Annotated in this window: 56 protein-coding genes (2 of these 56 running past the window's edge); 21 read left to right on the top strand and 35 right to left on the bottom strand. The window is 69.9% G+C overall.

Annotated features, from left to right (window positions below; genetic code table 11):
• The 3 genes from HW566_RS08640 to HW566_RS08630 all read left to right on the top strand — a co-directional run.
• Nucleotides 1–134, top strand: partial view of a LacI family DNA-binding transcriptional regulator gene (locus HW566_RS08640; RefSeq protein ID WP_178012094.1) — the 3' end only. Its footprint begins 865 nt before the window's first position; the window shows 134 of its 999 coding nt (coding positions 866–999); the start codon falls outside the window, past its left edge; the stop codon is at nt 132–134.
• 141 nt (nt 135–275) lie between these two features.
• Entirely contained in the window at nt 276–1,256 is a 981-nt protein-coding gene (locus HW566_RS08635; protein WP_178012093.1) for a nuclear transport factor 2 family protein, read from the top strand.
• 22 nt (nt 1,257–1,278) lie between these two features.
• Nucleotides 1,279–2,445, top strand: coding sequence for a cupin domain-containing protein (locus HW566_RS08630; RefSeq protein WP_178012091.1), 1,167 nt, complete (start codon nt 1,279–1,281; stop codon nt 2,443–2,445).
• A gap of 13 nt (nt 2,446–2,458) precedes the next feature.
• Here HW566_RS08630 and HW566_RS08625 read toward each other — a convergent pair whose 3' ends face one another.
• Entirely contained in the window at nt 2,459–3,385 is a 927-nt protein-coding gene (locus HW566_RS08625) for a LysR family transcriptional regulator (RefSeq protein WP_178012089.1), read from the bottom strand.
• 78 nt (nt 3,386–3,463) lie between these two features.
• Between HW566_RS08625 and hisD the strand changes: the two genes are divergently transcribed.
• Entirely contained in the window at nt 3,464–4,786 is a 1,323-nt protein-coding gene (gene hisD, locus HW566_RS08620; protein ID WP_178012087.1) for a histidinol dehydrogenase, read from the top strand.
• A gap of 8 nt (nt 4,787–4,794) precedes the next feature.
• On the opposite strand, the gene HW566_RS08615 is transcribed toward hisD, so the two are convergent.
• Genes HW566_RS08615 through HW566_RS08605 form a run of 3 tightly spaced genes read right to left on the bottom strand, consistent with a single transcriptional unit; the run spans nt 4,795 to nt 6,787 of the window.
• A complete protein-coding gene (locus HW566_RS08615) occupies nt 4,795–5,496 on the bottom strand; it encodes a hypothetical protein (RefSeq protein WP_178012085.1) in 702 nt (233 codons plus the stop codon).
• Nucleotides 5,493–6,395 (bottom strand): ABC transporter ATP-binding protein, encoded by a 903-nt coding sequence (locus HW566_RS08610; protein WP_178012083.1) that lies wholly within the window; start codon nt 6,393–6,395, stop codon nt 5,493–5,495. The genes HW566_RS08615 and HW566_RS08610 overlap by 4 nt, the downstream gene beginning before the upstream one ends.
• On the bottom strand, nt 6,392–6,787 hold the full coding sequence (locus HW566_RS08605; protein WP_178012081.1) for a GntR family transcriptional regulator: 396 nt from the start codon (nt 6,785–6,787) through the stop codon (nt 6,392–6,394). Before HW566_RS08605 ends, HW566_RS08610 begins: the two co-directional genes overlap by 4 nt.
• Before the next feature lie 373 nt (nt 6,788–7,160).
• Between HW566_RS08605 and HW566_RS08600 the strand changes: the two genes are divergently transcribed.
• The 3 genes from HW566_RS08600 (at nt 7,161) to HW566_RS08590 (ending at nt 10,383) form a co-directional block, all read left to right on the top strand.
• A complete protein-coding gene (locus HW566_RS08600) occupies nt 7,161–8,486 on the top strand; it encodes a quaternary amine ABC transporter ATP-binding protein (RefSeq protein ID WP_256728640.1) in 1,326 nt (441 codons plus the stop codon).
• Nucleotides 8,486–9,397, top strand: coding sequence for an ABC transporter permease (locus tag HW566_RS08595; RefSeq protein ID WP_178012079.1), 912 nt, complete (start codon nt 8,486–8,488; stop codon nt 9,395–9,397). The genes HW566_RS08600 and HW566_RS08595 overlap by 1 nt, the downstream gene beginning before the upstream one ends.
• A 71-nt stretch (nt 9,398–9,468) precedes the next feature.
• Nucleotides 9,469–10,383, top strand: a complete 915-nt coding sequence (locus tag HW566_RS08590) for a glycine betaine ABC transporter substrate-binding protein (protein ID WP_178012077.1) — start codon at nt 9,469–9,471, stop codon at nt 10,381–10,383.
• A gap of 97 nt (nt 10,384–10,480) precedes the next feature.
• Here HW566_RS08590 and HW566_RS08585 read toward each other — a convergent pair whose 3' ends face one another.
• The 5 genes from HW566_RS08585 to HW566_RS08565 all read right to left on the bottom strand — a co-directional run bounded on the left by HW566_RS08585 (nt 10,481) and on the right by HW566_RS08565 (nt 16,534).
• Entirely contained in the window at nt 10,481–11,239 is a 759-nt protein-coding gene (locus HW566_RS08585; protein WP_178012075.1) for a hypothetical protein, read from the bottom strand.
• A gap of 27 nt (nt 11,240–11,266) precedes the next feature.
• Nucleotides 11,267–12,115 (bottom strand): hypothetical protein, encoded by an 849-nt coding sequence (locus HW566_RS08580; protein WP_178012074.1) that lies wholly within the window; start codon nt 12,113–12,115, stop codon nt 11,267–11,269.
• A 79-nt stretch (nt 12,116–12,194) separates the two neighbouring features.
• Nucleotides 12,195–12,353, bottom strand: a complete 159-nt coding sequence (locus HW566_RS08575; RefSeq protein WP_178012072.1) for a hypothetical protein — start codon at nt 12,351–12,353, stop codon at nt 12,195–12,197.
• A complete protein-coding gene (gene purL, locus HW566_RS08570) occupies nt 12,350–14,671 on the bottom strand; it encodes a phosphoribosylformylglycinamidine synthase subunit PurL (protein ID WP_256728639.1) in 2,322 nt (773 codons plus the stop codon). Before purL ends, HW566_RS08575 begins: the two co-directional genes overlap by 4 nt.
• A gap of 93 nt (nt 14,672–14,764) precedes the next feature.
• Nucleotides 14,765–16,534 carry an alkaline phosphatase family protein gene (locus tag HW566_RS08565; RefSeq protein ID WP_178012070.1) on the bottom strand — a complete coding sequence of 590 codons (1,770 nt, stop codon included), beginning with the start codon at nt 16,532–16,534 and terminating at the stop codon, nt 14,765–14,767.
• 71 nt (nt 16,535–16,605) lie between these two features.
• On the opposite strand from HW566_RS08565, the gene HW566_RS08560 reads away from it, so the two are divergent.
• Nucleotides 16,606–17,253, top strand: a complete 648-nt coding sequence (locus HW566_RS08560; RefSeq protein WP_178012069.1) for a hypothetical protein — start codon at nt 16,606–16,608, stop codon at nt 17,251–17,253.
• Here the strand turns inward: HW566_RS08560 and HW566_RS08555 are convergent.
• The 18 genes from HW566_RS08555 to HW566_RS08470 form a co-directional block, all read right to left on the bottom strand.
• Nucleotides 17,189–17,776, bottom strand: coding sequence for a DUF1349 domain-containing protein (locus HW566_RS08555; RefSeq protein ID WP_178012067.1), 588 nt, complete (start codon nt 17,774–17,776; stop codon nt 17,189–17,191). The genes HW566_RS08560 and HW566_RS08555 overlap by 65 nt on opposite strands.
• An 18-nt stretch (nt 17,777–17,794) precedes the next feature.
• Entirely contained in the window at nt 17,795–18,187 is a 393-nt protein-coding gene (locus HW566_RS08550) for an ester cyclase (RefSeq protein ID WP_178012065.1), read from the bottom strand.
• A 40-nt stretch (nt 18,188–18,227) separates the two neighbouring features.
• Nucleotides 18,228–19,589, bottom strand: coding sequence for an ABC transporter substrate-binding protein (locus tag HW566_RS08545; RefSeq protein WP_178012063.1), 1,362 nt, complete (start codon nt 19,587–19,589; stop codon nt 18,228–18,230).
• 37 nt (nt 19,590–19,626) lie between these two features.
• Nucleotides 19,627–20,490, bottom strand: a complete 864-nt coding sequence (locus HW566_RS08540) for a carbohydrate ABC transporter permease (RefSeq protein ID WP_178012061.1) — start codon at nt 20,488–20,490, stop codon at nt 19,627–19,629.
• Nucleotides 20,490–21,419 (bottom strand): carbohydrate ABC transporter permease, encoded by a 930-nt coding sequence (locus HW566_RS08535; protein ID WP_178014815.1) that lies wholly within the window; start codon nt 21,417–21,419, stop codon nt 20,490–20,492. Before HW566_RS08535 ends, HW566_RS08540 begins: the two co-directional genes overlap by 1 nt.
• A 259-nt stretch (nt 21,420–21,678) precedes the next feature.
• Nucleotides 21,679–22,476, bottom strand: coding sequence for a polyprenol monophosphomannose synthase (locus HW566_RS08530; RefSeq protein WP_178012059.1), 798 nt, complete (start codon nt 22,474–22,476; stop codon nt 21,679–21,681).
• Nucleotides 22,477–22,541: 65 nt separating this feature from the next.
• Nucleotides 22,542–24,149, bottom strand: coding sequence for a class F sortase (locus HW566_RS08525; protein WP_178012057.1), 1,608 nt, complete (start codon nt 24,147–24,149; stop codon nt 22,542–22,544).
• Complete coding sequence (locus HW566_RS08520; protein ID WP_178012055.1) at nt 24,149–25,051, bottom strand: DUF4397 domain-containing protein; 903 nt, start codon at nt 25,049–25,051, stop codon at nt 24,149–24,151. Before HW566_RS08520 ends, HW566_RS08525 begins: the two co-directional genes overlap by 1 nt.
• A 57-nt stretch (nt 25,052–25,108) precedes the next feature.
• Complete coding sequence (locus tag HW566_RS08515; RefSeq protein ID WP_178012053.1) at nt 25,109–27,124, bottom strand: glycosyltransferase family 39 protein; 2,016 nt, start codon at nt 27,122–27,124, stop codon at nt 25,109–25,111.
• Nucleotides 27,121–28,632 (bottom strand): glycosyltransferase family 2 protein, encoded by a 1,512-nt coding sequence (locus HW566_RS08510; protein WP_256336019.1) that lies wholly within the window; start codon nt 28,630–28,632, stop codon nt 27,121–27,123. Before HW566_RS08510 ends, HW566_RS08515 begins: the two co-directional genes overlap by 4 nt.
• On the bottom strand, nt 28,629–29,165 hold the full coding sequence (locus tag HW566_RS08505; protein WP_256728638.1) for a GtrA family protein: 537 nt from the start codon (nt 29,163–29,165) through the stop codon (nt 28,629–28,631). The genes HW566_RS08510 and HW566_RS08505 overlap by 4 nt, the downstream gene beginning before the upstream one ends.
• A 147-nt stretch (nt 29,166–29,312) precedes the next feature.
• Nucleotides 29,313–29,987, bottom strand: a complete 675-nt coding sequence (locus HW566_RS08500) for a response regulator (RefSeq protein WP_178012051.1) — start codon at nt 29,985–29,987, stop codon at nt 29,313–29,315.
• Complete coding sequence (locus HW566_RS08495) at nt 29,984–32,485, bottom strand: sensor histidine kinase (RefSeq protein WP_178012050.1); 2,502 nt, start codon at nt 32,483–32,485, stop codon at nt 29,984–29,986. Before HW566_RS08495 ends, HW566_RS08500 begins: the two co-directional genes overlap by 4 nt.
• 9 nt (nt 32,486–32,494) lie before the next feature.
• Nucleotides 32,495–33,100: a potassium-transporting ATPase subunit KdpC gene (gene kdpC / locus HW566_RS08490; RefSeq protein ID WP_178012048.1), complete on the bottom strand. Its 606-nt coding sequence runs from the start codon at nt 33,098–33,100 to the stop codon at nt 32,495–32,497.
• Nucleotides 33,101–33,120: 20 nt separating this feature from the next.
• Nucleotides 33,121–35,289, bottom strand: coding sequence for a potassium-transporting ATPase subunit KdpB (kdpB, locus tag HW566_RS08485; RefSeq protein ID WP_178012047.1), 2,169 nt, complete (start codon nt 35,287–35,289; stop codon nt 33,121–33,123).
• A complete protein-coding gene (kdpA, locus tag HW566_RS08480) occupies nt 35,289–36,971 on the bottom strand; it encodes a potassium-transporting ATPase subunit KdpA (RefSeq protein ID WP_178012045.1) in 1,683 nt (560 codons plus the stop codon). Before kdpA ends, kdpB begins: the two co-directional genes overlap by 1 nt.
• Nucleotide 36,972: 1 nt before the next feature.
• The gene (locus HW566_RS08475) at nt 36,973–37,059 is read right to left on the bottom strand and encodes a potassium-transporting ATPase subunit F (RefSeq protein ID WP_256728948.1); all 87 of its coding nucleotides are present in this window, start codon (nt 37,057–37,059) and stop codon (nt 36,973–36,975) included.
• 202 nt (nt 37,060–37,261) lie between these two features.
• Nucleotides 37,262–37,471 carry a hypothetical protein gene (locus tag HW566_RS08470; RefSeq protein ID WP_178012041.1) on the bottom strand — a complete coding sequence of 70 codons (210 nt, stop codon included), beginning with the start codon at nt 37,469–37,471 and terminating at the stop codon, nt 37,262–37,264.
• A 73-nt stretch (nt 37,472–37,544) separates the two neighbouring features.
• Between HW566_RS08470 and HW566_RS08465 the strand changes: the two genes are divergently transcribed.
• From HW566_RS08465 to HW566_RS08455, 3 genes are all read left to right on the top strand, one after another.
• Complete coding sequence (locus HW566_RS08465; RefSeq protein ID WP_178012039.1) at nt 37,545–37,880, top strand: TraR/DksA family transcriptional regulator; 336 nt, start codon at nt 37,545–37,547, stop codon at nt 37,878–37,880.
• Nucleotides 37,881–37,952: 72 nt separating this feature from the next.
• Nucleotides 37,953–38,816 carry a phosphatase PAP2 family protein gene (locus tag HW566_RS08460; RefSeq protein ID WP_178012037.1) on the top strand — a complete coding sequence of 288 codons (864 nt, stop codon included), beginning with the start codon at nt 37,953–37,955 and terminating at the stop codon, nt 38,814–38,816.
• Nucleotides 38,817–39,635: 819 nt separating this feature from the next.
• Nucleotides 39,636–40,778 (top strand): IS30 family transposase, encoded by a 1,143-nt coding sequence (locus HW566_RS08455; RefSeq protein ID WP_178012035.1) that lies wholly within the window; start codon nt 39,636–39,638, stop codon nt 40,776–40,778.
• A gap of 20 nt (nt 40,779–40,798) precedes the next feature.
• Here HW566_RS08455 and HW566_RS08450 read toward each other — a convergent pair whose 3' ends face one another.
• The gene (locus HW566_RS08450) at nt 40,799–41,353 is read right to left on the bottom strand and encodes an acyl-CoA thioester hydrolase/BAAT C-terminal domain-containing protein (RefSeq protein ID WP_256728635.1); all 555 of its coding nucleotides are present in this window, start codon (nt 41,351–41,353) and stop codon (nt 40,799–40,801) included.
• Between the two features lie 320 nt (nt 41,354–41,673).
• Between HW566_RS08450 and HW566_RS08445 the strand changes: the two genes are divergently transcribed.
• The 9 genes from HW566_RS08445 (at nt 41,674) to HW566_RS08405 (ending at nt 48,970) form a co-directional block, all read left to right on the top strand.
• Complete coding sequence (locus HW566_RS08445) at nt 41,674–41,853, top strand: helix-turn-helix domain-containing protein (RefSeq protein WP_178012031.1); 180 nt, start codon at nt 41,674–41,676, stop codon at nt 41,851–41,853.
• A gap of 352 nt (nt 41,854–42,205) precedes the next feature.
• Entirely contained in the window at nt 42,206–42,700 is a 495-nt protein-coding gene (locus tag HW566_RS08440; protein ID WP_178012029.1) for a hypothetical protein, read from the top strand.
• A 117-nt stretch (nt 42,701–42,817) separates the two neighbouring features.
• Complete coding sequence (locus HW566_RS08435) at nt 42,818–43,435, top strand: copper resistance CopC family protein (protein ID WP_178012027.1); 618 nt, start codon at nt 42,818–42,820, stop codon at nt 43,433–43,435.
• Nucleotides 43,436–43,446: 11 nt separating this feature from the next.
• Complete coding sequence (locus HW566_RS08430) at nt 43,447–43,992, top strand: copper chaperone PCu(A)C (RefSeq protein WP_178012025.1); 546 nt, start codon at nt 43,447–43,449, stop codon at nt 43,990–43,992.
• Nucleotides 43,992–45,218, top strand: a complete 1,227-nt coding sequence (locus tag HW566_RS08425) for a Dyp-type peroxidase (RefSeq protein WP_178012023.1) — start codon at nt 43,992–43,994, stop codon at nt 45,216–45,218. The genes HW566_RS08430 and HW566_RS08425 overlap by 1 nt, the downstream gene beginning before the upstream one ends.
• An 8-nt stretch (nt 45,219–45,226) precedes the next feature.
• Complete coding sequence (locus HW566_RS08420) at nt 45,227–46,672, top strand: PepSY-associated TM helix domain-containing protein (protein WP_178012022.1); 1,446 nt, start codon at nt 45,227–45,229, stop codon at nt 46,670–46,672.
• A gap of 298 nt (nt 46,673–46,970) precedes the next feature.
• Entirely contained in the window at nt 46,971–47,249 is a 279-nt protein-coding gene (locus HW566_RS16075; protein ID WP_256728634.1) for a recombinase family protein, read from the top strand.
• A 330-nt stretch (nt 47,250–47,579) separates the two neighbouring features.
• Nucleotides 47,580–47,942, top strand: a complete 363-nt coding sequence (locus tag HW566_RS08410; RefSeq protein ID WP_178012020.1) for an ArsR/SmtB family transcription factor — start codon at nt 47,580–47,582, stop codon at nt 47,940–47,942.
• Nucleotides 47,943–47,992: 50 nt separating this feature from the next.
• Nucleotides 47,993–48,970: an SRPBCC family protein gene (locus HW566_RS08405; RefSeq protein WP_178012018.1), complete on the top strand. Its 978-nt coding sequence runs from the start codon at nt 47,993–47,995 to the stop codon at nt 48,968–48,970.
• A 21-nt stretch (nt 48,971–48,991) separates the two neighbouring features.
• On the opposite strand, the gene sufU is transcribed toward HW566_RS08405, so the two are convergent.
• Both sufU and HW566_RS08395 read right to left on the bottom strand, forming a co-directional pair.
• Nucleotides 48,992–49,450, bottom strand: coding sequence for a Fe-S cluster assembly sulfur transfer protein SufU (gene sufU, locus HW566_RS08400; protein ID WP_178012016.1), 459 nt, complete (start codon nt 49,448–49,450; stop codon nt 48,992–48,994).
• Complete coding sequence (locus HW566_RS08395; RefSeq protein ID WP_256728633.1) at nt 49,447–50,778, bottom strand: SufS family cysteine desulfurase; 1,332 nt, start codon at nt 50,776–50,778, stop codon at nt 49,447–49,449. Before HW566_RS08395 ends, sufU begins: the two co-directional genes overlap by 4 nt.
• A gap of 167 nt (nt 50,779–50,945) precedes the next feature.
• On the opposite strand from HW566_RS08395, the gene HW566_RS08390 reads away from it, so the two are divergent.
• Nucleotides 50,946–51,878, top strand: coding sequence for a hypothetical protein (locus tag HW566_RS08390; protein WP_178012014.1), 933 nt, complete (start codon nt 50,946–50,948; stop codon nt 51,876–51,878).
• A gap of 63 nt (nt 51,879–51,941) precedes the next feature.
• Here HW566_RS08390 and HW566_RS08385 read toward each other — a convergent pair whose 3' ends face one another.
• From HW566_RS08385 to HW566_RS08365, 5 genes are all read right to left on the bottom strand, one after another.
• A complete protein-coding gene (locus tag HW566_RS08385; RefSeq protein ID WP_256728632.1) occupies nt 51,942–53,993 on the bottom strand; it encodes an APC family permease in 2,052 nt (683 codons plus the stop codon).
• Between the two features lie 96 nt (nt 53,994–54,089).
• Complete coding sequence (locus HW566_RS08380; protein WP_178012010.1) at nt 54,090–54,854, bottom strand: hypothetical protein; 765 nt, start codon at nt 54,852–54,854, stop codon at nt 54,090–54,092.
• A gap of 101 nt (nt 54,855–54,955) precedes the next feature.
• Nucleotides 54,956–55,840, bottom strand: coding sequence for a hypothetical protein (locus HW566_RS08375; RefSeq protein ID WP_178012008.1), 885 nt, complete (start codon nt 55,838–55,840; stop codon nt 54,956–54,958).
• Nucleotides 55,837–57,051 carry an amidohydrolase gene (locus HW566_RS08370; protein ID WP_178012006.1) on the bottom strand — a complete coding sequence of 405 codons (1,215 nt, stop codon included), beginning with the start codon at nt 57,049–57,051 and terminating at the stop codon, nt 55,837–55,839. The genes HW566_RS08375 and HW566_RS08370 overlap by 4 nt, the downstream gene beginning before the upstream one ends.
• An 87-nt stretch (nt 57,052–57,138) precedes the next feature.
• Nucleotides 57,139–57,245: the end of a LacI family DNA-binding transcriptional regulator gene (locus HW566_RS08365; RefSeq protein WP_178012004.1), read on the bottom strand. The gene runs 898 nt beyond the window's last position; only the last 107 of its 1,005 coding nucleotides appear in the window; its start codon lies beyond the right edge, outside the window — the gene reads right to left on this strand; the stop codon is at nt 57,139–57,141.

The raw sequence follows: 57,245 nt of genomic DNA, 5'->3' as shown, positions 1-57,245 counted from the left end.
ACGTCCGCATGGCGCGGGAGGCCGGCCGCCTGATGGTGGAGCGCATCGAGGAGCGGCCGGTCGACTACGCGCACGTGGAGTTCGAGACGACCTTCGTCGAGCGTCGCACCCTCGCCTCGCCGCGCGTCCGCTGACGCCCACGTCGCGACGGCGGGCGACGCCCGCGCGGTCGTCGCCTTCCGCCTCGCCTCTTGCATCGTGGTTGTGCATACGCATACACTGCGAGCATCAGACGCCGCGCCGGCTTCGGCGCCGACATCCCTAAGGAGCCCCGAGTGCCTCTCGACCCGGTCGCCTACCAGCCGTATGCGGATCCCGACGACTTCATCCGGGAGGTGACCGACCTCATCTGGGTGGATCGGTCGATCAGCTTCATCCGCGAGAACTACGAGCCCGACTCGATCGTGCACGGCGCCTACGGCACCTCGATCACGCGCGACGAGGTGATCGAGGGAACCCTCATGCGCATTTCGGCGACCCCTGACCGCACCGGCCAGGCCGAGGACGTGATCTGGGAGGCGCGTGGGGACGAAGCCTTCCTCAGCTCGCACCTCGTGCTCTCGGGCCACCTGCAGACCTCGGAGCATAGCCGCACGATCGCGAACTGCCTCTACCGTCGGGGACGCATGGTCGAGGAATGGGTGGTGCGCGACTCGCTCGCCGGCGCGCTCGCGCTGGGCGTCGACCTCGACGAGCTCGCCCGCGTCTCGGCCTTCCGCGGCTACACCGGCTCGTGGACCGAGCCGGCGCCCGTCGACCCGATCGCCGTCGGCGACTCCGGTCCGCGTCCCGACGACCACCGCCCCGAGGTCGAGCGGGTCATCGAGATGATCCAGACGGTGTGGAACGACCGCGACCTGCAGAAGGTCGAAAGGTTCTTCCACCGCGACCTGGTGCTGCTGACCGTCGGCAACCGCATCGTCATCCGGCCCGAGGGCTACCGACGGGCGCTGCTGCGCTTCCTCGAGTCGTTCCCGGCCGGGCAGTTCGAGATCCGCGACATCCAGACCAACTACGACGTCCGCTACGCGGGCTTGCGGGTCGCGGTCACCTGGAAGTTCGTCGGCGCCTACAACGGCGTCCCGAACTACGGGCCGCTCACCGGCAAGCCGGTCGACGTGCTCGGCATCTCGCAGTTCACGTTCCACCAGGGAGCCCTGGTCAAGGAAGTGCGCCTGTGGGACGACATCGCCCTGCGCGCCCAGATCGCGGGCATGCGCGGAGACGAGCCCATCGGACCCGGAAACATCTACTGAAACACGGAGGAAGAACACCATCATGAGTACCGATCGACTGAGCCACGACACCGTCGTCGACGGGGCCGAGATCGACCGCCGGACCATCCGCAAGAGCGACTGGGCGCCGCACAACGCCGCGTTCATCGACTGCCGGACGCCCGGTTCGGACCGCAAGGAGAACTACGCGTTCATCGGCGGCGGCGTGTCGCAGAACGCCGGCCAGGTCATCAACCTGACCGAGGAGCACGGCTTCAACACCGGCGCCGCGGGTATGCCCAACGGCATCTCCAACAACCTGCACCTGCACTTCACCGCCGAGGTCTTCGTCAACCTCGGCGGTGAGTTCCGTCTCCGATGGGGCATCGACGGCAAACAGGGCGAGTACGTCAGCACCGACGGCGACATCATCTCGATCCCCACGTGGATCTTCCGCGGGTTCACCAACGAGGGGCCCGATGACGGCATCCTCTGGACCGTGCTCGGCCGCGACGTGACGGGCGGCATCATCTGGGGCCCCTCCGTGCTGAAGGAGGCGGAGTCGTACGGTCTGCACCTCACGGCCGACAACCAGCTGATCGACACCGTCGCGGGCGATGTGCTGCCCGACGACGTCGCGCTGATCAAGCCGATCCAGCAGAAGTACGTCGACGAGCTCACCACCTACTCGGTCGAGGACATGCGCGGCCGCGTCATCCAGCCGGGCGACCGCGTCTACAGTGCGAACGCCCTGCTGTGCGCGAGCCTGCCCGGCGGCGCCGCCGAGCTCAGCCTGGCGATCGGCTACGGCATGACCGAGGACCGCCGGCAGGTGCCGCGCATCCACGAGCCGCACTCGTTCAACATGGCGTGGGTGCGCGCCGCCGAGGACGAGGGCATCCTGCGCCACCGCCACGACAAGAACCAGGCGCTCCTCGTCAAGAGCGGGCGGTGGGCGGTGACCCTCAACGGCGACCCCGCCACGACGGTCGAACTCGATCCCTCCGACTCGTTCTCGGTTCCGGCGGGGGCCTGGCGCGCGTTCCGCTGCATCGACGCGGGGGAGTCCGGGGCCGGCGAGCTCCTCGTGATCAACTCCGGCGACGACCGGGTCTACTTGGAGTGGGCACCCGAGGTCGTCGACGCCGCGCGCGACGCCGACTGGATGATCGACCCCAACGGCTACCTCGCCCCCGTGGGCGTCATGGTCACCGCGACGGAGGACGACTGAGGATTCGCGGACATCACTCGATCGCCGTGCGCCCCGGGTGCACGGCGATCCGTGCGCGCAGCATCCGCTCGGCCAGCTCGGCCAGGCGCCGAGCCGCCGGAGACAGGTACGCGCCCTCCCGCTGCGCGAGAGCGATGGTGTCGTAGAGCGGTTCGGCGAAGGGCACGACCCGGATGCCGGCGGGGAACGACGCCGATTCGGCGATGGTGCGCGAGACCACGGTGTCGGCGGCGCCCGATGCGACCAGGCCGAGGGCCGTCTCGACGTTCTCCACCTCGATCGCCGGGTCGATCACCCGCCCCTCCAGGCGCGCCCGCTCGAGCAGCTGTCGCCGCGTCGGGTCCTGTGAGCCGGCGTAGGCGTCGTAGAGGACGAGCTTGGCGTCGCACACCTGCCCGATCGAGACCGGCTCCGCCGGTCCGTCTGGGCGCGCGGTGGCGTACAGCACCTCGTCGCGGAAGAGCGGGGTGATCCGCAGGCCGTCCTCGTCGACCGGGAGCACGAGCAGCCCGGCCTCGATCTCACCGGCGGCGATCGATCGGGCCACGAGGGCCGAGTTGATGCCCACCAGGCGCACCTTCACCCGCGGATGCCGCTCGTGGAAGCGCTGCACGAGGTCGGAGAGGTCGTAGTACGCAGCGTTGCGCAGCACGCCGAAGGTGCAGGTGCCGCCCTCGAGGGCGTGCAGTGCCCGCATGGTCTCGACGCCGTTGTCGATCGCCGACACGGCCTGCTCGGCGTGCCCGCGCAGCGCCACGGCCGCCTCGGTGGGGGCGAGTCGGCGACCGCCGCGGGTGAACAGGCGCACCCCCAACTCGCGCTCGAGCCGGGCGACGAGCTCCGACACCGAGGCCTGCGTCGTCGCGAGCTCGACCGCCGCGGCGGTGAACGAGCCGCACTCGAGGGCGGCGAGGAAGGCCTTCAACTGGGTGAGCGTCACGAGCCAATGGTAAAGCCTATGGAAAGCATCGTGACCATCGGTCTTGTGGGGGAGATGGCGCGGCCCTAGCGTTCCGGTATGCGATTCACTCCTGCGCTGCTCGAGCGCCTCGACGGTTCCTTCCACCACCTGAAGACCCCGCTGATCGACGCCCCGGCGGCGCAGCGGGATCCGGCGGTGATCGCGACCGTCTCGGCCATGCTCTCCGACATCCAGAGCCGTGGCATCGACGCCGTGCTCGACTACGCCCGCTCGCTCGACCGCTACGCCGGCGGCGACATCGAGCTGTCCGCGGAGCAGATCGCCACCAGCGGCGACCGGCTGCCCGCCGACCTCCGCGCCGCGATCGAGCTCGGATCGGAGCGTACTCGCGCCTTCGCGGCGGAGCAGCGCTCGCACCTGAAGGACTTCGAGACCGAGCTCGTGCCCGGACTCGTCACCGGTGCGCGGTACATCCCGGTCTCGCGGGTCGGCGCGTACCTGCCGGCCGGACGCTTCCCGCTCACCGCGAGTGCGTTCATGACCGTGGGCGTCGCCAAGGCCGCGGGCGTCCCGACCGTGATCGCCTGCACCCCGCCCCAGCCCGACGGCGGCGCGAACGACGCGGTCGTCTACGCCGCGCACCTGTCGGGCGTCGACCGTGTGTTCGTGCTCGGCGGAGTCCAGGCCCTCGCCGCGATGGCGTTCGGCCTGCTGGGAGACCTTCCCGTCGACATGCTCGTCGGGGCCGGCAACGCCTACGTCGCCGAGGCCAAGCGCCAGCTCTTCGGAACGGTCGCCATCGACCTGCTCGCCGGGCCGTCGGAGGTCGCGGTGATCTCCGACGAGAGCGCCGATCCCGAGATCGTCGCCGCCGACCTGCTGGGTCAGGCCGAGCACGGGCCGAACTCGCCCGCCGCCCTCGTGACCACCTCCGAGGAACACGGCCGCGCCGTGATCGCCGCGGTCGACCGGCAGCTCGCGGGCCTCGCCACCGAGCCCATCGCCGGTCCCGCGTGGCGGGACTACGGATCGGTCACGGTCGCGGCCGATCGCGAGACCGCCGCGGCCCTGATGGACGACCTCGCGCCCGAGCACCTCGAGGTCATCTCGACCGACGACGCCTGGTATCACGACCGGCTGCGCAACTACGGCTCGATCTTCCTCGGACCGTGGAGCACGGTGGCCTACTCCGATAAGGGGATGGCCGGGACGAACCACGTGCTCCCGACCGCCGGCGGTGCCAAGCACAGCGCCGGGCTCTCGGTGTCGCGCTTCGTCAAGCCGCTGACATACCAGCGCATCAGCCGCGCGGCGACCCCCGAGCTCGCCGACGCCGTGCAGGTCATCTCGGACTCCGAGGGCATGGCGGCCCACAGCGCGACGGCGACGATGCGGCAGGCCATCTACGCCCAGGAGTGAGGGGGCGCTCAGGGGGTGGCGCGGCGCAGAACCGGGAAGGACGCGCCGGCCAGCACCACGACGAGCGCGACGGTCGCGACCGTGAGGCCGATCGGGCCCGCATCCGCGATCCACCCGAATACCGTCTGCCACCCGTCGGCGGCGCCGATGAGCCAGAGGGCGCCCACGAGGAGCGCGAGGACGCCGAGGACCACGACCGTCAGGGCGAGCGCTCCGAATCTCTTGTACACCGTGGCCCCGGCGAAGCCGATGACGAAGAAGAGCATCGACAGCGCCAGGTAGGACAGGCCGGCGAACACCGGCCCCGCCGCCCACAGCCACTCGAGCTTGAAGAAGTAGCCGTCCATGCCCCAGCCGCCGGTGGCCTCCTCGAGGAGGCCGCCGGCGACGAATGCGAGCGCCAGCGCCGCCGAGGTGGCGAGGGCGATCAGCAGCGTGCCGGCGAAGAACTCCCGACGCGAGACGCTCATGGCCTGCGAGAAGGGGAACGTCAAGGTGAGCGCCTGGGCCCCCACGACCGCGAAGTACCAGAGCGGTGCCTGCGCCCCGCCTCCGTAGAACGGGGTGTCGTCGGCGATACCCGAGCTGCGCAGGACGGCGTAGGCCGCGAGCGTCACGGCGAGGGCGCCGAGCAGCACCAGGGCCGGCACCCAGACGAAGGTCTGCTTGTTCACCAGCTGCATGCGGGCGACGTTGAGGGTGCGGTTCATCGCGGGACTCCTTCGGAGGATGCCGGGGCGTCGGCGGACTGCTGGGTGAGGCGGACGACGAGCTGCTGCAGCGACACGGGTGAGGTCTCGAGCCCGGCGTCCCGCAGGCCCGCGCGGTCGGCCTCGGTCAGGGTGCCGAACACCGTGACGCTGGCGACGCGACCCAGTTGCTCGCGGTGCAGGACATCGCGCCCGGCGGTGAACGCGTCGACCGCGGGGGCGTCGCCGATGATGGCGGTCGCGCGGTCGCGCACGGCGTCGGTCTCCTCATCGAGCAGGACCGATCCCCGGTGGATGAGCACGACGCGCTCGATGAGGTTCGAGACCTCGTCGATGAGGTGGCTGGAGAGCACCACGGTGCGCGGGTGCTCGGCGTAGTCCTCGAGCAGCCGGTCGTAGAAGATCTGGCGCGACGTGGCGTCGAGGCCGAGGTACGGCTCGTCGAAGAACGTGAGCTCGGCGCGCGAGGCGAGGCCGATGATGACCCCGACCATCGACAGCTGCCCCCGGGAGAGCTTCTTGATGGCCTTGGTCATCGGCAGACGGAACTGCGCCACCAGGTCGTCGGCGAGGGCCTGATCCCATCGGGGGAAGAACAGCCGCGCCATCCGCAGCGCATGGCGCGGGGTCGCGTCGTCGGGGTACTTCTGGCTCTCGCGAACGAAGCACATGCGACGCAGCACCGCAGGGTTCTCGAAGGGCGCCTGGCCGTATACCCGGACGTCGCCGGTCGTGGCGAAGTTCTGCCCCGTGATGATCGACATCAGGGTGGTCTTGCCGGCGCCGTTGCGGCCGAGCAGTCCGTAGATGGTGTTCTCGGCGAAGGTCAGATCGACCCGGTCGAGGGCGAGTGTGTCGCGGTAGCGCTTGGTGAGGTCGTTCACCTCGATGACGGTCATCGGTCGGTCCCTTCGGGGCGGTGGTCGGTCTGTTCGTCTGCCGCGCGCTCGCGTACGAGCCGGGCGAGGTCGTCGGGGGTGAGCCCGAGCGTGCGGGCTTCGGCGAGCAGCGGTTGGATGTATCGGTCGGCGAAGACCGTGCGGCGCTCGTCACGCAGGCGGGCGCGAGCTCCGTCGGCGACGAACATTCCGATGCCCCGGCGTTTGACGAGGATGCCTCTGTCGACGAGCACGTTGATCCCTTTCGCCGCGGTCGCGGGATTGATGCGGTAGAAGGCGGCGAGTTCGTTCGTCGACGGCGCGCGATCGCCGTCGACGAGACTGCCGCCGACCACGGAGTCCTCCACCTCCTCCGCGATCTGAAGGAACAGCGGCCTGCCTTCGTCGATCACGTCGCCATCCCGGTTATGTGGTTAGTCACTTGAGTAGCTAACCACATGACCGCACCAACGTCAAGAGCCTCCGACTTTCTCGTCGCGACGCGCGCGTGATACCGGAATGGCCGGTCGGAGGTCAAATCATCGGGTCGATTTGCGACCTCCCCCGAGACGTGACACGTTTGTTTCGGCCCATGGTGGGCCGTACCCGACCAGTCCGCGGTCGCTGGTGGCAAACCCTGGGGGTGCCAGACCGGCGAGCGTATGGTCGGCGGCCCGTGCGCGCGAACCCTATGTTCGCGGCCGAGACGCCGTCGAGAGACGTGCGCCGGGGGGTCGTCACCCGGGCGTGACCGCTGCAGCCCTGCACCGGCTGCCGAGGTGACCTGTGACCACTCCGTCTTCTCCGGGGGAAACGATCTCCCCCGCCCTGGAAGCAAAGAACCTGTACAAGGTGTTCGGCCGAAACCCGAGAGCCGTCGTCGAGAAGCTGCGAGACGGAGCCCAGCGCAGCGAGATCTCCGACGCCGGGACGGCCGCCGTGATCGACGCGTCGTTCGCGGTCCAGCCCGGCGAGATCTTCGTCATCATGGGTCTGTCCGGCTCGGGCAAGTCCACCCTCATCCGGATGCTCAACGGACTGCACGACGCCTCGTCCGGCACGATCACGGTGAAGGGCGACTCCATCACCGACGTCGCGCCCGCGCGCCTCCGCGCCATCCGGCGCGAGCGGATCGCGATGGTGTTCCAGCACTTCGCACTGCTGCCCCACCGCACCGTGGCGGCCAACGTCGCGTACCCCCTCGAGCTCCGCGGCGTCGGCAAGGCCGAGCGTCACGCCAAGGCCGAGGAGATCCTCGCGCTCGTCGGGCTCGACGGCTGGGGCGACAAGCTCCCGTCGGCGCTCTCCGGAGGAATGCAGCAGCGCGTCGGCATCGCCCGCGCGCTCGCCGCCGACAGCGACATCCTCCTCATGGACGAGGCTTTCAGTGCGCTCGACCCGCTCATCCGCCGTGAGATGCAGGAGCAGCTCCTCGAACTGCAGCAGAAGCTCCAGAAGACGATCATCTTCATCACGCACGACCTCAACGAGGCGATGTTCCTCGGTGACCGCATCGCCGTCATGCGCGATGGCCGCATCGTCCAGATCGGCACGCCCGAGGACATCCTGACCGACCCGGCGAACGATTACGTCGAGCAGTTCGTCCAGGACGTCGACCGCGCCCGTGTCCTCACCGCTGCGAACGTCATGGAGCGGCCGCGGCCCGTCGTCGCCGAGTCGGCGGGGCCTCGCGTCGCCCTCAAGCAGATGCGGGATGCCTTCATGTCGGCCGCCTACGTCGTGGGGCGCGACCGCAAGCTGCTCGGCGTGGTCACCGACCGTGACGCCGTCAAGCTCGTCCGCCGCGGCGAGTCATCGCTGGGCTCGGTCATCAAGCCCGCGCCGCAGGCCGTCAGCCAGGACGAGGTCTTGATGAACCTCTTCGTCCCAGCCGTCGAATCGCCGCTGCCGCTCGCCGTCACCGACGACGAGGGCCGACTCGTCGGCGTCATCCCCCGCATCACGCTGCTCGCGGCCCTCGGCCCCGGGCCCGGAGCCACCGAGGAGATCACCATTCCGCTGCAGCCGATGCCGCAGGCCGCGATCGACGAGGTGCTCGCCGAGGCGTCCGCCGTCGACGGCACGGCCGCCCAGAACGAGGAGGTGCGCTGATGGATGGCTTCCGCATCCCGCTCGGCCAGTGGGCCGAGGTCGCCGTCGACTGGATCCGCGACAACCTCTCCTGGCTCCTCGGAGCCATCTCGACCGCGGTCGGGTGGCTCGTCGGCTCGCTCGCCGATCTGCTGCTGAACGCCCCGATCGTCGTCGTGATCGTCGTCGCCGCGCTGCTGGGCTGGGTGCTGCGCTCGTGGAAGTTCGCGATCGGCACGGCGCTGTCGTTCGCGATCATCCTCGGGGTGGGCCAATGGGTCACCGCGATGCAGACCCTCGCGCTGGTGCTCATCGCGACCGTCATCGCCGTCGTGATCGCGGTGCCCCTGGGCATCCTCGCGGCACGCAGCGACCGCTTCAGCGCCATCCTCAAGCCGGTGCTCGACCTCATGCAGGCCATGCCGGGCTTCGTCTACCTGATCCCCGCGATCGTCTTCTTCAGCATCGGCTTCGTGCCCGGACTCGTCGCGACCGTCATCTTCGCGCTGCCTCCGGGTGTGCGCCTGACCGAGCTCGGCATCCGCAGCGTCGACTCCGAGACCGTCGAGGCGGGGCATGCCTTCGGCGCGACACCCGGGCAGATCCTGCGGGGCGTGCAGCTGCCGCTGGCCATGCCGACGATCATGACCGGCGTGAACCAGGTCATCATGCTCGCCCTGTCGATGGCCGTCATCGCCGGTATCGCCGGCGCGCCCGGCCTCGGCAAGGAGATCGTCCAGGCCATGTCGACCGTCAACATCGGCACCGGCGTCGAGGCGGGCCTGAGCGTCGTGATCCTCGCGATCTACCTCGACCGCCTCACCTCGGCGCTCGGCGACATGCGCGGACAGCGCTCGTCGCTGCTCGGCGAGATCGGCCGCCGCCGGGCGGGCGCGGCAGCCGCCCAGCGCGGTCTCGCCCAGGCCGTCTGAGCGACCCCCAGAACGTATCCCTCCGCACCACCACCCATACGGAACGAACGAATCCATACGGAAGGCACACGATGAACAAGCGACACCTCACCGGAATGCTGGCGCTCGGCGCCGCGGCGTCCCTCACCCTCGCGGGCTGCGCGAGCGGCAACCAGACCGAGGGCGGCTCCGGAGCCGGGGGCGAAGACAGCCTCGGCACCATCACCCTCGGCTACCTCCCCTCCTGGACCGACGGCCTCAGCACCGCGTACCTGCTGGAGGACCAGCTCGAGAAGATCGGCTACACGGTCGAGATGCAGGAGCTGACCGAGGCGGGTCCCCTGTACGCCGGTCTCGCTCAGGGCGACGTCGACATCTACCCCTCGGCGTGGCCCGAGCTCACCCACGCGTCGTACATGGAGACCTACGGCGACCAGATCGAGGACCTCGGCGCGTACTACGACAACGCCAAGCTCACGATCGCCGTCCCCGAGTACGTCGACATCACCTCGATCGAGGACCTCGCCGCGAACGCCGACCGCTTCGGCGGGCAGATCTACGGCATCGAGCCCGGCGCGGGCCTGACGGCTCAGACCCAGGACTCGATGATCCCCGAGTACGGCCTCGAGGGCACCTACGAGCTCGTCACCTCGTCCACGGCGGCGATGCTGACCGAGCTCGACACCGCGATCGCCGCGGAGCGCGACATCGTCGTGACCTCGTGGCGTCCGTTCTGGGCGAACGAGGAGTACGGTCTCAAGGACCTCGAGGACCCGCGCGGCGCGATGGGCGACACCGAGGCGCTGCACTTCCTCGCCACCGGCGGCTTCGCCGAGGAGTACCCCGAGGCGGCCGAGCTGATCGGCAAGATCGTCCTGGACGACGAGCAGTACGGCGCCCTCGAGGACATGGTCGTCAACGAGTACGGCGAGGGCCGCGAGGCGGAGGCCATCACCGCGTGGCTCGAGCAGTACGGCTCGCAGGTCGACGGTCTCGTCACCGACTGACCTCAGTGCTCGTGCGGCCGGTGAGAATCGGCATCCGGCGCGAGAATCGGTGCCACGCATCGACTCTCGCCGCCGGGTGCGATTCTCGCCGGCCGTTTCACGTCGGCGAGACGGGCGGCCGAGCGGGCGGAAGCTGCAGGGCGGCTTTCTCGGCGAGGCGCTCCATCGCGGCGTCCGACACCGCGATCAACCCGTCGAGCTCGGCGCGAACGCGCTCGTAAGCCGTCCGCCGCTCGGCCGGTGTGGCCGCCTCGTCGACCGCCACGTTCAGAAGTCGCTTGGCGGTGTCGAGACGTCGCCGCTCGGTCTCGCTGAACGAGTGGTCGCGCTGGCGGCGGGCATCGCGCTCCGCCAGGTCGAAGGCCACCTCGGCATCGGTCAGCGCGTCGCGGTACGCGACCAGATCCGCCGCGCCGACGCGCGCGTCGGACGAGGGCGGGCGCAGGCCGTCGGCGACCTTCTTCGCGCGGAGGAAGGCCGCTGTCAACGGCTGGCGACCGTCGCTCATCGCCGGGAACGCGATGAGCTTCGCCACGTCGAGCTCGTACTCGAGCCAACGATGCGTGAGCTCGTCGTGCGCCGTGAGCAGGCGGGTCAGTCGCGTGCGGGTGTCGGAGCCCTCGTCGTCGGCCGCCGAGGCCGCACCGGGCTGTGCGGCCTCGGCCGCCTCACGCGCCGAGACGGCGATGGCCTTGGCCTCGGCCTTCGCGCGGATGATCTCGAGCCGGCGCTGGTGTCGGCGCTTCGAGGACCGCTCGATCGCCTTCGCCGCGCCGCCGGCGGCGGGCCCGATGAAGAAGATCAGCCACCAGTAGCTCCCGGCGAATCTCGCGAGGTCCCCCCAGAATTCGCCCACGGCCCCATCGTAGCGAGCGCGTGCTCGCTACCTCCCGTCCGGGTGCGTGCGGGGATCCTCGTCGTCACGACGGCCGCGGTCACGGCGCACCCGGTTCCACATCTCCGTCGAACGGGCGATGGCGCGCTGCGCGTTGTCGAACAGGTCGTGCGCGACCTCGGTCCAGTCGGCCGAGCGCTCGTCGGATCGGGGCAGCTGCTCCCGTTCCGAGCCGCGGCGGGCCGCGCGTTCGGCTGCGTCGAACGCGTGCGTCGCGCGCCGCACGGCCTCACGGTAGGCGCTGTAGTCGGCGGGGGAGATCCGCGCGTCGCGGGTCGCGGGTCGCAGCCATGAGGCCTGCTGATGCTCGCGCAGGAACAGCTCGAGCGGTGGCCAGCGGGCATCGGACATCATCGGGAAGCCGATCGCCTTGGCGGCATCGGTCTCGTACTCCATCCACCGTGCGGTCACCTCGTCGTGCTCGGCCATGAGCCGGGCCAGCGGCATCCGATCGATCTCGGACCGCGACGCCGGCATCATCGCTCGTGCCGCCTGCACCCCCGCCCGCCTCGCCTTCAGGTCGGCCACCGCCGCCCGGGCCTGACGCTCGGCGAGCTGGAGCCGGCGTCGCGCCTCGGGGATCGCACCGGCCGTCGCCCGAGGCGTGGACCTCTCGGCTTGGGCGCGCATCAGTTCAGCTCGCGCCACCTTCAGCTGCGCGCGCGCCTGCGTGACACCCTGCTGCGCCTGCCGGACGTCGAGCTGCGCGGCGTCCAGTTCGAGCCGCCGCTGCGACGGGCGGCCGCGGCGCAGGCCGATCACACCGAGGGCGCCCGCCCCGGCTCCCGCCGGTGCGATCCACCACCACTCGGCTACGAGCGCGAGGATCGGATCCACCCTCTCAGCCTACGCACCTCGATGCCCGGCGTCTCCCGCACACGGGGCTCCCGCACAGCCCCGCACGTGCGGCGTCGGGTCAGCCGAAGAGGAGCGCGAAGACCGTCGAGCCGCCGCCGACGAGGATCAGCGCGACGATCGCGACCCACGCCGTCAGGCGCATGCGACGTGAGCGACCGCGCGCGAAGCCGGCGTACTCGTCGTCTTCGCCTCGGGGCGTGAGGTCGCTGCCCGTCATGAGCTGGGCACCTCGTCGATGATCTCGCCGAAGGCCGCCGGCAGCGTCGCGCGCGAGGTCGCACGGATGTCGGCGACCGGAACCGTGAACAGACCCTGCAGGTCGAGCACGGAGGTCACACCCTCGGCGGCGTCGGTCACGCCGATGCGGATGACGGGGTAGTCCCGGCCCTCGCAGAGCCCGCGGAACTTCACGTCCTCCTCGCGCGGAACCGACACGATGACGCGACCGGCCGACTCGCTGAACAGCGCCGTGGCGGCATCCACGCCGTCGCGTTCGATGATCTCGCTCAGCCACACGCGGGCACCGACGCCGAAGCGGGTCGTCGCCTCGGCGAGGGCCTGACCGAGGCCGCCGGTCGACAGGTCGTGGGCGCTCGAGATGAGGCCCTCGCGCGACGCCGCCTGGATCAGCCCCGCGAGACGCTTCTCGCCGGCCAGGTCGACCTTCGGCGGACGACCGCCGAGGTGGCCGTGGACGGTGTCCGCCCACGCCGACCCGTCGAGCTCCTCGGCCGTGGTGCCGAGCAGGTAGATGTTCTCGCCGGCATCCTGCCAGCCCGACGGGATGCGGCGGGCGACGTCGTCGACGATGCCGAGCACGCCCACGACGGGGGTCGGGAAGATCGGCTGGTCGCCGGTCTGGTTGTAGAACGAGACGTTGCCGCCGGTGACCGGGACGCCGAGCTCGAGGCACGCGTCGGACAGCCCGTCGACCGCCTGCCCGAACTGCCACATGACCTCGGGGTTCTCGGGGCTGCCGAAGTTGAGGCAGTCGGTGACGGCCGTGGGCAACGCGCCGCTGACCGCGACGTTGCGGTAGGCCTCCGCGAGGGCCAGCTGCGCCCCGGCGTAGGGGTCGAGCTGGCAGTATCGGCCGTTGCAGTCGGTCGCGATGGCGAAGCCGAGCCCCGACTCCTCGTCGACGCGGATCATGCCGGCGTCGTCGGGGAAGCTCAACGCCGTGTTGCCGAGCACGTAGTAGTCGTACTGGTTGGTGATCCACGACGTGTCGGCGAGGTTCGGGCTCGCCACGAGCTGCAGGAACTGGTCGCGCAGCGTGTCGGCGTCGTTCGAGCGCGGGAGGGATGCCGCCGAGTCGGCCTGCAGCGCGTCGATCCAGGTCGGGTAGGCGACGGGGCGGTCGTACACGGGGCCGTCGACCGCCACGGTCGAGGGGTCGACGTCGACGATCTGCTCGCCGTGCCAGAAGATCTGCAGGCGACCGTCGCCGGTCACCTCGCCCAGCACGCTCGTCTCGACATCCCACTTGCCCACGACGGCGAGGAAGGCGTCGAGCTTCTCGGGAGCGACGATAGCCATCATCCGCTCCTGGCTCTCGCTCATGAGGATCTCCTCGGGCGTGAGCGAGGGGTCGCGCAGCAGCACGTTCTCGAGGTCGACGCGCATGCCCGATCCGCCGTTGGCGGCGAGCTCGCTCGTGGCGCACGAGATGCCGGCGGCACCGAGGTCCTGAATGGCCTCGACGAGCTCGCCGGCGTACAGCTCGAGGCAGCACTCGATGAGCACCTTCTCGGCGAACGGGTCGCCGACCTGCACCGCGGGGCGCTTGGTGGGACCGCCGTCGGCGAAGGTGTCGGAGGCCAGGATGGATGCGCCGCCGATGCCGTCGCCGCCCGTGCGTGCGCCGAACAGCACGACCTTGTTGCCGGCGCCGGTCGCGTTGGCGAGCTTGATGTCCTCGTGGCGCATGACTCCCACGGCGAGGGCGTTGACGAGCGGGTTGCCCTGGTAGACCGCGTCGAACACCGTCTCGCCGCCGATGTTGGGCAGGCCGAGGCAGTTGCCGTAGAACGAGATGCCGCTGACCACGCCGTGCACGACGCGCGCGGTGTCGGGGTGGTCGATGGCGCCGAAACGCAGCTGGTCCATGACGGCGACGGGCCGCGCGCCCATCGAGATGATGTCGCGGACGATGCCGCCGACGCCGGTGGCGGCGCCCTGGAACGGCTCGATGTAGCTCGGGTGGTTGTGCGACTCGACCTTGAAGGTCACCGCCCAGCCCTCGCCGACGTCGACGACGCCCGCGTTCTGACCCATGCCGACCATGAGGCGGGTCTTCATCTCGTCGGAGACCTTCTGGCCGAACCGGCGCAGGTAGTTCTTGCTCGACTTGTACGAGCAGTGCTCGCTCCACATGACCGAGTACATCGCCAGCTCGCCCGAGGTGGGGCGGCGGCCGAGGATCTCGCGGATCTTCGCGTACTCGTCGGGCTTGAGGCCCAGGGCGCCGTAGGGCTGATCACGCTCCGGAGTGGCGGTGGCGTTCTCGACGGTATCTGCGACAGGGGTGCTCACGCGGCTGGACTCCAGGACTCGGGATGCCGGACGCGATCAGTCTAGTTGGCGCGGCCGGCTCGCCCGCTCGTGCTCGACGCTGGGAGCCGGGGATCAGGGGGTGTCGTAGGCGCCGAACAGGCCGGTGCCGTGCTCGACGAGGGCGTCGTAGGCCTCGCCGTACGTCGCGGGCAGCGTGCTGCCCGGGTCGAAACGAGCAGCCAGGAGTCCGAGCAGTCCGCGCGCCGGCGGGGTGAGCGGTCGCTTGTGGTGGCGCTCGTCGGTCGCCTTGTGCGCGCCCTTCTCGGGATTCGCCGGAGCGTAGAGCGACTGCGGCTGCGGCCAGGTGTAGGGCTGCCGCGGCGTCGTGAGGTTCACCGCGTTGAAGATCGGGTTCGCCGTCTCGTCGCGCACCGTGAGCGGCCGCAGCCCGTGCAGGCGGCACAGCGTGTTGGTGATGGAGCCGTGGTGCATCTCATCGTGCACGACGGTGCCCGCCGCCGTGTAGGCGCTCACCACGATCGCCGGCACGCGCAGCCCGAGGCGGTCGAAGGCGAAGCCCATCTCGCCGGGCCCGCTCGCGTCGGGCGGGGCCGCGGCCGGCGGGGCGACGTGGTCGAAGGTGCCGCCGTGCTCATCGAAGGTGATGACGAGCGCGGTGTTCATGGCGTTCGAACCGGGGCCCGACGCACTCGTGCGGATCGCGTCGTAGACGTCCTGCGCGAGCTTGTCGCCGGCGCGGACGTCGCTGTCGGCGCTGTTGGCGATGCGGATGCGGCTGCCGTCTGGCAGCTCGAGCTCGCCGTCGCGCGTCGCTCCCCACGGCGGATGCATGTCGTTGTGGTTGAAGACCATGCGCGGCTCGATGAACGCGTAGTCGGGCAGGGTGCCGTTCGCGGCATCCTCGAAGAACTGCTCCATGACGCGGAAGTTCGTCTTCCAGTACTTCTCGAGAACGGGAGCGTGCAGCATGCCGGTGAGCGAGACGAGCTGGGTTGCGTCGTAGTACACGCGCCACGTCAGGCCGGCGTCCTCGAGGCGGTTGAAGATCGTCGGGGCCGGCGGTGCATCGATCCACTTGTCGTAGTCGTCGCCGGTGTGGTTGACGACGAACCCGTGCGAGGTCGAGGCGTGGAAGAAGCTGCGGTTGCAGAACGTCTGCGACGGCACGCCCGCGAACCACCGGTCGTAGACGGCGAACTCGCGCGCCAGGGTGGAGACGACGGGGAGCATCTCGGGCGAGAAGCCGCCCATCGCCGTCGCGTACTCGTCGGCGGTGGGCTCGCGCTTCTTCGCGGCGCGGTAGTTCACGACGTAGTCGCGCACGAAGCCGTCGTTCCCGGGCGTGGCGCCCGGGGCCGCGGCGTTGTAGGGCGGCTGCAGGCCGTTGCGGTCGATGTCGGCGTTGCCGGGGGGATCGATGGTCCCGAACAGCTGCGTGTTCACGTGCGGATACGTCTCGCCGGGATCGGGCTGCGGCTGCTGCATGACGTGGTCGGTGGCGCCCTCGTAGACGTGCGCGGGGATGGCCGTGCCGTCGGGGGCGGTGTTGGCGTAGTCACCCTGCAGGATGCCGTCGAAGTCGGCGGCGGTCTTCTCGTCGGCCGTGTACAGGTGACCGAGCAGATTGTCGAAGCTGCGGTTCTCGAACATCAGCACCACGACGTGATCGAAGCCCGGCAGATGGCGTGCGGCGAGCGGGGCGAACTCCGGGGGATGGGCCGTGACCGCCGCGGTGAGGGCGGCGCCGGCAGATCCGCCGACCGCGATGCCCGCGGCGCCGAGGCCGGCGCGACGCAGGAAGTCACGTCGTGAGGGCTTGCGGCTCGCCCACGCGGCATCCGTCTCATCGCCCGCGGCGTCGTTGCGACCCGACCCGGCCATGCTGCGCCGCCTTTCGCTCGATCAGCGTTGCTCGCGATTGTAGGCCCGTCCTCACCCACTAATCTCGCAGCATGGACCACGGCCCGGCATCCGATCGCGGAGCGCGCTACGGGGCGGCCGTCGTCGCCGCGCTGTTCGGTACCTACCTGGCCGTCGCGACCGATGTGTCGGCGATCGTGCAGTCGGAGAGCTACGCCGGCAGCATCACCAACGACGCGCCCTTCGTCGACGCGGCGCAGTTCCTGCTGGTCGTGGCGACGCTGGTCGCGGCCTGCGCGTTGCTGCCGACCTCCGGCATGCGGCGGGTCGCGGGGGTCACGCTCGTGTGCGTGACGCTTTTCCTCTGGGCGACGTTCGGGCTGCTGCGGGGCGGCGGACAGCTGGCGCAGTTCGACGCGCTGTGGTCCGTCGTGCTCGACCAGGGGTTCGTGGCCCTCCTCGCCGGGGTCGGGGGCTGGGTGATCGCCCGGGGTCGGCATCCGCTGTCGTGGCTCGTCGTGGTCGTCGCCCTAGTGCCCCCGGTCGTCGGCCCTCGTCTGATCGATGCCAACGTCACCTCCGGCGGGTACGCACTGGCGATGCAGGGGATCGTCGTCGCCGGGGGGCTCGCGGCGGTGTGGGCCGCGGCGGGGATCGACCGGTGGATGCGGCGGGTCAGTGCTCGGGATGCAGCGACGCGTCGGCGGGAACACTCCGCCACGACACGAAGCGAACCGTGAGTCCCGCGCGGGTGGGCGCGCAGCAGAAGGGTCCCGCGGTGACCGTCGCCGCGGGGTCGAGCGGGGCGACGCGCACCAGGCGCCAGTCGCCGTCGTCGACACGCGCGCGGATCGTCACGGCGTCGCCCGACCGGCTCGCGCGCACCGTGACCGTGCGCCCGGTCCAATCCGAGACGGGCGAGAGCGACCAGTCCGACATCCCGCGGGTGACGACCGCGCCCAGGCTGTCGGCGCCGTCGCTGTGCTCGATCCCGGCCTTCATCCAGGTCTCGGCGTCGACGCGGAGGAACACCCCGGCCTGGTCGAACTGAGCCGAGAAGTCGAGCACGAACGCGACCTCGACAGCGGTGCCCGGCGCCATCGGCGCCAGCAGCGCGTGCTCGTCGTCGTGGACGAAGCCGTACGAGGTCACCCGCCAGGCGTCGCTGCCCTCCCGCGCCGTCACGAGCAGGACGTCGCCGTCCCGTTCGACCCGCTCGGGCTCGTTCGTCCATGAGCCGGACGACCAGTCGGTGTCTGTCATCCCTGTTCTCCTCTCGGGTCAGTCGCTCAGCTGCGCGAGCAGCGCGGCGTGATCGGTCGTGCCGGCGAACTCGGCGATGCGCCCGCCCGCCAGCCGCAGGAATGAGAACTCTGCGACGTTGACGTGCCGACGGGTGGGCCGGATGCCGCGGAAGGCGCCGGTGTGCGTGCCGCTCGCGCGCACGTGGGCCGCGATGCGGTCGTCCTCCGCGACGAGCTGGATGCGGCGCACCTGCCAGTCGGGAAACGCATCGAGCACCTCCACGACGCCCGTCATCCAGGCGTCGATCCCACCCGGCAGGTGCGCTCGCCGCACGTCCGGATCGACGAACGAGCGGATGGCGTCGAGGTCGTGGCGGTTGCAGGCCTCGAGGTATTCGGCGTACCAGGCATGCATCTCCCACGGGTCCATCCGCCCATTATCGACGGGCGCGAGCGGGCGTCCGTGTGTGTCAGCGGGCGGCGGTGGCGTTCTCGTAGGCACGCATCGCTGCGTCCTGCGCGTCTGCCAGTGCCTCCTCGGCGGTCTTGTCGCCGAGCAGCGTCGCCGTGACGGCATTGTTCAGCTCGTTCTGGATGTCCTGTCCGGCGGGGGAGGATCCGAACGACGAGCCGTAGTCGACGACGTCGTAGTAGGTCGCGACGACCTGGTCGAAGCCCTCGTCGCCCGACGACGTCACCCACTTCTCGCGGATCTCCTGGTCGGGCTGCGGCGACCCGGTGAACAGGCCCGTGTTGGCACCGCCGTCGGCCGCGCGGGTCTCGGCCCGCGCCGCTCCGGCGGCGTTCCAGGCTTCGCCGCTCGTGAGCGCCGAGACCCACGCGCACGCGGCGGCCGGGTTCTTCGCCCCGACCGGGATGACGAAGGCCTGACCGCCCGAGACCGAGAAGGGCTCGCCCGCGCTGTCGCGGAACGGCACCGCCTCGATGTCGATCTGGTCGAGGTACGGCGAGAGCACGTTCGGGTACCACTGCGCGTTGACCTGCGCGCCGACCTGATCGGTGACGTATTGGTTGCCGTCGCCGAAGGTGTCGAACGCGTCGGTGAAGCTCTTGACCTGCGCGAAGCCGCCCTGCTTCTCGTTGATCCGCTGCAACAGTTCCATGCCGGCGATGTTGGCCGGGTCATCGAGCGTGGGGACGCCGTCGTCGTCGGTGAGTCGACCGCCCGAGCCCAGGATCCACAGCGCCGACTGGCCCGTCGAGACGGGGTCGAAGCCGAGCCGGGTCGGCACCCCGCCCGACTCCTGGTACATCTTCTCGATTGCGGCGAGCAGCACGTCGGGCTGCGACGTGTCGATCTCGTCGGCGGTCACGCCGGCGGCATCCATCACCCGCTTGTTCAGGATGATGGCCGGTGGCTGGTAGAACTGCGGCGCACCCCAGACCCGATCCTCGTACCGCACGTCGTCGACGACCGACTCGTACCAGCGGTCGTCGGCGTCGACGTCGTGGGCGTCGAAGCAGGTGTCGAGCGGCATGACGAGGCCCTGCGCGGCGTATTGCGTGACGTACCGGCGGTCCATCTGCACGACGTCGGGCACGTCGCCGCTCGCGACGCGGGTCGTGAACTTCTGCGAGTCGAAGGCCGTCGCGTCGAGCTGCACGTCGACGTCGCCGAGCTGCTCCGCGGCGTAGTCGAGTCGCGCGGTGCCGACGTCGTCGGCGTTCTCGAACCCCCATGCCGCGAGGGTGCCGGTGGGCGTCGCGGCGAAGTCGACCTCCTCCTCGGTGCCGCCGTCGCCCGTGCATCCGGTCAGCAGGACGACGGATGCCGCGGCCACCGCCGCCGTTCCGATCAGTCGATTGCGCATGTGTTCCTCCTGTCGTGGCCCCACGCGAGCACGCGGGTCATCCCTTGCGTCCCTGGGTCGCGACACCCTCGACGAAGTAGCGCTGCCCGAACGCGAAGAGGATGAGCATGGGGAGCGTGACGATGAGCGAGGCCACCATCACGTACTGGTAATCGCCCTGGCCGCCGGCCGTCGGGCTGTACTTGGTCATCGCGTAGGCGATCCCGAGCGGCGTGGTGAACTCGTCGACCGTCCCGGCGTTGAGGTAGATGAGCGCCGCCTGCAGGTTGTTCCAGCTGGCTTGGAACTCGAACAGGAAGACGATGACGAACGACGGCACCGACAACGGCATCGCGATGCGCCAGAACAGCCCCCAGGAGCTCGCGCCGTCGATGCGCGCAGCCTCGAACAGCTCACGCGGGAGGCCGAGGAAGAACTGGCGCTGCAAGAAGATGTAGAACGCCGAGCCGAAGAGGTTCGCGCCCCACAGCGGCACCCACGTGCCGAGCAGGCCCGTCTCCTTCCAGATCAGGTAGACGGGGATCATCGTCACGGCGCCCGGCAGCATCATCGTCGCCAGCACGAGCCCGAAGAGGAGTTTGCGCCCGGGGAACGAGAAGTACGCGAACCCGAAGGCGACGATCGAGCTCGAGATCGACACGGCCGTCGCGGCGAGGAGCGCGATCGCGACGCTGTTGAACATCCAGCTGAGCAGGGGCAGCTGGTTCCAGACCTCGGCGTAGTTCTCGGGAACGAAGGTCTGCGGGATGAGGCGGTTGTCGAAGACCTCGCCGCGCGGTTTGAAGCTCGCCGCGAGCAGCCACGCGAACGGGTAGAGGAACAGCAGCGCGAAGCCCGTCGAGACCGCAGCGAGCACGACGCGGCCCGCGACGGTCCCGGGCGTCCGGATGCGCGTGCCCATCACCGGTCGCCCTCGTAGTAGACGAAGCGGTTACCGAACCTCACCTGGACGACGGTGACGATCATGATGATGACGAACAGGAGCCATGCCATGGCGGCGGCGAAGCCGAAGTTGAACTGGCGGAACGCCTGCTGGAACAGGTAGATGGCGTAGAACAGCGATGCTTCGGGTGAGGAGTTGCTCTGGTCGCGCCAGAACAGCAGGTATGCCTGGTCGAAGACCTGGAAGGCGGCGATGGTGAGCACGAGGACGTTGAAGAACATCGCACCCGAGATCATCGGCAGGGTGATCGAGAAGAACTTCCGCACCGGTCCGGCGCCGTCGAGCGACGCCACCTCGTAGAGCTCGACGGGCACGTTCTTCAGGGCGGCGAGGAAGATGACCATCGTGCCGCTGACGGTCCACAGCGCCATGATCACGATGCTGGGCTTGACCCAGTCGGGGTCGACGAGCCATTGCGGCCCCGGGATGCCGATGGCGGCGAGGCCCTGGTTGATGGCGCCCGAGTTGCCGTTGAGGAGCAGGAAGAACACCGCCGCGGTCGCGACCGCGGGCGTCATCTTCGGCAGGTAGTAGAGCGTGCGGAACACGCCGGCCCCGCGACCCATGCGATTGAGCAGGAGAGCCAGCACCAGGGCGAACGCGATCTCCAGCGGTACGGCCATGACCGCGTAGAACAGCGTGTTGGCGAGCGAGACGGCGACGCGCGGGTCCTCGAAGAGGCGCGCGTAGTTGTCGAGGCCGACCGGTCGCGACGAGTTGGTGGCGAGGTTGTAGCTGCTGAACGAGATGACGAGGCTGTAGACCATCGCGCCGACGGTGAAGACCAGGAAGCCGATGATCCACGGCGTCAGGAAGAGATATCCCGCAAGCGCTTCGCGCTTGTTGTACTTCTGCCGGATGCGCCGGGCAGGAGCGGTGCTGCTGATGTCGGCCTCCGATGCATCGTCGCGGCAGGACCTGACGGACGCCGTCCTGTGAGGCCGAAGCTAGGAGCACCAAGAGACGCTTCCCCAGTGCCTTGACAGGGAAGCGTCTCTCGGGCAGTGATCGCGACGCTACTGATCGTGCCGCACCGCGCAGCCTCGATGCGCTCAGCCGGCGGCCGCCACGTTGACGTGGAAGGTCGAGACGAATCTCGGTCTCGACGGGCCACGCGCTCGGAGCCGAGACGGCCGATCACGTCTCTCAGGCCGGAGCGAGCCGGCGCGTGTTGGCCCGGACGGAGGGAAGCCGTCGGTGGTGGATGATGAGTTCGCGCAGGGCGCTCACTCGCCGGCGGATGCCCCAGACGCTCACCTTCCACAGTGACTCGCGGACGATGTTCCCACTCATCTTGCTCTCGCCCCGTTCGCGTTCGATGAAGGTGATCGGCACCTCGACCACGTGCAGCCCGCGCTCGAGGCCGCGCCAGAGCAGATCGAGCTGGAAGCAGTACCCGTGCGACTCGACGGAGTCCAAGCCGATCGCCCCGAGGGCCTCCGTGCGATACGCGCGGTAGCCGCCGGTGGCGTCGCGGATGTCGATGCCGAGGGCGAGGCGAGCGTAGACGTTGCCCCCGATGCTCAGCACCTTGCGGTGGAACGGCCAGTTGACGACGCTGCCGCCCGGCACCCAGCGGGAGCCGAGCACGATGTCGGCGGACCGCAGTTCGCTGAGCATGACGGGCAGGGATTCCGGCTGGTGCGATCCGTCCGCATCCATTTCGACCAGGACGTCGTACCCGCGCTCGCGGCCCCAGGCGAAGCCCGCGAGATACGCGCGCCCCAGGCCGTCCTTCGCGGTGCGGTGGAGGACGTGCACGCTCGCGTGCCGGGATGCGAGACGGTCCGCGAGGTCTCCGGTGCCGTCGGGCGAGGAGTCGTCGACGATGAGCACGTCGGAGACCCCGACGGCGAGGACGCGGTCGACGATCCCCTCGATGTTCTCGACCTCGTTGTAGGTGGGGACGATGGTCAGCGCTGCGTTCATCTGGACGATCTCCATTCGGGTGGCAACGATTCGGGCGGTTCGGGGCGGTTCGGGGCGGGTCGGGGCGGGTCGGGCAGGTTTCAGGCGGCGATCGCGGTGACGACGATGTTGTCCTCGTACAGGCCGGTCTCGGAGCTGATCGGTCCGCCGCAGGTGACGAGGCGGAGCTCCGGCGTGGGTACCGGCGCGTAGATCGATTCGGTGGGGAATCCGTGCTTCTTCACGCTCTGCATGCTCGTGACGACGAATTCGGCCACGGACCCGTCGCTGCGGGACACCGAGACGGTGTCGCCGGGGCGCAGCTGGGGGAGGTTGTGGAAGATCGCCGGGGCGGTCGGTGAATCGACGTGGGCGGCGATGACGGCGGGTCCGACCTCGCCCGGAACGACCCCGTCCTCGTACCACCCGACGTCGTTGTAGTCGGCGGGCGCCTCGATCCAGCCGTCCGCGCCGCGTCCCAGCCCGATGAGGTCGGATTCGAGGCCGATGGCCGGGATCGACACGTGCACGGGGACCGCGTCCGAGGCGGCCTCCGCCGGCACCGGATCCTGGAACGCGCCCGCGCTCGAGCTCGACGACGCTCCCGTCGCCGAGCTCGACGACGGCCCGAGCGGCGGACAGCCCGCGAGGGCGTCATCGGTCAGCATCGCCTCGGCGAGGGCATTCCAGGCGTCGCCGTAGTACGTCGGCGTTCGCGCGGCGGTGTCTCTCATCCGCCCGAGATCGGCGCCGGCATCGTCGGTGCGCCCCGCCGCGGCATAGGCGGCCGCACGCGCCGCGTACGCGACAGGGTGCTGATCCGTCGTCACGGCACCCGAACCCGAGTCGAGCTCGGCAGGCAGCACGTCGTCGCCCGGGAACGCCGTCGCCATCGTCGCCGCGAGCTCGGCGTCGGCGGCGTCGCAGGACTCGGCGTACCGGATCGGTGCGCGGGCGGCGTCGTATCCGAAGCCCGGCTCGCCCGTGCCGTCCGCTGCGCCGGCGATGGCCACCGACCCGTCGGTCGCGACCGTCGCCCAGTTGGTCGGGAGCGCGTTCGCGTCCAGCAGTGCCTCGGTGGCGGCGCGACTGCCCTCGGCGAGCTCGTCCCAGCGCTCGTCGCCCGACGCGTCCGCCAGCACCGCGTAGGCCGCGGGCGATGCGTAGGACGGGTTGTACGCGTGCGGCGATGTCGTCGCCCACGTGCCCGGGAGGAGGATCCGTCCGAGATCTGTCGTCGCCGTCATCTCCTCGAGCAGCGCGTCGCCGAGGGCGAGTCCGTCGGCCGACAGGTCGTCGCGGCCGAAAGCGTCGCCGGCTAGAACGAGGGCGCGCGCGGCGTCGAGGTCGGCATCGGATGCCGGCTCGTCGTCGACGACCGCCCCGTTTTCCCAGCGCCAGGCGAGCAGCAGGTCGTCGCGCTGGAGGTTGTCGGTGGTCCAGTCCCAGATCTCGTCGAATCGCGCTTCGTCGTCGGCGACGACGGCGAGCAGCAGGCCGTACGCCTGGCCTTCGCTGACCGTGTCGCCGCCCTGGTCGGTGCGGACGACACGCCCCCCGTCCACGTAGGTGTCGAGGAACGCGTCGGCCGCCGCCGTCGCGCCGGTATCGGATGCGTCGCCGTCGGTGACCGGCCCGGAGCACGCCGTCACCGCCAGTGCGATCGCGGCGCCCGATGCGGCAGCCGTGAGGAAGCGCCGCGCCCGCATCAGGCGGTGTCCCGCGCTCCGCGGCGCCGGACAGCCGCGGTCGTGACGACGGCAGCCGCGAGCAGTGCAGCGGCTCCCATGAAGATGCCGGCCGGTGCGGTCTCGCTGTGCGCGGCACCGCCGCCGCCGGTCTCGATGCCTCCGATGGGCATGTCGGCGAGGGTGGCGGAATCGGTGACCGCCGTGGCCGTCAGAGCTCCCGACGAGGTGTCGAGCACGAAGAGGGTCGAGACCGAGCCCGCGGGCAGGTCCACTGTCGCAGTCGACACATCGTCGGCGCCGGCGAGCTCGAGGTTCCACGACCCCGCTCCGACGGCGGCGTAATCCGTGGCCGAACCGGTCGGGACGTCGCGCGCGATGGGGCGGCCCTGTGCGGTGTCGACGCTCACCGTCGGCTCGACGGTCGACGCCTGGATGACGCGCACGCGCGCCTCTCCCGCGGCCGGGGCCGAGAGGTCGTCCTCGAAGACGACGGTCTGGAGGTCGGCGTTGACGCCGTACGCGGCGACCGTGACGGGGCCGCCCGCTGCGACGTCGACGGACTGCTGGACGATCGGCTCAGCATCGTCCGCCGCGTCAGACGGGACCATCGAGACGACGTACGTCCCCTCGGCGAGCGGGATGTAAGAGCTCACCGCACCGTACGCGACATCGTCGAGCTCGTACACGACGGCGCCGCCGGCGAGCGCGGTCATCTGCACGTCGACGGACTTCGTGTCGGGCGAGAGGTGCGCGACGCGGGCCCAGCCCCCGGGTTCAGCGGGAACGGCTGCGGATGCGGCGGGGGCGACGGCGATGCTGATGGCGAAGGGGATGGCTGCGGCGGCGACGACAGCCAGTCCGCGGATTCCCCGCCCGGCGGTGCGGGCGTTCGGGTCGAGGTGCGAAGTGTGACGAATCATGATGATCCTTTCTTCGGGGTTGGGCCGGGCGGTTCCGCCCGGCGCGGGGGGAGGCTCTCAGGCTGCGGGGCGCGGCAGGAGTTCGGTGGGCTCGACGGGCGAGAAGGTCACGACGAGACCCGCGTCGCTGCGCTCCACCGACAGCGGGGCGAGCGAGCCGGTGAGCGAGGTGAAGAATCGCAGCGCCGCGTCCGAGCCCGCGGCACGTCCCCGGGCGTCCTCGCCGGCGAACGAGCTGATGACCAGCTGCCGGTAGACGCCGGAGGGATCGCCCTCGAGCTGGGCGATGTCGGCGATGTCGATACGGCCCGTCGTGGCGATCTGCGCGAGGGACAGCAGGATGCGACCGTCGACGACGCCGGCTGTCATGAGGTCCTGCTCCTCGACGGGCACACCGACATCGGGGTTCGTGAGAAGCTGCTGCCCGGCGAGAGAACGCGCCGCGTACAGGCCGTCGTCGGCTGCCTGCGCGAGACCGGACTGCTCGCGGTCGACGTACCGGACCTCGACCTGCTGCGCGCCCTCGCCGAACGACGCCACCACGACGCTGTTGTCGATCGCCTGGCGGACCGTCGGGAACTCGGTCGGGAAGGTGCGCATGGAGTCGGTGGTGACGACGTAGTCGTAGTCGCGCCATCCGTTGGGAGCGAGCGCCTGGACGTCGGAGTCGGTGTCGGCCTTGTAGTACCAGACGACGTTCTCGCGGCGGAACCCTTCGTCGACCAGGTCCACCCACATCGCGTCGTCGACGAGGATGCGGGCATCGCCCGAGGCGTTCTCGACCATCCAGGTCTCGGCATCGCGCAGCGGGCGATCGAGGTCTGCGAGCAGGAAGCCGCGCAGCTGCGTCGTCCACAGCGGGACGGCGGCGACCATCGCGACGACGAGCGCTGCGGCGATCCCCGACCCGCCGATGCGTGAGAGCACCGGATGCCGTCCGCTGCGGGACCGGAGCCGTTCGACGGCGACCTGGCCGATGCCCGCGATGACGATGGCGGCGAACGGCAGCATCATGATGACGTAGGGCACGGGCAGATAGCCGCCCCGGAACATGAACGCCGTGAGCGCGAGCAGTGCGACGGCCCAGGGTCGCAGCCGCCGGACGAACAGCGCGGCGACCGCGGCGGCGAGGCCGGCGACGATCAGGACCGAGTCGAGCTGCCACCACATCCCGATGGTGCGGGACATGAGGCTCTCGGGATCGAACAGCGACCCGCTGCCCTCGCGGGATGCCAGCTGGAAGGCGAGCCCTTCGAAGAGGCTCACTCGGCCGGGCCCCGGCATGACCTCGCCCTTGACGAGGGCGAACGCGACGTACGTGAGACCCAGCAGTGCGAGCACGGACGATGCCACCGACAGCGTGTACCGGCGCGTGGTGCGGTCGGCGCCGCGCCACATGAACCAGGCCAGCAGCGGCAGCGCCAGCAGATACGTCTCCTTCGTGAGCACGGCGATGCCGAATGCGGCCGCGGCGCCGATGTATCCGAGCAGCTGCTTGTTTCGGCTCATGCCCAGCAGCAGCGCGGCGAGGAGCCAGGCCGTCGCGATGTTGTCGAGGTAGACCTGTCGGTGGAACTGGACGGCGAGCGGCGACAGCAGGAACAGGACGACCGCGACCGAGGCCGTGGCGCGCGCGAATCCGATGCGCCGGACGACGAACCACAGGAGGATCGCCGCGACCACGGTGGCCGCCATCACGGCCTCGCGTGCCGCGATGACGGCGACGTCGTAGCGGTCCCACGCGCCGGTGAGCGCCGCATAGCCGGCGATCTGGATCCATCCGAGGGGCGGGTGGTCGTACCAGTACGTGTAGTGGGTCAGCTCGCCGAGGTTGCCGATGGCCCAGGCCTGCGCGGTGTATGTGCCCTCGTCGTCGATGCGCTGCGGCGAACCCGCGAGGTTGACGAGGTTGACGATCAGGCCGACGACCACGGCGGGGAGCAGCCAGGCGAGGTCGGTGCGACGTGCGCGCCACGGCGACACGGGGCGGATGCCGGCGGTGTCGCCGTTGCCTCCGTCATCGGTGGGCGTTGAGACCGGTGCCGCCGGTGAGCGGTCGAGTGTCGAGGTCATTTGTTCTCCTCCGAGGCAGAGGCGGCGATCAGCGCCGGGGATGCGGGCGCAGCCGTGTCCGCGGCGGCGGGGGATGCGGGTGCGTCGCGGTGCGCTCCCGTGTGCTCGGTCTTCTCCCAGCTGCCGTCACCGCGCAGCTGGCGGACGACCGAGCGGACGGCGGCTGCCGCGAGGAAGATCTGGTACGGCACGAGACCGAGGACGAGCTTGACGTAGTCGCGGACGCGGACCTTCTTCCCGTAGACCCGGCCGAACTCGGTGAGCCCGGCCGCCTCGACCACCAGCGTGATGACGGTGGGCAGCAGCGGGAGGAACGTCACGAGGGCGACGGCGGTCGGCACCTTGACCAGGAGGATGAACGCGATCGAGATCGGGATCAGCACACCCGTCGCCGCCTGGATGAACGGCATGTTGAGCAGGTACCGCGCGTACATGCGCTGGCGGAGGGTGGGGAGCTTCTTCCATTCGCCCTTGCCGAGCACCTGCAGGAATCCCTGGTTCCAGCGCGTTCGCTGCTTGTACAGCGACATGAGCGTCGGCGGGGTCTCTTCGCGGGTCACGTACTCCGGGTTGTAGGCGACGACGACGTTCGCGCCGTCGCTCGAGAGGCGGACCCCGAGCTCGCAGTCCTCGGCGAGGCATTGGTCGTCCCAGCCCTGCGACCATTCGAGACGATCGCGGGTGACGAAGACCGTGTTGCCGCCGAGGGGGATGAACTTGGAGCGTGCGTGGAAGTGCAGTCGGGAGCGGAACCAGAAGTAGTACTCCAGGACATTCCGCAGCGACCACCAGCTCGTCTCGAAGTTCATGAGCTGCACGCCGCCCTGCACGACGTCGGCCCCGGTCTCCTGGAACTTCGAGTCGACGACGGTGAGGAGGCCGGGGTGGACCTCGTCTTCGGCGTCGAACACACCCACGACGTCGCCGGTCGCGATGGCCAGCGCACGGTTCAGCGCCTTGGGCTTGTTCTTGGGCACGCTGTCGTCGACGACGACCTTGATGAGGTGCGGGTGACGCGCGGCGGCCTCCCGCACGACGAGTTCGGTGCCGGGATCGTCATGACCGACGATCGCGATGATCTCGAAGTCGGGGTGGTCCTGCTGGGCGAGGCGGTCGAGGGTCTGGCCCATGACCTCCTCCTCGTGCCGCCCGGGCACCAGCAGGGTGAAACGATGACGCGCGGGGCGCGGGGACGAGCTGAACTGCGTGGCCCGGAGATCCGCCGCCGAGCGCCAGGCGTGCAGCATCCACCAGAGGGTGGTCGCCGCCACGGCGGTGAGGAGGAGGGCCAGCAGGATCACTCCGCTGTAGCCGAACCACTCGCCCACGGACCAGGCCATCAGGCCGTCGGCGTCCGCCGGGACGCTGGAATCGATCGGGGCGGGAACGTCGACCTCGCCCACCGACGGCTGTCCGGGGGCGGGCGCGACGGGGGTGAGCAGCGGGTCGGGGGTGGGGCCGGGGTCGGGCTGGGCTCCGGCGATGACGATGCGGTCAAGAGGGATCACGAGGGACCTCCGGTGTCCGGACGGACGGTTCGACGAGCGGGATGCGGCAGGCGCAGAGTGCGCGAACGCGGGGAGAAGACGAGCCACCGGTATGCGGCGAACCGGAAGGCCGTTCCGAGCACGAGACCCACCCCGTTGCCCGAGATGTTGTCGGCGAGCTGCGAAGTGAAGCCGAGCACGTAGTGCGAGACGAAGAGGCAGCCGGCGGCGATCAGCAGGCCCACGACGTTGACGACGGCGAAGAGGATGCCTTCGCGGACGGCGTGCGGGGAGCGGTCGCGCCGGAAGGTCAGGTAGCGGTTGCCCAACCAGGCGAAGGCCGTGGCCACGGCCACGCTGACGACCTTGGACCAGATGGGGGAGTCCTGCAGGACGGTCGCCCGCACGGTGTTGTAGACGACCAGATCGACGATGAACGCGAGCCCGCCGACGAGGCCGAAGCTGGCGAGCTGGCCGATCAGCCGTGAGCCGGCGGGCCTCGGCTGCGCAGCGGAGTCGGTGCTCGCGGGGGGAGCGGTCCGCGGGGGCGCCACGGTGCGGGGCCGGGTGGCCCTCGTCGTCTCAGTCTCGATATCTCTCCGCACGACGGGTGATCCGGTGCGGGGAAGCCAGCGGTTTGGAACGGTCAGGGGGTTCCCAGGGCGACGTAACCTGCCGTTCTTCTCGGGCAGCGCCCGCCGTCAGTCGACGACGAGTCGGTACCCCATGCCCGCCTCGGTCAAGAGATGCCGGGGTCGGGCGGGGTCGGGCTCGAGCTTCTTGCGCAGCTGCGAGACGTAGAGCCGGAGGTAGCCCGTATCGCTCACCTGCTCGGTGCCCCACAGCTCCTTCAACAGATCCTGGCGGGTCACCAGGGCTCCGGGGTTGCGCGCCAGAACCTCGAGCATCCGCCACTCGGTGGGCGTCAGGTGCACGCGCTCGCCGGCGCGGGTGACGGCTTTCGTGGCGCGGTCGACCTCCACGTCGCCGAACCGGACGACGGGTGCGGCGGTCGCGCCGCCGGTGCGGCGGCCGAGGGCGCGCAACCGGGCGAGCAGCTCGTCGATCTGGAACGGCTTGGTGACGTAGTCGTCGGCACCGGCGTCGAGAGCTCCCACCTTGTCGGCTGACCCGGTGCGGCCCGAGACCACGATGATGGGCACGTCGCTCCAGCCGCGCACCGCCTCGACCACCGAGACGCCGTCGAGGCGCGGCATCCCCAGATCGAGCACGACGATGTCGGGATGCTCGGATGCCGCGGCGGCCACGGCTGCGGCGCCGTCGGCGGCGGTGACGACCTGGTAGCCGTGCGCGGCCAGCGTGATCCGCAGCGCGCGCACGAGCTGCGGATCGTCGTCGGCGAGCAGGACCTTCACTCCCCGATCCTCTCCTGCTCGGACGCGATCGGCAGTTCGATGACCATCGTCAGACCGCCGCCGGGCGTCGGCTCCGGGACCAAGGTGCCCTGCATCCCCTCGGTGAAGCCCTTCGACAGGGCCAACCCGAGTCCGAGTCCGGTGGTGTTGTCGGCGTCGCCGAGCCGCTGGAACGGCGCGAAGATGTCGCCGTACCGCTCCATCGGGATGCCGGGCCCGCGGTCGATGACGCGGATCTGGGCTCGCCCGCCCAGTGCACTGGTGCTGATGCGCACAGCACTGCCGGCCGGTGCGTGGCGGTGCGCGTTTGCGAGCACGTTCACGATGACCCGCTGCAGCAGGACCGCGTCGGCGACGACGGGCTCGAGCGTCTCGTCGAGGGCGAGTTCGACCTCGTCCGGCCCGAGCCCCAGCTCGTCGATCGCGGCGAGCACCACGTCGGCGGTGTCGACCGGCCGGAGCGCGACCGCCAGGGCGCCCGCCTCGATGCGGCTGACGTCGAGCAGATCGGTCACGAGGGTGGTGAGGGCGTCGAGGCTCTCACCGGCGGTCTCGAGCAGCTCGGCGCGATCGGCTTCGGTCAGTCCCGGGCCCGCCGCGCGGAGCCCCCCGAGCGCGGCGACGGCAGCGGCGAGGGGACGGCGCAGATCGTGGCTGGCAGCCGAGAGCAGCGCGCTGCGGACGCGATCGGTCTCGGCGAGCACCGTCGCCGAGCGGGCGGAGCGCTGCAGATCGGCCTGTTCGAGGGCAGCCGCGAGCTGGGCGACGACGACGTCGAGCAGCCGCCGTTCGGAACCGCCGAGTTCGCCGCCGTGCAGCTCGAGCACCGCGGCATCCCCGACGGGCACCCGCAGGTGCCGCTCGTCGCGCACGGGTTCGCCGTCGGCGGCGAGGACGGTGCCCTCGGCCGCGACGAGCCGCGCCCCCGACATCCGGAAGGCCTCGCGCGCGCGTGAGACGAGAGCCGGCACCGAGCCGTCTCCGCGCAGCACGCTTCCCGCGACCGCGGCGAGCAGCTCGGCCTCGGCGCTCGCCCGGCGAGCGGCGCGCACGCCCCGGGCGGCGCGATCGACGATGATGCTCACCAGCAGCGCGATCACGACGTACAACACCAGCGCCCAGGTGTGGAGGGGATCGGAGATCGTCACCGTGTACAACGGTGCGACGAAGAAGAAGTCGAGCGTGACCCCCGACATGACGGCGGCGAACACCGCGGGCCACAGGCCGCCCACGAGGGCCACGACGACGACGAGCAGCTGGTAGGCCAGGACATCGCTCGTGATCGACTCGGGGCTGCGCAATGCGACGAGCAGCCAGGTGAGCAGCGGTCCGCCCGTGAGCGCCACGACGAACCCGAGCATCCGACGCCGCACGCTCAGCGCGCCGCCGGCGATACGCGGCAGGGCGAAGCGCCCGCCCGCGGCGGCGTGGGTGACCACGTGCACATCGATGTCGCCCGACGAGCGGATGACGGTCGCCCCGATTCCGGGTCCCGTCAGCGCTGCGGCCAGACGGCCCCGACGACTGACCCCCACCACGAGCTGCGACGCATCGACCGATCGCGCGAACTCGACGAGCGCAGCGGGGATGTCGTCGCCCACGACCTGGTGGTAGCTGCCGCCGAGCGACTCGACGAGCGCGCGCTGGCCCGCGAGGGCCGCGGGGTCGGCCGTCCGCAACCCGTCCTGCCCCGACACGTGCACGGCCAGCAGCTCTCCCCCGGCCGACCGCGCGACGATCCGCGCGCCCCGGCGGATGAGCGTCTCGCCCTCGGGGCCGCCGGTGAGCGCGACCACCACTCGCTCGCGCGCCTGCCAGGACCCGCGGATGCCGTGCTCGGCGCGGTAGTCCCGCAGTGCGCTGTCGACCTCGTCGGCCAGCCAGAGCAGGGCCAGCTCTCGCAATGCCGTGAGGTTGCCGAGGCGGAAGTAGTTCGACAGTGCGGCGTCGATGCGTTCGGCGGGATACACCAGGCCCGCCGCGAGCCGATCGCGCAGCGACGGCGGGGCGAGGTCGACCAGCTCGATCGGATCGGCCGAACGCACGACGGCATCCGGTACCGTCTCGCGCTGGCGGACCCCGGTGATCTGCTCGACGACGTCGCCGAGCGACTCGATGTGCTGCACGTTGACCGTGGTGATGACGTCGATGCCCGCGTCGCGCAGCTCCTCGACGTCCTGCCACCGCTTGTCGTTGCGCGATCCACCCGCGTTCGTGTGCGCGAGCTCGTCGACCAGGGCGACCCGCGGTCCGTGCTCGAGCACCGCATCGAGATCCATCTCGTCGAGCGTCACGCCGCGGTGCCGCAGCTCTCGACGCGGCACGACGGGCAGGCCCGACGTCAGCGCCGCGGTTGCGGCGCGTCCGTGGGTCTCGACGATCGCGATGACGACATCGACGCCCGCCTCGTGCAGTCGTCGGCCCTCTTCGAGCATCTCGTAGGTCTTGCCGACCCCGGGCGCCGCCCCCAGGAGCACCCGCAGCTTTCCGCGCCTCACGGCCTCACCCTAGTTGCCGGTGTCGAGCGCCGCGTTGAGTTCGACCACGTTCACCCGCGGCTCGCCGATGTAGCCCAGGTCGCGGCCCGCCGTGTGCTCGGCGACGAGGTCGCGCACCTCCGCCGCCGAGAGCCCGCGCTCGGCCGCGACCCGCGCGACCTGCAGCTCGGCGTAGGCGGGCGAGATGTGCGGGTCGAGCCCCGACGCCGACGCCGTGACGGCATCCGCGGGCACGTCCGCGACATCCACGCCCTCGCGGTCGGCGATCGCGGCGCGCCGCTCCTCGATCGCGGCGACGAGGTCGGCGTTGTTCGGGCCGAGGTTCGAGCCGCTCGAGGCCGCCGCGTCGTAACCGTCGCCGGCCGCCGACGGCCGCGACTGGAAGTATTGCGGCAGCGCTTCGCCGTCGGCATCCGCGAACGACTGGCCGATCAGCGACGAGCCGACGACCTGCCCCTCCGCATCGCGCAGCAGCGCGCCGTTCGCCTGCGCGGGAAGGGCGATTCCCACGAGGGTGATGAGCAGGGTGTACCCGAGGCCGAGGACGAGGGTGAAGACGACCATCGCGCGGACGGCGACGGCGGAGGTGCGCAGCGAGGCGCGGACGGTGGACATGAGAGGACTCCAGACGGGGCTCAGAAGCCCGGGATGAGGCCGACGACGAGGTCGATCAGTTTGATGCCGACGAACGGGGCGATCACACCGCCGAGTCCGTAGACGACGAGGTTGCGGCTGAGGATCGCCGATGCGCCCGCCGCGCGGTACTTCACGCCCCGCAGCGCGAGCGGGATCAGGATGACGATGACGATCGCGTTGAACACGATGGCGCTCGTGACGGCCGAGGCGGGGGACGACAGCTGCATCACGTTCAGCGCCGCGAGCCCGGGGAACACGCCCATGAACATCGCGGGGATGATCGCGAAGTACTTCGCGATGTCGTTCGCGAGCGAGAACGTCGTGAGGGCGCCGCGCGTGATGAGCAGCTGCTTGCCGATGCGGACGATGTCGATGAGCTTCGTGGGATCCGAGTCGAGGTCGACCATGTTGCCGGCCTCCTTCGCCGCCGACGTACCGGTGTTCATCGCGACGCCGACGTCGGCCTGCGCGAGTGCGGGGGCGTCGTTGGTGCCGTCGCCGGTCATCGCGACGAGGTGGCCGCCCTCCTGCTCCTTCCGGATGAGGGCGAGCTTGTCCTCGGGGGTCGCCTCGGCGAGGAAGTCGTCGACGCCCGCCTCCGCGGCGATCGCGGCCGCCGTCAGCGGGTTGTCGCCCGTGATCATGACCGTGCGGATGCCCATCGATCGCAGTTCGGCGAAGCGTTCGCGCAGGCCGTCCTTCACGACGTCCTTGAGATGGATGACCCCGAGCAGCACTCCTGCGCCCCGGGGGTCGAGGGTCGCGACGGCCAGCGGGGTCCCGCCGGATTGCGCGATGGCGTCGGCGTTGTGCAGGAGTTCTGCACGCGCCTCGGCCGAGACCGGTCGCGCCGATGCGTCGAGCCAGGCGAGCACCGACCCCGAGGCGCCCTTGCGCACCTGGGTGCCGTCGGGCAGGTCGACACCGCTCATCCGGGTCTGCGCCGTGAAGGCCACCGCCACCGCGTCGCGCGGCAGCTCGGCGACGACATGCTGCGCGGCCGCGAGCTCGACGACCGACGTGCCCTCGGGCGTCGGGTCGGACAGCGACGACAGGGATGCCGCGCGGGCCAGCTCGACGGCATCGATACCGGTCATCGCGACGAACTCCGACGCGCGACGGTTGCCGTAGGTGATCGTTCCGGTCTTGTCGAGCAGCAGCGTCGTCACGTCGCCCGCGGCCTCGACGGCGCGACCCGACATCGCCAGGACGTTCCGCTGCACGAGACGGTCCATGCCGGCGATGCCGATTGCCGAGAGCAGGGCGCCGATGGTCGTGGGGATGAGGCACACGAGCAGCGCGACGAGCACGGGGATGCTGACCGGCGAGGCGCTGTACGAGGCGATCGGGTTCATCGCCAGCACCACCACGACGAACACGATCGACAGGCTCGCGAGCAGGATGTTCAGCGCGATCTCGTTCGGTGTGCGCTGACGGGCTGCGCCTTCGACGAGCGCGATCATCCGGTCGACGAAGGTCTCGCCCGGTTTCGAGGTGATCCTCACCACGATGCGGTCCGAGAGCACCCGGGTGCCGCCCGTGACGGCGCTCCGGTCGCCGCCGGACTCGCGCACCACCGGCGCCGACTCGCCCGTGATCGCCGACTCGTCGACCGTGGCGATACCGTGCACGACGTCGCCGTCGCCGGGGATGAGCTCGCCGGTCTCGACGACGACGACATCGCCGAGTCGCAGGTCGGCCGATGCGACCTCCTCGGTCGCGGCGCCGCGGGCCGCGGCATCCGCGCGCTCGTCGTAGGAGGCGACCCGGCGCGCGGTCGTCGTCGTGCGGGTCTGGCGCAACGCCTGGGCCTGGGCCTTGCCGCGGCCCTCGGCGACGGCCTCGGCGACGTTGGCGAAGAAGACCGTGAGCCAGAGCCACACCGCGATGCCCCAGGTGAACCGCGCGGGCACGGGTGTTCCGCCCGAGGCCGCGGCGCCCCCGAGGAACGGCTCCGCGATCGCGATCGCGGTGGTCAGCGCAGCGCCCACCCACACCAGGAACATCACGGGGTTGCGCCACTGCGCGGCGGGGTTGAGCTTGCGCAGCGCCCCGGGAAGGGCCGCGACGACCTGATCGGCGCTGAACGCCCGGCCGCGGGCGGCGGTCGGCCGAGCGGCGTGCTCGGAGCCGTGCTCGGTGCGGGTTTCGGTCACAGGGGCAGACATCAGGAGAGTCCTTCGGCGAGGGGTCCCAGGGTGAGGACCGGGAAGTAGGTGAGTGCGGTGATGATCACGACGACGCCCGCGAGCAGACCCGCGAACTGCGGACGGTGCGTCGGAAGCGTGCCGACGCTCTCGGGCGCCTTGTCCTGAGCGGCGAGCGAGCCCGCCAGGGCGAGGACGAGCACGATCGGGATGAACCGGCCGAGCAGCATCGCCACGCCGAGAGCGGTGTTCAGCCACGGGGTGTTGGCGGTGAGTCCCGCGAACGCAGAGCCGTTGTTGTTCGCAGCCGACGCGAAGGCGTACAGCACCTCGCTCAGACCATGCACGCCGGGGTTCCAGATCGAGGTGCCCTCGACGTCGGCGCGGACGGCCGGGATCGCGAAGCTCAGGGCGGTGCCCGCGAGCACGAGCGTCGGGGTCACGAGGATGTACAGGCTCGCGAGCTTGATCTCGCGCGGGCCGATCTTCTTGCCGAGGTATTCCGGGGTGCGCCCGATGAGCAGGCCGCCCACGAACACCGCGAGGATCGCGAGCACCAGCATCCCGTACAGACCCGAGCCCACACCGCCCGGAGCGATCTCGCCGAGCATCATGTTGAGCATCGGCAGCATCCCGCCCAGGGGCGTGAAGCTGTCATGCATCGCGTTGACGGCGCCCGTGGAGGTGAGGGTCGTCGCTCCGGCGAACAGCGCCGACGAAGCGACGCCGAATCGCGTCTCCTTGCCTTCCATCGCGGCACCCGCGAGCTGGGTCGCCGCGCCGCCTCCCGAGGACTCGGCCCACGAGCCCAGCGCGATCGAGGCCAGGAAGATCCCCGCCATGACCGCCACGATCGCGTAGCCCTGCCGGTCGTCGCCGACGATGCGCCCGAACGCGCGCGGCATCGCGAAGGGGATGACGAGCAGCAGGAAGATCTCGAACAGGCTCGTCCACGGCGTCGGGTTCTCGAACGGATGCGCCGAGTTCGCGTTGAAGAAGCCCCCGCCGTTGGTGCCGAGGAGCTTGATGGCCTCCTGGCTCGCCACCGGCCCGCCGGGGACGGACTGGGTCGCTCCGGCGATGGTCTGCACGTCGGTGAACCCGGCGAAGTTCTGGATGACGCCGCCCGCCAGCAGTACGACGGCCGCGACGATCGACATCGGCAGCAGGATGCGGCCGAGCCCGCGCACGAGGTCGACCCAGAAGTTGCCGATCGTGCCCGAGCGCCGTGAGGCGAAGCCGCGGACGAGGGCGATCGCGACGGCCATTCCGACCGCCGCGGAGACGAAGTTCTGCACGGCCAGGCCTGCGAACTGCACCGTGTACCCGAGGGTGGTGTCGGGGGAGTACGACTGCCAGTTCGTGTTGGTGACGAACGAGACGGCGGTGTTGAACGACAGATGCTCGCTCGGCGCCGACAGGCCGAGGGCGTACGGAAGGAGCGGCTGGATGCGCTGCAGGCCGTAGACGATCACGACTCCGGCGAGCGAGAACAGCAGCACGCCGCGGGTGTAGGCCTGCCACGTCTGCTCGGCGCGCGGGTCGACACCGATCAGGCGGTACACGCCCCGTTCGACGGCGAGATCGCGGGCCGAGGTGTGGACGCGGGCGATGTAGTCGCCGACGGGCCGGTAGAGCAGGACGAGGACGAGGACGAGGGTCGCGATCTGGAGCGACGCGAACCCGATCTGCGCGGCATCCACGTCAGAACCGTTCGGGTCGCACGAGCGCGACGACGAGGTAGACGATGGCGGCGACCGCCAGGGCCGCAGCGAGGAGCGAGAAGACCATCACAGCTTCTCGACCCCCCGAGCGACGAGGCCGACGAGGGCGAAGAGCGCGAGGATCGCGGCGAGGTAGATGAGATCGAGCACGAGACCCGATGCAACACCCCGTCGGATGCCGCTGCCGCGATCCTCACGGAATCCATGCGCCCCCGGCGCCGCTCCTCACGGACCCCTCACGGCCCGCCCGGCCGGCGGGCGACCGCCGCTCAGGGGGCGACGGGCGGGACCTCGTCGTCGATGACCCCGATGCCGACGGCGCGGTGGCTCGGCTCCTCGTCCTTCTTCTCGGGGGCCTTGGGCTCCTCGCCCGGTTCCTTGGCGACGCTGGGCTCTTCGAGCTCGTCGGTCGAGGGCTCTTCGTCGGGTGCGTGCTCGGCGCCCTCGTGCTCGGCGGCGTTGTCGTGGTGATCGGTCATGTCGTTCTCCCTTCCGCCTTCAGCCTGCTCCGGACTGCGTCGCGATGTCACCGGCTTGACGTAGGGTCGCGGGATGGATCCGCGATCGCGTCTCGAACAGCGCGGCCGCGAGCTGACCGTGTTGCTGCAGCGCCTCGACGCGGACGACGACAGCCTGCGTCACGACCGGGCCGATGCCACCGCCGATGACGAGCACGACCCCGAGGGGTCGACCCTGTCGGGCGAGTGGCAGCGCGTCGAGGCGCTGCGCCGGGGCGCCCGCGCCGAACTGGCCGAGGTCGAGGCCTCGCTCGCCCGCGTCGCGGACGGCACCTACGGCGTATGCGTGCGGTGCGGGCGCGAGATTCCCGCGGAGAGACTCGAGGTGCGTCCGCACGCGACGATGTGCGTCGCCTGCGCGTCGCGCTGAGCGGATGGGGCACCTCCACGGCGGTGATGCAAGAGTGTGCGGCGAATCCGTCCGACGGGCCAAGCTGGACCGATGACGCGATCAACGCCACCGCGGCGGCTGTCCGACCCGGCAGACCCGGGCGTCCCCGGAGAGCTGAATCAGGACATGACGCTGGGCACGACCCGCCTCACCCACTGGTACACCCCGTGGGGGCGTGCGCTCGCCGCCGCGGCCCGCGCGATCAGCGAGCGGCTCGGGCCGTACGCGGCGCTCATCGTCAGCCTCCTGATCGGCGGCGCGATCGTCCTCGGACTCAGCGTCGCAGCCGTCGAGGTGTACGACGCCGTCACGGACGAGGACGGCGTCGCCGGCATCGACCAGCCGTTGCTCGACTATGCCCTGACACTGCGCACACCGCTGGCGGAGACCATCGTCACCGGCTTCACCGACATCGCGGGCACGATCGGGATGCCGGTCATCGCCGTCGCGGCGATCCTCATCCTCGCGATCAAGCGGCGCTCGTGGACCCCGGTCGTCCTCATCGCCGCGGCCGGCGGCGGTTCGCTGCTGATGACCGTCGCGGGCAAGGAGCTCATCCAGCGCGAGCGGCCGCCGCTGGAGTTCGCCGTGCCGCCCTTCGAGCATTCGCCCTCGTTCCCCTCCGGGCACACCCTGAACGCGGTCGCCGTGGTCGGGATCATCGCCTACGTCCTCGTGCTGCGGCGAAACTCTCCCGCCTCACGCGCCGCGATCATCGTGGGCGCCGTCGTGTTCGCCCTCCTCGTGGGCCTGAGCCGGGTGTACCTCGGGCACCACTGGTTCACCGACGTGCTCGTCGGCTGGATCCTCGGTGCGCTGTGGCTCTCGATCATCGTCACCGCCCACCGCCTGTACCTGACGGCGCGGGAGCACCGGCATCCGTCCGGAGCGCGAGACGCCGTCGGCTCGGCTTGACCTCGCCCTTGGGGCGAGGCACAGGCCCGAACTCGACCGTCGCCTGATCTGAGCGCTGGAGACGGAAGGAATCCGGTAACTACGGACGCGCTACGCCCGTCGAGGAATCGTGCTGAAATATTGAGGTATATCTCGTTCTCGCAAGCACCCCTCTCACTGTTGTGCCGTTTTCTCTTGCATATTTGGCAAGCCGGGCGTCGTATCAAGCTTGGTCGTGGGTGTAGCCGTTGCCGTCGTCACTTTCATACTTGCTCGGATCGGTAACCGCGTCGATGATCGTGCTCGATCGCGCGAGCCGCGAGCCTCCAGACGCAACATCAAAGCCGGCAGAAGGTACCTCTAGTTCGTTAGCCAAACGCCCCCGCGAGTTCGCGGGTCCCGAGCGCTGGACGTTGACGTTCAACTCATCTCTGGGGGCCTACGAAGTCGAACAGCACGGACCAAACATCGTGCACGATCTACGCATCGACTTCTTCGATGCTCGTGCGGCTCGCCAGGTCGCACTAGTTCCCACCGTCCGCGTCCGTCAGCTTCCGCCACACCTTCCTCTCACGATGGACTTAGGCGCACCGCTCGGGTGCAGCACTACGGTCTCGCGATCCGGTGGGATGACGTCTTCGGCGCCGACCAATACGAAAAGCTACGCGTTGCTGACGCTCGCCACGACTGAGGGCGGCGGGCCGACAGCTTGGCGGTCCTCACGAGGCTGACGTTACCGCGGACACGGACGAGTCATAGGGAGCCTGCCGCAAACGATGGTGGTCTCAACCGATCAACGCACCACCCCTGGGATGATGCGGAAAATCGGAGGGGCGGCGCGTGGGCTCAGCGTTGACATTGGAACAACAGGACGCGATCTGGGACAGGTGGCGGGCCGGGGAACCGGCGCGGATGATCGCACGCGCAGTCCGCTGCGGACCCGCAGCGGTGAGACGGCACCTGGCCCTCACGGGCGGTATCCGACCGTTGCCTCGGAGCCGTACTGCTCTGCGACTCTCGCTTGCGGAGCGCGAGGAGATATCCCGGGGCATCGCCGCTGGCGAGTCCGCTCGGGCGATCGCGTCAAGGATCTGCCGTTCGGCGTCTTCGGTGTCGCGGGAGATCGCGCGCAACGGCGGCCGGGACGCATACCGGGCCGCGGATGCGGATTCGGCAATGTGGGAACGTTCGCTGCGGCCGAAGGCGTCGAAGCTTGACCGCTATGAAGGGATGCGGGAGTTGGTGCGGTTGAAGCTGACGGACGATTGGTCGCCGGAGCAGATCGCCGCCTGGCTACGACGCAGCTTCCCCGACGAGCCCGAGTGGTGGATCTCGCACGAGGCGATCTACCGCCACCTCTATGTCTCGAGCAGGCATGCTCTCCCGTCGGCGTTGACGTCGCATCTGCGGTCCGGCCGGCCAGTGCGGATGTCGCGGCTGGCGCGGAAGACGAAGCAGGGGCGGGGCCGGCTGCGGAACATGCTCTCGATCCACGACCGACCCGCGGAGGTCGAGGCCCGGGAGGAGGTCGGGCATTGGGAGGGTGATCTCGTGATGGGTTCCCGGCCAAGCGCGGTCGCAACGCTCGTGGAACGTTCGACGCGGACGGTGCGGCTCGTTCGGCTGCCGGGCATCAAGGGTCCGGACGTGCGCGCGGCCCTGATCCAGAACCTCCGGATCCTTCCAAAGGAGCTGCTGCGAACGTTGACGTGGGACCGCGGCCGGGAGATGTCCGAACACGAACGCATCGCCCAGACGCTTGGCATCGACGTGTTCTTCTGCGACCCACGATCGCCGTGGCAGCGCGGCTCGAACGAGAACATGAACCGACTCCTGCGCCAGTACCTGCCGAAACAGGCCGACCTGACCCGTTTCACCCAAACCGACCTCGACCGGATCGCGGACAAGATCAACACCCGGCCCCGGCGGGTGCTCGGTTGGGAAACCAGCCACGACCGACTCCTCGACGTGCTCACGGCCTGACCACGCGCAAAAGGGATCGGTCAGCGTGCGGATCTAAGCGCCGTTTCTATCGTGTTCCAGGCCCGCGCCCCGAGCGCCTTGTCTTCGGCTTCCGTGCCGCCGCGGAGCATCGGTGCGCCCCCGGTAACAGTGCGTTCGCCGGGAAGGATGGTCCGGTGTCCGGCCCGGGTCGCGACGATCAGCGCGGTGGCAAGGCCGACGCTTGCTCGCCGGGAACGGATGTTTTCGGCGTGTGGGACGCTTGGCCAGACCTGGTCGTCGCCGCCCGCGACGAGCACCAGCCGCTGGATACGCTCCACTGGAATCGAGGCCGCTGCGATGCCGTCGGAGAACGTCGCGCGCGAGCGTTCGTACAGCGGCCGGAAACGCGCTGGGGTCTCCTTGACGTATCCGTCCCAGTCGAACGGAAGGTATGGCACCGGCGCGTGGCCGAGCGTCCAGTGCGACGTCTCTCGTCGCTGCTCGTCGTACCCCGCCCACACCACGTCCGACGGCGCAAACGCGATCACGCCAGCGATGTCCCCGGAATGCGATCCTGTGAGAAGTGCGGCCTCAGAACCGAACGAGGTCCCCACCACCCACACGCGATCGCAATCCGATGCCAGGTGGTCGACCCGTCTGAGGAACGTTTCCAGGGGGATTTCCCACGGCCCAGCATGCTGCCCGGGCCCTCCGAGCCATCGGATGGACTCCGCGATACACCCTACTGTCGCAAACACTCGAGCACGGTCCTCGTCGATGCGCCCGCTCGAACCCGCGAGGACAAGCACGCCGTCCCCGTTTCGGACGTCCGGGTACCAGCGCACCCCGTCTGGGTCACTCAAAACAACTCGGCGCACACGATCATTCTTCCGTGCGATAGCCGGACCTCATCCGCGCCCGCACTCGCAAGGGCATGCACATCGCCAAAGCCGCCGGGAAACTCCGCGGCCGCCAGCCCAAGCTGAGCAAGACGAAACGGAAGCACCTCCTCGACCTCGCCGCCGCAGGCAAGCACACCCAAGCCGAACTCGCGGAACTGTTCGACGTGTCCCGCACCACGATCTACCGCGAGCTCAGCCGCGCAACGAACTGACGCGGATACGCTCGACAGCGCGGATGGTGCGTTGACCGGTTGAGATCACCATCGATTTCGGCGCACCACGGAAAGGACGCTCGGGACCACCGCCAGAAACGTGGGCCGGTACCTGGTTGTGGTGGCCCTTTTCGGTGGAGAGCCCGCGCTGCGGTGCCGCGGCGTCGCTTGGTCGGTCGGCGGCGTAGGTTCGGGGCATCAGGCTGCTTGAAGCTGACACAATGGGCGCATGCGTTCGTCGAGGGGGCCCCGCGTTATGCGGGGGTTGCTCGCTTCGTCGTTCGCTACTTTCATTGCGTTGATGTCTCACGTTGCGGCGGGTGGCACGGTCCCCGGGGTCCTCGGTGTCGTCGTGCCGTGGGTTCTCTCGCTGTTCGTGTGTGTGCTCCTCGCGGGCCGGGCGCTTTCGCTTGCGCGTCTCACCCTCGCCGTGATGCTGAGCCAGTCCCTGTTCCACGTTCTGTTCGTGCTGGGGTCCTTCTCGCCGAGCGGTTCGAGCAGCGTCGGGGGTCACCACAGCCATGCCCATTCGATGGTGATGACCGGCGGTGGCGCGATGACGTCCGCTCTGCACGGCGATGTATCGATGTGGCTGGCTCATGGGGTGGCCGCCGCGGTCACGGTCGCTGCCCTCTACCGGGGAGAGCGCGCGGCGCGCTCGATGCTTGAGCTGTTCGCGAAGCTGCGATCGTGGGTCAGGCTCGTGTTCGCCCGTCTGGTGGGCTTGGTGCTCGCCCCATCCCGCCGCAGAATCGCACCTGTTTTCTCCCTCACGCTCGTGCTGACGAGCGTGCTTCCGTTCGCGTCGGTATCTCGTCGCGGGCCCCCCTCGCTGTCGGCGCTCTGAGTTTCCTATCGCTGCGCTGCGGCGATGTTTCTGTGAGCTGAGCGGGCGGCTGCGGGCTGCCTGCCCCGGCATGCGTTGCGTGCCCGCGTCGCGGGTGTGCTTGTGAACGGTGGTCCGATGTCTCGTATCCGTACTCTTCTGGCGGCTGCTGCGGCCGCTGCGCTGCTGTCGTTGGCGTTCGCGTCTCCGGCGTACGCGCACGACGAGCTGGTGGGGAGTAGCCCTGCCTCAGGCGACAGGCTCGCCGGTGCCCCGGCGGAGATCACGCTAGATTTCTCAGCCGACGTGATGACAGTAGGGGCCGCGGTGATCATTGCCGACGGTCAGGGCCGGGACTGGGTGCTGGGCGAGCCGGCAGTGGATATGGGCCGGGTCACGGTGGTGGTCGACCCGGAGATGCCCGTTGCCGGTTACGAAATCCGGTGGCGGGTGGTGTCCTCTGACGGGCACCCCATCAGCGGTCTGATTCCGTTCACGATCGGTGATGCCGAGCCACTCACCCGCACCGCCGCCGCCACCCCCATCCCGGGGGCTCTCGCAGCCGGTGATGACACAGCAGATCAGGGAACACAGGAAACCAGCGGCGCTGTCCGCATCGCACTCATCGGCGCTGGGGGAGCGGCCGTAGCGGCCGTCTTCTTCATCGCCATCCATTTCATCCGCCGCCGGTTCGCTCGACGCGACACCGGCGGCACCAACGACCCCGCGCACACGGCCGGGTCGACACGCTCGTGAAAGGCACCCCTGTGAACACCAAGACCAACAGCATCCGTTTCGGCACCCTCATTGCCGCTGCCACCCTCATCCTTGCCGGATGCTCCTCCACAACCCCGACCGAGGAAGAAGCAGCCGCAGCGTCGATTGCCGGCGACAGCGTCCAGATCACCGACAGCTGGGTGAAGTCAGCTGACTCGGGAATGTCGGCGGCTTTCGGGGAGCTCACCAACGACTCCGACGCCGACGTGACCGTTGTCTCTGCGACCACGGAGGCATCGTCGATGCTCGAGCTGCACGAGACCGTCGAGAACGAGTCCGGCGAGATGGTCATGCGCCAGATCGAGGGCGGGTTCGTCATCCCCGCGGGAGGGTCGATGGACCTCGAGCCCGGCGGGAACCACATCATGCTCATGGACCTCACCGCCCCGCTCGTCGCCGGCGATGAGGTGACGTTCACCCTGACGTTCTCCGACGACTCGACGTACGAGTTCACCGCTCCGGTGAAGGACTACTCCGGCGCGAACGAGAACTACGAGGGCGGCGACATGGATATGGACATGGAAATGGATCACTGATGACAGTGCCCGACGAGGGCGCACGTCGAAAAGGCGCGACCCGGCGACAGTTCCTCTTCGGAGGAGCCGTCGCCGGCGTCGGCGCCGCCGCCGCGATCGGCATCGACCTTGCCCTGAACCAGAACCAGCAACCCGTCGAGGCGGGCGCATCCGTCCCCCTCAATGGCGATACCGTCGTGCCGTTCTACGGAGTGCATCAAGCCGGTATCGACACCGACGCCCAATCCAATGGCACTTTTATCGCCCTCGACCTCCACGACGACGTTGACAGTGACGGGCTGCGCCGGCTCATGCGAATCCTCACCGACGACGCCTCCCGCCTCACCCAGGGCGTGCCCGCACTTGCGGACTCTGAACCGGAGCTCGCAGCCACCCCGGCGCGGCTCACAGTCACGTTCGGGTTCGGACCTCGGTTCGTTGAGCGCGCTCAGGGGAGCGGTCCAGCCTGGTTGCGGCCGCTGCCGGCGTTCACAATTGACCGGTTGCAGCCGGAGTTCTCCGACGGTGACTTGCTCATCCAGCTTGCAGCGGATGACCCGATCACCCTCGCCCACGCGGTGCGGATGATGCTGAAAGACACCCGCAGCTTCGCGGAAGTGCGGTGGGTGCAGCAAGGGTTCCGGCAGGGCTACGGGTCGGTCGCGCCCGGCACCACGATGCGCAACCTGTTCGGCCAGGTCGACGGCACCACGAACCCGAAACCGGGCACGACGGACTTCGACGCTCTCGTGTGGAACACCAGCGGGTGGCTGACCGGTGGCACGAGCATGGTCGTGCGTCGCATTCACATGGACCTGGACAAGTGGGACCGTCTAGACCGTCCCGGACGTGAACAGTCCGTCGGACGGGACCTCACCAACGGGGCACCTCTGACCGGGACGAACGAGCACGACGAGCCGGACTTCACCGCCACCACCACGATCGGGTTCCCCGTCATCCCCGAGTTCTCCCACGTCCGCCGGTCTCGATCCGATGACACCCGTCAACGGATCTTCCGCCGCGCCTACAACTACGACATCCCACCCGGAAACGGGTCTGTGTCCGACTCCGGCCTGATCTTCGTGTCCTTCCAAGCCGACGTCGACGCCCAGTTCACCCCGTTGCAGAAACGCCTCGACGAACTCGACCTCCTCAACGAATGGACCGTCCCGATCGGTTCTGCTGTCTTCGCGATCCCGCCCGGCTGCGCCGAAGGCGGATACATCGGCGAAACCCTCCTCACCTGAAAGCACCCATGACCACCACCGCCACAGCCGTGTCCGACCAGGACACCCCGCCGCCCGCACCCCGCAGAAGGCGCGGCTGGTTCGGAGCGCTCATGCTCCGCATCCACTTCTACGCCGGCATCCTCGTCGGCCCGTTCATCCTCATCGCCGCCCTTAGTGGCGCCCTCTACGCCATTGCCCCAACGCTCGAGCAAGGCATCTACCAGCGGCAACTTCACGCCCCCGTCACAGACACCCGGCTCACCCTCGCCGAACAGATCACCATCGCCCAAGACCACATCGACGGGGAAGCAACGCTCTCCGCGGTCCGGCCCGCACCCGAACCCGGCGACACCACCCGGGTGATGTTCGCCCAAGAAGGGCTCGGCGGCAGCGAAACACGTGCCGTATTCATCGACCCCGGAACGGGCGAGATCCGCGGCGACGAAACCGTATACGGCACCAGCGGATCGCTGCCGTTCCGCACCTGGGTGAGCAACCTGCACCGAAACCTCAACCTCGGCGAACCCGGCCGTCTCTACAGCGAGCTCGCCGCCTCCTGGCTCGGCATCGTCGTCGCCGCAGGGCTCGCGCTCTGGATCATCCGCATCCGCAAGTCACGCACCAAGAAAGACTTCATCCGCCCGACCCGTAAGCACACCGGATACCGCCGCGTGTTCAGCTGGCATACCTCCATCGGCATCTGGGTGGCCCTCGGCGCCCTGTTCCTCTCCGCCACAGGCATCACCTGGTCCACCTACGCCGGCGCAAACGTCTCGGACCTCAGAACCGCTTTGGACTGGGGCACCCCCGCGGTGAACACCAACCTCACCGGGGAAGCATCCGGCGGCGGAGACCACTCGCACCACGGTGGTGCAGCTGCGGCGCCCACGGGGCAGGCCAACCCCGCGACATTCGACGAGGTCCTCGCGATCGCGCAACGCGTAAACGTGAATACCGGTCTGGTCCAGATCCTCCCTCCCGCAGAACCCGGCAGAGCATGGGTAGTGCAAGAGATCGATCGCGGATACCCCACCGAAGCCGACGCCGTCGCGATCGATGGAACGACCATGCAGGTCGTTGACCGGGTCGACTTCGCCAACTTCTCGCTGCCCGCAAAGCTCGCAACCTGGGGCATCGCGATCCACATGGGAACCATGTTCGGTATCGCCAACCAGATCGTGATGTTCCTCCTCGCCACAGGCATCGCCACAATGGTCGTCCTCGGCTACCTCATGTGGTGGAAACGCAGACCCGCCCGCGGCGGCGCAAAGGTCGGGAACCCGCCCCGACACGGCGCCCTCGACACCGCCCCGTGGTGGGGTATCGCGATCGTCGTCGCGGTCGCAATCGGCATAGGGTTCGCGTTCCCCCTGATCGGTTTCACCCTCGCCGGATTCGTGATCGTAGACGCAATAGTCAACGCCATACCGCGCCGCCCAGAGCGCGAACAAGCTACCGCCCCGCGAGGGTGACGGTAGGCGGGGTGCCACTTCCCTCCGGCATCCTGCGGTGGGGCGTCCGGGTGGTGCCGGACGCCCCACCAGCCCTGGACGCGCCCGGCGGCGCCTGATCACCCCGCATCGTAGGCGTCTCCCGGTTGATCACCACAACCCCCGAACTAGCGGGGCACCGTCAACCGCGCCGATAACGATCGTTTTCGGCGAGCTCATCGACGTCGACGAACAGCTGCGCGACACGTCAAGGACGGGCACGCCGAAACCCCCTGCCGAAACTGTTTCGAGCCGGAACCTCGGCAGTACCGTTTTCGGCATGGCACATGAAGTCGGGTACGCCCGAGTCTCGAAGCGGGAGCAGAACCCGGACGCGCAGGCGGCGGAACTCCGTGCCGCCGCCTGGGAGCGTGTCCTCGTCGACGACGGCGAATCGAGCCGGGTCATCGACCGCCCCCAGCGGTTGGCGTGCCTCGATCACCTGCAGCCGGGGGACACCCTCAAAGTACGCCGGCTCGATCGTCTTGCCGGCAGTGAGCGCATCTTGATTGAGACGCTTCAGGACCTCGATGCTCGCCAGATCAAATCGTCAGTCTGACGGAGCCGAAGATCGACACGACGTCACCGATGGGGGGATGCTCCCGCCGCGGGACGAGGTCGTGTTCGTGCGACCGCGGACCGCTGTCTCCGACGACGCGGGGATCGACGACATGGCGTTCTCCTACCTGTCCACCATGGCGTTCGCTCATCACCTGGCCCGGTACGGCGGTGAGGCACTGAGCGACACAGCGAGGCGACGCTTCCGGTCCGTGTCGGTGTTCGACGCGTCGGTGTGCCTGACGACGTGTACGACCTCGTCTCCGCAGACGGATGGCCGACTCGGCATCCCTCTTGACGCGCGCTCGGCCGGGCCTTAACGTGCAACCAAATGGTTGTAGAAAAAGCACCCCGAACCGAGCCGAGCGAGCTGAGCGATGACGAGATCGACCGCGTCTTCCACGCGCTGGCCGCGGCGACGCGTCGCGACATCCTGCGGCGCACGATCGAACGCGAGCAGTCGGTGTCGACCCTCGCGTCCGGGTACGAGATGTCGTTCGCTGCCGTGCAGAAGCACGTCGGCGTCCTCGAGGCCGCCGGCCTCATCGTCAAGCGCGCCGAGGGCCGGGAGCGGCTCGTGCGCGCGGATCCGGCCATGATCGCCCGCGCTCGCGGCCTGCTCGCGCGCTATGAAGACCTCTGGCGCGCCCGCATCGACCGCCTCGATGCGCTGCTCGCCGAGCCCGAAGACTGACCACGACCCACCCGCACCTCTCGCGCAGTATCCGTTCGAAGGAGAATCCGATGCCCGTCACCGACATCACCACCGATGCCGACAACCTCACGATGACGCTCGTGGCGGAGGTCGACGCCCCCGTCGAGCGCCTCTGGCGCGCGTTCACGCAGCCGGCGCAGCTCGAGCGGTTCTGGGGCCCTCCGGGCTGGCCGGCCACCTTCACCCGCTTCGAGTTCGAACCCGGCGGGCGCGCGCAATACGCCATGTCGAGCCCGCAGGGTGAGAAGTCCCGCGGCACGTGGGAGTTCATCGCGATCGACGAGGGACGCAGCTTCGAGGTGCTCGACGCGTTCGCCGACGAGGACGGCGAGCCGATGGCGCAGTTCCCGGCCATGCGCATGATCTTCTCGTTCGAGACGACCCCCGGCGGATCGCGACTGACCAACATCACCTACTTCACCTCTGCCGAGGCGCTCGAGCAGGTCATCGCGATGGGCGCGATCGAGGGATCGCGCCTCGCGATGGGCCAGCTCGACGCCGTCGTGCAGGATCTCCGCGCCTACGCGCAGGGAGTGGGCACCCGCATCGAGCTGCTCGACGACACGCACGTGCGCATCACGCGCCTCATCGACGGCCCCCGCGATCTCGTGTGGCGTGCCCATCACGAGACCGAGCTGCTGAAGAAGTGGATGCTCGGCCCGGACGGCTGGTCGATGACGGTGGCCGAGCCCGCGACGCAGGTCGGCGCGAGCTTCCGGCAAGCCTGGGAGCAGGACGGCGCACCCGAGACGGCGTTCGGGTTCGAGGGCGAGCTGCTGCAGTTCGACGCCCCGCGCCGTGCGGTCACGACCGAACGGATGTCGGGGACCGAGGGCCCCGTTACCATCAACGACCTGCAGCTCTACGAGGAGGACGGCGTGACGCTGCTGACGCTGCTGATCGAGTACCCCGACAAGCAGACGCGCGACATGATCCTCGACACCGGCATGGCCGAGGGCATGGAGACCTCCTACGCCCGCCTCGAGTCGGCGGTGCTGTCAGGCTGAGGCCGCTCGAGGACGGCCTCGTCAGGCTCGGGCGAGGCCGTCCTCGAGGGCGACCCAGGCGAGCATCGCGCACTTGACGCGCGCCGAGAACTTCGAGACGCCCGACAGGGCCGCTGCGTCGCCGAAGGTCTCCTCGTCAAGGGGGATCGTGCCGCGGGAGCGCAGCGCCGCCCGGAAGCCCTCGATCAGCGCGATCGCATCCGCCCGCGACATCCCGTCGCCCTCGACCTCTTCGGCCACGAGCGAGGCGAGCATCGATGCCGACGCCTGCGAGATCGAACAGCCGACGCCCTCCCACGAGACCTCGGTCACGCGGTCGCCCTCGACGGCGACGCGGAGGGTGATCTCGTCGCCGCAGACGGGGTTCTTCTGGTGCGAGTCGGCGTGCGCCGCCGCCCCCACGTCGTGCAGCGGGTTGCCGACCGGGTGCTTCGAATGGTCGAGGATGAGCTCCTGGTACAGCGAGTCCAGACCGGTCATGCGCGCGCCCCCTCGGCCTCGTCGGTGACGCCGAAGAAGCCGCGGATGCCGCGTACCGCGTCGAGGAACAGGTCGACGTCGTCCTCGGTGTTGTACAGCGCGGTCGACGCGCGGACGGATGCCGTCATCCCGAACTGCCGGTGAAGCGGTGCGGCGCAGTGGTGCCCGACCCGCACGGCGATGCCCTGGGCGTCGAGGAACTGCCCGGCGTCGTGCGCGTGCACGCCCGCGACGTCGAACGACCACAGGCCGACGCGATCGACACCGGCCGCGTCGCCCAGCAGCCGGATGCCGGGGATCTCGCGCAGGCCCGCCGCCATGCGCTCGGCGAGGGCGCTCTCGTGGGCGTGGATGTTCTCGAGGCCGACGCGGTCGAGATAGCGCACCGCCTCGGCTAGCCCGATCGCCGGCCCGACGGGCTGGGTGCCCGCTTCGAAGCGCTGCGGCGGGGGCAGGTACTCGGCGCCCTCGAGGGTCACCGTGGTGATCATCGACCCCCCGGTGAGGAACGGCGGCAGGGCCTCGAGCACCTCGGCGCGGCCGTAGAGGCCGCCGATCGCGTAGGGGCCGAGCATCTTGTGGCCGCTGAAGACGGCGAGGTCGACGCGCAGCGCCGGCAGATCCAGGGGCAGGTGCGGGGCGGACTGGCAGGCATCGAGCACGGTCGTCGCGCCCACCGCTTCGGCCAGGGCGACGAGCTCGGCGACCGGGTTGACGATGCCGAGCACGTTGGACACGTGCGTGAAGGCGACGATGCGCGTGCGCTCGCCGATGAGGGATGCTGCGGCATCCAGGTCGAGCGTGCCGTCGGCGCGCGCGGGGATGTGTCGCAGCACCGCGCCGGTGCGGGCTGCGAGCTCCTGCCAGGGGATGAGGTTCGCGTGGTGCTCGATGGCCGTCGTGACGATCTCGTCACCGGGGGCGAGCGCGAAGCGGGCGGAGGCCGGGGCGCCGCGACCGAGCGTCGCGTTGCCGATCGCATAGGCCACGAGGTTCAGCCCCGCGGTGGCGCCGCTGGTCCAGACCAGCTGGTCGGGCTGGGCACCGACGAAACCGGCGACCGCCGCGCGGGAATCCTCGAACAGATCGGTCGCCTCCGCCGCGAGCGTGTGCGCGCCGCGGTGCACGGCGGCGTTCGCGTGGGTGAGGAAGTCGCGCTCGGCGTCGAGGACGGCCAGCGGCTTCTGGCTGGTCGCCGCGGAGTCGAGGTACACCAGGCGGTGGCCGTTCACCTCTTCCGACAGGATCGGGAAGTCGGTGCGCAGGGTCACCGCGTCGAGCGGGCTGACGACTCCCGGCGCGGGAGCGGGCACGGCAGAAGATGTCACCGTCCTAGGCTACGCCCGCGCGCCGGGCCGAGCTCGGTCGGGCTCATCGGGCGCCGAGAACGCACCCGCTCGGCCAGCACCTACCGTGCGGGGTGCGCGCTCGCGGTGTCGGTACGCGCTCGCGACCGGCCACGGCGGGGCGCCGGCGCGGCTGGCACGATGGGGGCATGAGTGAGACCGAACTGCACGATGCGGCCCGAGACCGCGCCCGGCGCGATCAGCTGGCCTCCCACGCCGACGCCGCCCGCGGCCTCGTGGAGCAGCGCGAGCGCGAGCTCGCCGAGATGCAGCAGAAGCTGCGCATCGAGACGGCCGATGTCCGTCGCCTCGAGCGCTTCTCGCCCGCGCAGGTGTGGGGGTTGCTGCGCGGCGACATCGACGACAAGCTCTCCGTCGAACGGGCGGAGCAGTCGGCCGCCGAGCACGCCGTCGACGGCGCGACCCAGCGGCTCGACTACGCCCGTGCCGACCTCGCGCGCATCGAGGGCGAGATCGCCGCGCTCGGAGACGTCGACACCGCCTACGCCGCGGCCCTCGGCGACCGGGAACAGCTGCTCCGTGATGCGGGGACGGATGCCGCGGCCGAGCTGACTCGGCTCGACGCCGAGGCCGGCGAGCTCGCCGCGCAGGTCCGCGAGATCTCCGAGGCGACGGCGGCTCTGCACGAGGCGCAGGCCGCCCTCGCGGCGGCTCAGTCGGCCCTCGACTCCGCCGGCGGCTGGTCGACCTACGACACCTTCTTCGGCGGCGGCATGGTGGCGGACTGGATGAAGCACGATCGCATCGGGGCGTCGACGCGGGCGTTCACGGTCGTCAACCGGGCCCTCGAGAGTCTTGCGACCGAGCTGGCCGACATCGATGCGCCGCCGGTGCAGGGCGTCCGGATCTCGGAGTCGCTCGCGGTGTTCGACGTGCTGTTCGACAACGTCTTCTCGGACTGGGCGGTGCGCGAGCGGATCGCCCAGGCGCGGGCCGCGGCATCCGATCTCGGTCTGCGTCTCGATGGGCTCGACGCCTACCTCGCCGAGCGCGAGACCGCGGTCGCGGTGCGCACCGCCGACCTGATCACACGGCGCGAACAGCTGATCCTGGAGCGCTGATCGCGGAGCGGTGAGCCCGCGCCGACTCCTGGATCCCAGGTCGCCGGGCGTCACCCCGCCGGATCAGCGGTCGTCGGACGCCTCGGTGTGGGCGACCAGCCCGTAGGTCGTCGATGCGCGCCCGGCGCGGTCGTCGCCGGGCAGCGGGCGCGAGCGCCGGCCGTAGACGATCTCGGACGAGTCGAGCAGCCACGGCACGAGCGTGATCTGCACGCCGTGCACCATCATCAGCTGCTGCGCGATGCGTCGCGCGCGCCGGTTGTGCAGGAATGTCTCCCACCAGTGACCGACGATGTACTGCGGCAGGTACACGGTCACGACCGACGAGCCGTGCTTCTCGCGGTACGCGCGGATGAAGGTCGCGAGCGGCGCGGCGTACTGGCGGTACGGCGATTCGATGATGACGAGCGGTACCGGCATCCCGTGCACCTCCCAGTCGGTCTGAACGTCGTGCACCGACTCCTTCGACACCGCCACATGCACCGCGATCGTCTTGTCGTGCTTCGCCGACAGGGCGTAGTCCACCGCCTTGGCGACGGGCTTCTGCAGGCGGTTGACCAGGACGAGGGCGACGTCGCCGCTCGAGCCGAAGTGCACGCCGTCGTCCATCGCGATCTCGTGCTCGACGTCGCGGTAGTACCGGCTGACGCCCACCATCAGGAACGCCAGGATCGGGATCGCGATGAAGATGAGCCAGGCACCGTGCGTGAACTTCGTCACCGTCACGATGAGGAGCACGGCGACGGTGAAGGTTGCGCCGATGCCGTTGATGACCAGGCCCCGGCGGGCCCCGGCGCGCTCGGCGGAGGCCTGCGGATGCAGCAGCCGCAGCTCGCGGCGCCAGTGCCGCACCATGCCGATCTGGCCGAGCGAGAACGACACGAACACCCCGATGATGTACAGCTGGATCAGCGTGGTGAGGTCGGCCTGGAAGACCACCAGCACGAGGATGGCGGCGAGCCCGAGGATGATCATGCCGTTGGAGAACACGAGGCGATCACCGCGCGTGTTGAGCGACTTCGGCGCGTAGCCGTCGCGCGCGAGCACGGCGCCCAAAAGCGGGAATCCGTTGAACGCCGTGTTGGCGGCGAGGAGGAGGACGCAGGCGGTGGCCGCCTGGATGATGAAGAACGGGATGGAGCCCATCCCGAACGTCGCCGCCGCGATCTGGGCCATCAGGCTCGGCTGCGGCTGGGTGGCGCAGTCGAAGCCGATGAGGGCGCAAGGGTCTTCGGCGTAGTGGACGCCGGTGATGAGGCCGAGCGCCGTCAGGCCCGAGAAGAGCAGGATGGCGATCGTGCCCATCAGCACGAGGGTCGTCTGCGCGTTGGCGACCTTGGGCGCCCGGAACGCGGGCACCCCGTTCGACACCGCCTCGACGCCGGTGAGCGCCGAGCAGCCGCTCGAGAACGCGCGCAGCACGAGCAGGATGAGGGCGACCTGGGTGAGGCTCTCTCCCTCGATCGCGTACTGCGCGCTCGAGGCGACCGGGGCATCTCCCAGCAGGACCCGCACGAGGCCGGTGACGATCATGACCGCGACGGATCCGATGAAGATGTACGTGGGCACCGCGAACGCCGACGACGCCTCGCGCACGCCGCGCAGGTTCACCAGGATGATCAGCACGACGAAGCCGACGGCGAGCTCGACGCGCCATGCGTCGAGGAACGGCAGCGCCGAGATGATGTTGTCGACGCCCGAGGCGACGGAGACGGCCACGGTCAGGATGTAATCCACCAGAAGGGCCGCAGCGACGACGACGCCGGCCTTCTCGCCGATGTTCGTGCGGGCGACCTCGTAGTCGCCGCCACCGGAGGGATAGGCCTTGATGAGCTGGCGGTAGCTGAGCACGACGACGATCAGCAGCGCGACCACGGCCAGCGCGACCCACGGGCTGAAGGCGAGCATCGCGGTGCCGCCGATGGCCAGGATCATCAGCAGTTCCTGCGGCGCATAAGCCACCGACGACAGCGCGTCGGAGGCGAAGATCGGCAGCGCCCGACGCTTGGGAAGGAGCTGATCGTCGAGCTTCTCGGATTCGAGGGGATCGCCGATGAGGATGCGCTTCGCGATCGGCGTGGATTCCTCGCCCGGTTCGCGACTGTCAGTGGTCACGGCGGGCGACACTACGCCTGCCGCGGCATCCTGCGCAATCTCGCCACGCCGAGCGTCACCAGAGCGTTGCCGAGCCGTCGCCTTCCGCGTTCGGGATCACAGCCGGCTGTACGGTCGGTACAGGATCTCAGTGACCCCTGAGCCCGCCTTCGTGTCCGCGAAAACGCTGTAGGACAGCACTTCCACCGCGCCGTCGGGGTGGGAGAAATCGGTGCGGTCGATATCGAAGACGAAGCGCACCTCTGTCTCGTCGTCGGACATCGACCACTCGTCGTCCGGACCGTTCGAGCGCACCGCATCCGCGGTCGCGCCGATGGCGAGCGCGAACTCGGGCGTCACCGGAACCCCACTCACGTCGTTCGACCGGATGCTGATCCACGTCGGGATGCTGTACTCGGCGCGCGGCTTGTCGCCGGGGACCTCGACCATGTCGTACAGCGTGAAACCGCTCCAGTCGTAGGTCGTGTAGTCCGGGAAGTGGTTCCCGTCCCCGGGGTACACGCCGACGTCGGGCTCGGCCCCGAAGGCCTCGGTCAGCGCGGTCACCGCGGGCCCGACTTCGTCGCGCCAGCGGAACTCGAGCATCGGCGACCCGTCGTCGCCGGCGATCGTGAAGCCGGTCGCGGCCATGACGACCTCGCTGGCGCGCGGCGCGCTCTCGGTCGGCGTGGGCGTCGGTGCCGAGGTCGGTGCCGTGGTCGCGGGCGCGGCGGTCGGGGTCGGGGCGGGAGACGAGGGAGCCGCCGCGGGCTGCGCAGCGCGTTGCGCGAAGATGAACACGGCGACCGCCGCTGCGATCAGGATCACCGTCACGATGCTTGCGATGATGATCATCGTCCGGCGGGATCTCGCTGTTGCCATGCCTGCAATCCTGGCAGGGGCCCGGGCCGGAGGGAGTCGTCAGACCCCGCCCGGGCGCAACGAATCCATCACGACACGCCGGCCGCCTTCCGCGCCGCGGATCAGCCGGCGCGGAAGGTGTAAGTGACGGTGACCTTGCTGCCCTCGACGGTCACGGCCGCACCGAAACGGCGCTCACCGTCCTGGTAGAAGGTGTTGCGGTCCGAGCCGAAGACGAACGACCCGCCCTGGCCGGAGTCCGGGCCCAGCGCGGCGATCTCATCGGCGGACATGTCGAGGTCGATCCCGAACTCGTCCGTCACGGGCACGTCGATGTCGGAGTCGAACGACACGAAGGTCGGGGCCGGAACCTCGGCGCGCGGCCGGTTGCCGGCGCTGAGGAAGACGTCGTAGAGGCGGAAGCCCTCCCACACGTAGATGTCGTACGCGTAGTTCTCGGCATCGCCGTTCTGGAAGTCCTCCGTCGGCGCCGCCCCGAAGAGCTCGGTGAGCGCGGCGACGGCGGGGGCGGCGTCATCCGCCCACGCGTGGGTGAAGACCGTGGTGCCGGCGTCGTCGGAGATCGTGAAACCGTCGGCGTTCACGCCGATGCCGGCCGTCGCGGCCTCGGCCGTCGGTGATGCCGAGGGGGCCTGCGGCGCTCCGGTCTGCTGCGGAATGGCCCCGGTCGCGGGCGCCGTCGGCACCGGGACGGCCGCCGGCTCCTGCTGCTGTGACTGCTGCGTGAGGTAGATCACGAGCACCACGACGACCGCGACGACGAGCGCTCCCGCGATGCCGGCGAGGATGGCGAGGGTGCGGCGGTCGCCGCCCTCGTGGCTGCCGCGATCCGGCCGCCCGTCGGGCCAGTCCGCCATCGGCTTGGGCTCGCGCGGCGGCTTGGGCTCGCGCGGCGCCTTCTCGGGCTTCTCGCGCTTGCCGCGCTCGGGCTTGGGCGGCGGCTCGTAGGGTTCGAAGTCGGCGAACGGGTCGTTGGGATCGCTCACGCGAGGAACTCCTTGGCTGCCACGACGAGGTTCTCGACACCACGCTCGATCGTGGGGTGCATGACCGGCGCGAAGAAGGGCGAGTGGTTGGTCGGGATGTCGCGCTCGACGGTGCCGGCCGCGACGGCATCCGCGAACTTCTGCGGGTCGACGCCGCCCCAGAACCAGAACACCAGCGGCGCGCCGGCCTCGCGCGCGAACCACGAGACGTCCTCGCTGCCGGTGAACATGCCGGGGTCCACGACGCTTCCGGGCCCGAAGGCGCGCTCGAAGGCGGTGGTCAGGCGCGCGGTCGCGGTGTGGTCGTTGATGGTGGGCGGAAGCGTGTGGTCGACCGTGATCGTGGGCTCGGTCTCGGCGCCGGAGGCGAGGGCCTCGGCACGGATGACGCGCTCGACCTTGGACATCACGCGCTCGCGCGCCGCATCGTCGGGGTAGCGCAGGCTCAGCTCGAGCTTCGCCTCGGCGGGGATGATGTTGTTCTTCAGCCCCGCGTGGATTGAGCCGACCGTCACGACGGCGACATCCCGCGGGTCGACCTCGCGTGAGACGACGGTCTGCAGGCGCATCACGGTCGCCGCCGCCATCACCACGGGGTCGATCGTCGAGTGCGGGCGCGAGCCGTGTCCGCCTCGGCCGTGCAGGACGACGCTCAGCCCGTCGGAGGCCGCCATCTGGGTTCCGGGACGCACGCCGATGACGCCGGCGGGGAGCGGGGTGACGTGCTGGCCGAGCACGATGTCGGGCTTCGGGAAGCGCTCGAGCACGCCGTCGGCGATCATCGCCTGCGAGCCGGCGCCATATTCCTCCGCGGGCTGGAAGACGGCGACGACGGTGCCCGACCACTCGTCGCGCGCCGCGATGAGCTGCTCGAGTGCGCCGAGGAGGGCCGTGACGTGCATGTCGTGGCCGCACGCGTGCATGACCGGCACGTCGTTGCCGGCGGGGTCGACGCCGCGCGCGGTCGAGGCGTAGTCGAGCCCCGTCTGCTCGGGGACGGGCAGACCGTCCATGTCGGCGCGCAGCCACACCACCGGGCCGTCGCCGTTGCGGACGGCGGTCGCCAGGCCCGTCCGGCCGATGCCCTCTTCGTACTCGAGGCCGAGCTCCGCAAGCTTCGCGCCGATGACGGCGGCCGTGCGGGTCTCCTGGAACGACAGTTCCGGGTGGCGGTGCAGGTCGGTGTAGAGCGCGTCCAGATCCAAGGCCATGATCCGAGCCTACGGGAGGCCGCCTGCGCGTTGCCGGGGCCCGCGATGCAGGTCGGACCGCGTCACACGGCGCGCTGGGGCCGCGAGTCAGGCGGGCGGCGCCGTGCTCGACCGTTCCACGAGGGCGAAGTCGAGGCCGGCCGGAGGACCGGACGCCGCACCGTGCAGCGCGGCGATCATCGCCGAGGCCACAC

Origin of the sequence: Microbacterium oleivorans (assembly GCF_013389665.1) — a bacterium.
GTDB classification, from domain to species: Bacteria; Actinomycetota; Actinomycetes; order Actinomycetales; family Microbacteriaceae; genus Microbacterium; species Microbacterium oleivorans_C.
Note: the sequence above shows the minus strand (reverse complement) of the source record. Positions and strands in the feature narration are given on the sequence as shown.

Coding starts and splice junctions, on each gene's coding strand:
- HW566_RS08610 (WP_178012083.1), bottom strand. CDS start 6,395: ATGACCGTCATCGAGGTGAACGACCTCACCAAGCGCTACCGCGACACA.
- HW566_RS08530 (WP_178012059.1), bottom strand. CDS start 22,476: ATGGAGATCGTCCAGATGAACGCAGCGCTGACCATCGTCCCCACCTAC.
- HW566_RS08380 (WP_178012010.1), bottom strand. CDS start 54,854: ATGGCAACAGCGAGATCCCGCCGGACGATGATCATCATCGCAAGCATC.
- HW566_RS08595 (WP_178012079.1), top strand. CDS start 8,486: ATGGATGGCTTCCGCATCCCGCTCGGCCAGTGGGCCGAGGTCGCCGTC.
- HW566_RS08515 (WP_178012053.1), bottom strand. CDS start 27,124: ATGACCTCGACACTCGACCGCTCACCGGCGGCACCGGTCTCAACGCCC.
- HW566_RS08615 (WP_178012085.1), bottom strand. CDS start 5,496: ATGAACCGCACCCTCAACGTCGCCCGCATGCAGCTGGTGAACAAGCAG.
- hisD (WP_178012087.1), top strand. CDS start 3,464: ATGCGATTCACTCCTGCGCTGCTCGAGCGCCTCGACGGTTCCTTCCAC.
- HW566_RS08630 (WP_178012091.1), top strand. CDS start 1,279: ATGAGTACCGATCGACTGAGCCACGACACCGTCGTCGACGGGGCCGAG.
- HW566_RS16075 (WP_256728634.1), top strand. CDS start 46,971: ATGGCACATGAAGTCGGGTACGCCCGAGTCTCGAAGCGGGAGCAGAAC.
- HW566_RS08425 (WP_178012023.1), top strand. CDS start 43,992: ATGACAGTGCCCGACGAGGGCGCACGTCGAAAAGGCGCGACCCGGCGA.
- HW566_RS08525 (WP_178012057.1), bottom strand. CDS start 24,149: ATGCGGGCGCGGCGCTTCCTCACGGCTGCCGCATCGGGCGCCGCGATC.
- HW566_RS08540 (WP_178012061.1), bottom strand. CDS start 20,490: ATGGGCACGCGCATCCGGACGCCCGGGACCGTCGCGGGCCGCGTCGTG.
- HW566_RS08550 (WP_178012065.1), bottom strand. CDS start 18,187: ATGGACCCGTGGGAGATGCATGCCTGGTACGCCGAATACCTCGAGGCC.
- HW566_RS08470 (WP_178012041.1), bottom strand. CDS start 37,471: ATGACCGATCACCACGACAACGCCGCCGAGCACGAGGGCGCCGAGCAC.
- HW566_RS08560 (WP_178012069.1), top strand. CDS start 16,606: ATGGACCACGGCCCGGCATCCGATCGCGGAGCGCGCTACGGGGCGGCC.
- HW566_RS08410 (WP_178012020.1), top strand. CDS start 47,580: ATGGTTGTAGAAAAAGCACCCCGAACCGAGCCGAGCGAGCTGAGCGAT.
- HW566_RS08420 (WP_178012022.1), top strand. CDS start 45,227: ATGACCACCACCGCCACAGCCGTGTCCGACCAGGACACCCCGCCGCCC.
- HW566_RS08435 (WP_178012027.1), top strand. CDS start 42,818: ATGTCTCGTATCCGTACTCTTCTGGCGGCTGCTGCGGCCGCTGCGCTG.
- kdpB (WP_178012047.1), bottom strand. CDS start 35,289: ATGTCTGCCCCTGTGACCGAAACCCGCACCGAGCACGGCTCCGAGCAC.
- kdpC (WP_178012048.1), bottom strand. CDS start 33,100: ATGTCCACCGTCCGCGCCTCGCTGCGCACCTCCGCCGTCGCCGTCCGC.
- HW566_RS08370 (WP_178012006.1), bottom strand. CDS start 57,051: ATGGCCTTGGATCTGGACGCGCTCTACACCGACCTGCACCGCCACCCG.
- HW566_RS08465 (WP_178012039.1), top strand. CDS start 37,545: ATGGATCCGCGATCGCGTCTCGAACAGCGCGGCCGCGAGCTGACCGTG.
- HW566_RS08575 (WP_178012072.1), bottom strand. CDS start 12,353: ATGACGGGCAGCGACCTCACGCCCCGAGGCGAAGACGACGAGTACGCC.
- HW566_RS08590 (WP_178012077.1), top strand. CDS start 9,469: ATGAACAAGCGACACCTCACCGGAATGCTGGCGCTCGGCGCCGCGGCG.
- HW566_RS08555 (WP_178012067.1), bottom strand. CDS start 17,776: ATGACAGACACCGACTGGTCGTCCGGCTCATGGACGAACGAGCCCGAG.
- HW566_RS08405 (WP_178012018.1), top strand. CDS start 47,993: ATGCCCGTCACCGACATCACCACCGATGCCGACAACCTCACGATGACG.
- HW566_RS08545 (WP_178012063.1), bottom strand. CDS start 19,589: ATGCGCAATCGACTGATCGGAACGGCGGCGGTGGCCGCGGCATCCGTC.
- HW566_RS08475 (WP_256728948.1), bottom strand. CDS start 37,059: ATGGTCTTCTCGCTCCTCGCTGCGGCCCTGGCGGTCGCCGCCATCGTC.
- HW566_RS08445 (WP_178012031.1), top strand. CDS start 41,674: ATGCACATCGCCAAAGCCGCCGGGAAACTCCGCGGCCGCCAGCCCAAG.
- HW566_RS08390 (WP_178012014.1), top strand. CDS start 50,946: ATGAGTGAGACCGAACTGCACGATGCGGCCCGAGACCGCGCCCGGCGC.
- HW566_RS08565 (WP_178012070.1), bottom strand. CDS start 16,534: ATGGCCGGGTCGGGTCGCAACGACGCCGCGGGCGATGAGACGGATGCC.
- HW566_RS08460 (WP_178012037.1), top strand. CDS start 37,953: ATGACGCGATCAACGCCACCGCGGCGGCTGTCCGACCCGGCAGACCCG.
- HW566_RS08520 (WP_178012055.1), bottom strand. CDS start 25,051: ATGATTCGTCACACTTCGCACCTCGACCCGAACGCCCGCACCGCCGGG.
- sufU (WP_178012016.1), bottom strand. CDS start 49,450: ATGACCGGTCTGGACTCGCTGTACCAGGAGCTCATCCTCGACCATTCG.